This window comes from Bacillus sp. JJ1122 (assembly GCF_036964885.1).
In the GTDB taxonomy this organism is placed as follows: Bacteria; Bacillota; Bacilli; order Bacillales; family Cytobacillaceae; genus Mesobacillus.
Map to the genome: position 1 here is coordinate 4,799 of NZ_JBALQL010000009.1, position 57,671 is coordinate 62,469.

The window sequence follows — 57,671 nt, forward strand, 5'->3', positions numbered from 1 at the left end:
GGAGCCGCAGCTAGACATGCGACTCGAGGGGCTAGGCGCTGAAGCTGGACATACTAAGGGTTAAATTAATGATTTCTATTAAAATTTTGGGAAGGAAGCAAGAAACTTCCCCCACTTGAATTACTTCTGCATGCCCAGAGCGGCTAATAATTGCTGGATTTGGACTTCTTGTTCTTCTAAGAACGTTTTAAAATCATCACTGTTTTTATAGTCGAAATCCCATCCCTGAGTCTCTACTTCCTTCTTCCATTCAGGAGAATCAACAAGCTGCTTGATTGCCTTATCCCAATAAGCTTTTGCTTCTTTAGACATTTTTTCAGGGCCGAAAACACCGCGCCAAATAGTAAACTCCGCATCGACACCCTGTTCTTTTGCGGTTGGAATATCTTTAAAATCACCAGATAGACGCTCATTCGAAGTAACAGCCAGCACTCTTACCTTACCTGCTTTTAAAAATTCCTTAACACTGGAGGCATCCGTGCCGATTACATCCGCGTTACCGCCAAGCAAAGCAGTAATCGCTTCACCACCGCCATCATAAGAAACATATTTTACTTTTGTTGGATCGACTCCATATTTAAAAGCTGGAAGGATGGAGATCAAGTGATCCATTGACCCTGGCGCAGAGCCTCCAGCAAATGTTAGTTTACTAGGATCTTTCTTAACTTCCTCCAAGACTGACTTTAAATCAGTAAATTTAGAATCCTCTTTTACAACAATGGCACCATAATCTTTTGTTAATTGAGCCAGAGGCGTTGTATTTTTAACTCCATAAGGACTATTTCCTTCTTTTTTCAAATTGTTGATGATAATCGGAGGCGAATTGACAAAGAGCATATCGTTATTTTCCGCTTGCGCAGTAGCATATTCAGCCATAAACACAGCCCCGCCGCCACCAGGCTTGTTCTCAACTGTCAAAGGCTGCTCTACAATCTTTGTTTCACTAAGTACCTTTGTAAATGAACGAGCCGTTAAATCCCATCCTCCTCCAGCTCCAGATGGTGCCACGACTGAAATTGCCTTGGTCGGATACCCTGTGTTTTCTTCCTTACCTTCAGAGCTAGATGTCCCTTGACTGCTGCAAGCACCAAGGCTAATTGCCAGTGCTCCTGCACACATTACTGCTGAAAATTTCTTCATAAAAACCATTTCAATTCCTCCTTGTAAGCGTTTTCTTAATTTTACAAAGTTTTTGAATTTTTAATAGATTATCTATTTAAACAGCATTAAAAACTTATTAAACGTTTTGTTCATTTTGTTCACGTAAAGGAAATAACACGAATGGAAAGACATATTCGGAGACAGATCGAAGGAAGTAAGATTCTAAAAATACTAAAAATTTTCAATTGACTTGTATCAATCAAAAATATATAGTGAGTTTTATTAACTTCTTAAGAGGAATGCTTAAGGGGGTTTAACAGTTTCAAAGATTTCTTAGATTGTTAGCTTTTGGAACTCCCCTCGAGATTAATACAACTAGAACAGGAGCAATTTTTGATGCAGAAAAAAATATCATTTTCTACCTATGGTGTCATTGGAACAATGCTTTTCGGAATGTACTTTGGTGCGGGGAATCTGATTTTCCCGATCCAGCTTGGCCAACTTGCCGGAACAAACTTTTGGCATGCCTTAATAGGCTTTTTAGTTACAGCAATCGGCCTTCCATTTTTGGGAATTTTAGCGATTGGGCTTTCCGGCAGCAATGGACTTCGGGATTTAGCCAGCCGGGTTCATCCGCTCTTCGGTGTAGTTTTTTCCATGGCTCTATACCTGACAATCGGACCCTTTTTCGCGATTCCGCGTACAGCTACGGTACCGTTTGTCGTCGGATTTGAACCATACATTAATCCGGGGCAGGCCAGCTTATGGCTCGGAATCTTCAGTTTCGTATTTTTTGCCATTGTTTACTTTTTTTCACTTCATCCTGCAAAGGTCATGGATTATATCGGAAAATATTTAACACCGGCTTTTCTTATCTTTTTATTTGTATTAATTTTAACTTCCATCTTCAAGCCAATGGGGAACTTTGGAGAACCTTCCGGAGACTATACTAATTTAGCTTTTATTACTGGTTTCAAAGAGGGTTATAATACAATGGATGCCCTGGCATCACTGGCATTCGGGATTGTTGTCATCAATGCTATTAAGGGACAGGGAATCACAAAAACGAAGGATATAGCTAATGCCACCTTGAAATCGGGTATTTTTGCGATGGCATTAATGATGCTGATCTACGGACTTATTACGTACATGGGAGCATCAAGTATAAACGCTATAGGCACCTTTGATAATGGCGGACAGATTTTTGCCGCTGTTGCCCAACATTATTTTGGATCTTTCGGCGCCATCTTACTGGCAATCATCATTGTCCTCGCCTGCCTTAAAACAAGCATTGGACTTATTACAGCTTGCAGTGAATTTTTCAATAATCTATTTCCTAAAGTCAGTTACAAAATGTTTGTACTGGTACTGTGCATCGTTTCATTCACAATCGCAAACTTCGGATTAAACAATATCATCCAATTTGCCGTGCCGGTATTAATGTTCCTGTATCCTTTAGCAATTGTCCTTATCCTGCTAACTTTATTATCACCATTATTCGGCCATAAACAAAGTGTATACGCAGCTTCCATGCTGCTTACATTCTTTGTAAGCTTTTTTGATGGCTACAGCGCATTAACCGCTAGCCTGCCAAATCTGACATCCTCATTTTTCAATTCTGTTAAAGCATTCTATATGGATTACCTGCCCCTTTATGAAATTGGTCTCGGCTGGATCATCCCAGCTTTAATTGGAGCAGCCATCGGCTATATTTGGCCAAAGAATGATTTGAGTATGAGACAATACCAAAAAGAACTGTAGGGTTTTCCCTGCAGTTCTTTTTAATAGGTTGTTTTCAAATACACTGTTGCTTTAAATAAATACTCTTCATAATATTGATCAAGTTTATAGGTGTTTAGAATGGATTTTCACACTAAAAAAGGATACTCTAATAAAATCATATGTAACATGAAATAATTGATATTGGAAGGGATTTAATAATGATTGCAAAGACGGAAGAAGATTTTAACGGATTAAAAGAAATTGGGAAAATCGTGTCCTTGATTCGAGAGGAATTAGTACAAAAAACAGTGCCAGGTATTACAACAAAGGAACTTGATGAAATTGCCGGCCGCCTGTTTGAAGAGCATGGAGCGATTTCTGCTCCGAAGGGAGAATATAATTTCCCTGGATATACTTGTATAAGTGTTAATGAAGAGGTAGCACATGGCATTCCAGGCAGCCGTGTGATCAAAGAAGGCGATATTGTAAATATTGACGTTTCAGGCTCGAAGAATGGTTATTTTGCCGACACTGGAATTTCTTTTGTAGTAGGAGAAGGCAATCCTCTTTTAACTAAATTATGCAATACTGCTGTCGAAGCATTTGAAGCTGGTCTAAAAAAAGCGAAGCCAGGTTCCAAGAAAAGCGGACTGGGAAAGGCCGTTATTGCGACTGCCAGAAAAAACGGACTAACCGTAATAAAGAACCTTACTGGACATGGGATTGGCCGTACAATCCATGAGGCTCCAGATCACATTTATAATTACAATGAGCCTTGGGATGATGAACTTTTAAAAGAAGGAATGGTAATCGCATTCGAACCATTCATCTCAAATCGCGAAGAAGAAGTTTTTCAAAACGAGGGCGATGAATGGACATATGTAACAGAAAACAGCTTTGTAGCACAATGTGAACATACAATCATCCTTACTAAAAATGGACCGATTATCATCACCTTATAACTATTAAAATGATTTCCCTTTAAAAGAGGATTCTAACTTGAGGACTAAAAAGCTGGCTGCTTCGCGAAAAGGAGGGCCGGCCTTTTAGTCCTCCCGCTTTATTGCGAAACATTCATTAGCTCATTAGAAGTGAAGGCTGTTTTTCTAAAAGATTTTGTTTTGATAGCAAAACAATAATAGAACACGGTTCTGAGAACAACTCAATGAGGAAAAAGCTAATCGAGTTGTTATGAGAAGAGGTCTGAGAACAACTTGAAGGGAAAAAAGGCAGGAAATTGAGTCTTTCACCATTCTTACACTCGGAAGCGAGCATCCTTACGTTCCAGTGTCTACTCAAAAAGCAACAATGTAACGAAAACGGCTAAAGTAAAAAATGTCATTAATTATCTGTAATTCCAACTTCCATTTAAAATTCAATATTGGTAAAATGAGACTTACACATGTCTAATTTTGTAAAAAATTGATAACCAGTGATACTTTCCCCCTTGAGGTCTATGTTATGGAACTTAAAAAAGAAATACTTTTATTAAAAATTGAATACTACCGTGAAGAACTTATCAAGACTGGGAAGAATCAAGGTTTTGACCATTCCGAAACAATTCGTTTGAGCCAGAATTTAGATAAACTTATTGTAAAATATCAAAAATTATTAAATTAAGGGGTATTTACTGCATCAATGTTGAAAACATCTCTGTTTGAATGTGTTCTTTATAAATTTGATTTGTGCACTTTAATAAACCTTCTAAAAGTCTGCTAATTTTTCTCTCAAGTAAATTTCCCCTGCCCCAATATTTCATTTCTCCTCTGTTAGATAGTAAATCATCGTTAATATGAGAAAATCCTCTTATTCTAAAACCCTTCTCCCTCAGCAATCTTGGTCCCTTCACTACTCTCAACAGAAATCTTCAAAGAAGGATATTAATTTTCCCATTTATCATTATTTTTTCTTATTTGAAACAAAATAAGAAAAAAAGATAAGGAAAATATAAAAATGCATCTTGCCTTAGCACTAATAAGCATTCTTGCTCTATGGCTCAGTGGCGATTATAAAAAGTGGAAGTTTTTTTATCCCACAATGCAATATATTGCATTAGGAAATCTTACATATAACTTTCTATGTGCATCACATTGGTTATGGCAGCTTTCTCCAGATATTAAATGGCTTAATCATTCCTTATTAGAAATGTCTTATACTTTCATCACATTTCCAATCACCACTTTAATGTTCTTAGCTAGGTATCCAGAAGGTCAAGGGTTTCGAAGAATCTTACGCCATTACCTGTTTTGGATTGTTTTATATGCAGGCGTCGAAATCATCCTCTTAATGAGAGGGAACATTATATATAAATATGGCTGGAGTCTTGGATGGTCCATCCTATTCGACTGTATCATGTTTTCTTTTTTAAGACTGCACCATAAAAAGCCATTACTAACATTAATAATTAGTGTTCCTATGGCAATTTTTTGGATTTTGTACTTTGATATACCCGTATCTGTTCCTATTGAGAAAAGATAATACTATTTGGCAAACGTCGGGTGAAACTTTTTTCTTAAGATTAAATGTTAGATTTTCTGACAAACACCACCGATTTTTATATGTTTTTTGATATAATTTACGGCATATTAGATATTAGACATATGGGGGAGAAAATATTTTGATCAGGCATATCCAAGAAAAGGATTTACAAGATATTTTAAATATATATAACGATGCAATTCTCAACTCAACTGCAGTATACTCTTATCATCCTCAAACTCTTGAAAACAGGCAAATATGGTATAAGCAAAAAATGGATGAAGGTTATCCGATCATAGTATGTGAAATGGATAATAAAGTAGTTGGCTTTGCCACTTTTGGCCCCTTTAGAGCTTGGCCAGCTTACAAATATACAATTGAGCATTCTATTTATGTGGACAACAATTACAGAAAAAAGGGAATTGGAACTTCTTTAATGAAAGAATTAATAGCAATTGCCAATGAAAGAGAATATATGACTTTAATTGCTGGAATCGATGCATCAAATGAGAAAAGTATTGCAATGCATAAGAATTTCGGTTTTGTTCATTCCGGTACAATAGAAAATGCAGGATTTAAATTCAATAGATGGCTTGATTTAGCTTTTTATCAATTGAATCTTAATGGTCCTAAAAATCCTGTGGAAGAATAATGGCATTGCTGCACCATTAGTTTGTCATTTGCAAATATCAATCATTTTTTTGAAAAAAGTGTCCCAAAAAGAATATCTTTTGGGACACTATTTATAAAAACAAAAGAACTGCCTTTTCAGGTTAAATCCACAATGACATCACCCCTAAAGAGATGCTTAAATAATACACGTCAATTTTCAAATTAAATTTTTTGATGGTCAGATTCTTGAACCTTGAAAGTCATCTTTGTAATAGATAAATATTTTTCGCCACTGTTTAGGACTGTTACAGGGAAGTTGGGATGATGGATGGCATCAGGTAATCCTTGGGTTTCCAAACATAGGCCCAGGTATTTCTGAGATTTCACCCTACGTATAGAAAATTCGTCATTTAATTGGGTTCCTGTGTATAGAACAACACAAGGCTGATTCGTTTCTATCACTAAAACCCGTCCACTCTCACTATCTTTAAGGATGATTTCCTCATTATTATTTTCTGAAAGCAAGAATGGGTGGTCATACCCATTTCCAGCAATTATGTTTTGCTGATGGTCTGACTTAATACCTTCATGAATCATCCTCCCATTCCGAAAGTCGAATGCTGTTCCAGCTGTTTCAAGCATGACACCTGTTGGAATCAAGTCTTCATTCAGTTCAATAAAGCGGTCACTCTTCAAAATTAAATGATGATCCTCAATACTTCTTTTCAAGTTACCGCTTAAATTAAAATAGGAATGGTTGGTTAAATTCAGAATCGTTCTCTTATCACTATCGCCTTCATACTTTAGTATCAATACATTGTCTTCATTGAGAGTATAGGAAACCTTCAGATGAACATTGCCTGGATAGCCATTTTCACCATCCTTACTATAATAGCTGTATTTAAGACTGATATCTTTTTCACTTTCTTTTACCTCAATATCCCATACCACTCGATCTAATCCGCACACACCCCCATGCAGATGGTTTTCTCCATTATTTCTCTCCAACTGATAGTACACTCCATCAAGTTCGAAATTTCCTTCCTTGATCCTGCCGGCATGTCTGCCTACTATCGCACCAAAATACGGAGAATCTTTTTCGTATTCCTCAAGCGTATCAAATCCAAGAACGATATTTTCTATGAATCCATTCCGATCAGGTACTGATAATTCAGTAATGATACAGCCATAATTGATAGCTGTCATTTTCATCCCATTATCATTCATAATCGTATGGGCTATGACTGGCTGCCCATGAATTTGTCCAAAGTCATGTTTAATAATGTTCAAGTCAGTCTCCCACTTTCTATAAGCTTTGGATAAATCGAAGAAATGCTTGCTGGCCTTCTTCGGTACGTTTAAAAACACCGGCATCCATCAACGCTTTTAGAAACTTCATTCCCACTTCCTTACGTAAAATATCAGTAACATTCTGATCAGTTAATTGTGAATTATAGCGCTCTTTCAGCTCATCAGCCCAGGATTGATGGTAGTCCTTCACCAAATCATTTCGTCCCAGTAAATATGCTTCTATTCCTTCAAGCTCTGACTTAAGACGGGCAGGTAAAACAGCGAGCCCCATGACCTCGATCAGTCCGATATTTTCCTTCTTTATATGGTGAACATCTTCATGCGGGTGAAAAATTCCCATCGGGTGTTCTTCATCTGTACGATTATTCCTGAGCACAAGATCAAGTTGAAACCTTTCATTTTTCAAGCGGGCAATTGGCGTAATCGTATTATGCCTGGTCTCTCCACTGTAGGCATGTATCCCTGCTTCTTCATCTGAATACACCTTCCATCTGGAAAGGATATGATCCGCTGCCATAGCAAGTTCATTTCGATTCTTACTCCTCAAGCGAATGACCGACATGGGCCATTTTATAGTAGATGCATCGATTTCCCCAAAGCCCTCAATACGGAAAACTATTTCATCAGCCGCTTTTGCCATGGCAAATTCATAGCTGCCTCCCTGGTAATGGTCATGACTGAGGATCGATCCTCCCACGATTGGTAGATCCGCATTGGAACCTATGAAATAATGAGGATACTTCTCTATGAATTCTAGCAGCCTTTGGAATGTTGCATGATTTATTTTCATATCGCGATGATCTTTTGAAATGATAATGCTGTGCTCGTTGTAATAGAGATAAGGAGAATACTGGAGAAACCATTGCTCTTCCATAAGTTCCAGCCTGATCATTCTGTGGTTTGATCTCGCTGGATAACCTATCCTGCCCGCATACCCTTCATTCTCCCTACAAAGAAGACACTTCGGGTATTCAACCGCCATCTTCTTCTGCATTCTTTCTAGTGCGATTTGTTTCGGATCCTTTTCAGGCTTAGATAAGTTGATGGTAATATCCAGCTCTCCAAACTGCGTGTCTATCGAGTAATTGATATTCTTCGCAATGCTTTTCATTTGAATATAGTTGCTGCACTTACTGATTTCATAGAAATAAGCTGTGGCAGCACTTGGGTCCCTCTTATATTTTCGATAAAATACTTCATTAATAGTAGAGGGCCGAGGCGTTAGCACATTCATAATCTTGCTTTCAAGAATGTCTTTGTTTACGTATCTCTCGTCAAAGAGTTTTTCCTTGAGTGCGTATTCCGAGAGGTGTTCTAAAATTACCGGGATGGAGTGGGATTTATCGGGTTTGACTTCAGGAGGAAAAGTTTTTAAGCATAGAATCTCCATAACCTGATTTCTGGCGTATATTTCATCTACTTCATTTATCAAATTGGCTTCAATGGCTCGATTAATAAGTGTCTGTATTGCTGAAAATATCTCCATTTTCTATCCCTCTAATCCCCATAGCCATTCGGATGGGATTGATGCCATGTCCATGCATCTTTGATGGTATCCTTAATTGAAGCCTTAGCTGGTTTCCAGCCAAGGTTGTTAGCTGCTTTTTCAGATGAAGCAATTAAGCTGGCTGGATCTCCCGCTCGCCGATTGACAATCACTTCAGGTATCGTGTGTCCTGTAACCGACCTTGCAGCGTCTATTATTTCTAATACTGAAAAACCCTGGCTGCTTCCTAAATTGAATATATCGCTTTTCCCTCCATCAAGAAGATACTTTAAGGCAAGGATATGCGCTGAAATAAGGTCCTGGACATGAATATAATCTCGGATGCAAGTTCCATCTGGTGTGTCGTAATCGTTACCGTAAATGGAGATATTCTCCCTTTGACCTGAGGCGACCTGAAGGATTAACGGGATTAAATGTGTTTCTGGTTGATGGTCCTCTCCGATCGTGCCAGAAGGTTCTGCCCCGGCCACGTTGAAATAACGTAAAGCGACAAACTTAAGGCCATGAGCTGCCTCACACCATTTCATCATTTTTTCCATCACTAATTTTGTTTCGCCATATGCATTGGATGGACTCGCCTCCCTGTCCTCAGTAATAGGCATTATGCTTTGTTCCCCATATATAGCTGCTGTTGAGGAAAAAACAATGTGCTTTACTTTAAATTCCTCCATTACTTCCAGTAAAACCTGTGTACCATAGACGTTATTATCAAAATACATCAACGGGCGTTCCATTGATTCGCCAACAAGTGAGTTTGCAGCAAAATGCATGACTCCATCAACCTTCACTTCATTGAATACCCGCCGCAAAAAGCCTCTGTCTCTAAGATCTCCCGCAAAAAACATAGCGTCTGGATGGAGCGATTTTAAGTGTCCTGTTTGCAAATTATCTATAACAGTAACCTCATACCCCTCTTCTAACAGCTGACGAACAGCGTGCGAGCCAATATAACCCGCTCCACCAAGTATAAGAATGTTCAAGTCGCATCGCCTCCATTCAATTTACAATTTCAACTTTGGGTTAAGAGACGGCAGCCTCCATTAAAAACATAGGTTATTTTCAATATTTCTAGAATCTTTATTATGCAGAATAGTAGATTCCAGGACTGCCACTTCTCAGTTTTAAAGATACTGATTGGTCTTTTTCAAATTTGTTTAATCTAAAGCCACCTCTTTTGCCCCGTCACCAATACTTGCTGCATAAATGGTTGGTTGATAACCGATTCGCTGTTGGTAGGTGTTCCCGACTGCTTGGATAAAATTATCCACTTCGTCCTTTTCCACTACAGCAATGGCGCATCCGCCAAAGCCAGCTCCAGTCATTCTTGCTCCTATAACACCTTTTTGTTTCCAGGCTGCTTCTACTAAGGTGTCTAGCTCGATTCCGGTTACTTCATAATCATCCCGTAAAGATATATGGGACTGATTCATAAGCTCGCCAAATTTCTTCAAGTCTCCATTTTTCAATGCATTCAGTGCGGATAATGTACGGCGGTTTTCATAAACAGCGTGTTTCGCTCTTCTTCTGATGGTTTCATTTTTAATCGCAGGCTTTGCTGCTTCAAATTCTTCCTCTGTCACTTCTCCTAAAGACTGAATATTAATTACCGCCTGCAATTGCAAAAGAGCATTTTCGCATTCACTTCGTCTTTCATTATATTTGGAATCCGCCAGTTCACGGTTTTTATTCGTATTCATAATCAATATACAATGTGTGGATAAATCAATAGGCGCATATTCATACTCTAGGCTTTGGCTGTCCAATAGAATTCCAAATCCTTCTTTCCCCATACCAATGGCAAACTGATCCATGATTCCCGAATTAACCCCGATAAAATCATTCTCGACTTTTTTTCCAAGCTTCACCATATCTAGCCTTACCATATTAAAGTCGAAAAGACCCTCCATCATGACACCTGTAACCATTTCAATTGAAGCGGAGGAAGATAATCCTGCTCTATTCGGGATATCCCCGCAGTAAATCACATCCATTCCTGAATCAATCGGATATCCAGCTTCTTTCATAAAACGAATCATTCCTTTAGGATAGTTCGCCCAGTCATGTTCTTTATGAAAAGAGAGGTCATCCAGCGTAAATTCAACAATACCTATATCAGGAAAATTCAACGAATACATTCGAAACATATCATCCTTACGTTTTCTTGCTAATGCATACGTACCGAGAGTAATGGAACAGGGAAAGCAATTTCCCCCATTATAGTCAGTGTGCTCCCCGATAAGATTGATCCTTCCCGGAGCAAAAAATAACCTGTTCGCTTCTTGCTGAAATTTCTCTTTGAACGTTGATAGTAGAATTTGATAATTCATATGACACACCTTCCTGCTTTATAAGTACCTATATACCTGTGTCTGAGTATTTAAAAAGAGGACCATAAATTTCTGGTCCTCCATGGTCATACATCCATAAATTATTGTTTTACATAGCGATCGTATGCCGATTGCTTTGCTTTTTTGATTTCATCGTTGCCCATTGATTTTAAAGTTTCCACATAAGTATCCCATTCTTTATCAATGTCTTTTTGTCCTGTGATAAATGCATCTCGCATCTCATCTTTATAAGTGGAAATGTCAGTAGAAGTATTTGCAACGATTTCATTTTCCTCAGGTGTCATCCAAAGAATTGGTTCAAACGCCATAGAGATATCAACATCACTCCAAGTTTCTCTAGCCTGTAAACCTAATTCATTCAAAGTTGCTTTAGTAGCCTCAACAGAAGTAGTTGTAATCCACGCAGAGTTTGTATACTTTGTAGCAGCTAAGCCTGGAACATTCTCTGGATCCTTCATTACCTTGTCAGTGAAGACTTTCTTGCCGCCATCTTCAGTAAAGGTATCCCCTTCAATGCCCCAGTTGAATAATGTTTCTCCTTCTTCAGTAAAACCATAGTCTAAATACTTCACAATTGCTTCTGGATTTTCAGCAGTCGATGAGATTGCTAAGCCATATGGCTGAGCGATACGCTTTGCCGTTGAATTTAGGGATGTCGGTTTACCATTGTACTCCAAATATGGAATCGGCTTGAACGTAAATCCATTTCCAGCATCTGTAGCGAGTTTCATAACCCGGCTGACAGAATCCGAGTTTTCAATCATACCGGCACTTTGACCATCAACAAGGTGTTTATCGTAGATATCACCTTCCCAGGTTAAGAAGTCCTTATCAATCAATCCTTCTTCGTATAACTTGTTGAACCACTTTAATGCTTCTTTATACTTATCAGTTGATGGTCCATATTCTACTTTGTCACCTTCTAAATACCAATCATCTGCTACACCAAATCCGTAAAACAGCTTATACATTTGGCTAGGATAACCAGTTAGACCAACGAACTTTTTATCGCCGCTAACCTTTTCTTCTTTCATCTTTTTTAACACTTGATACAGCTCATCATTAGTTTTCGGAACGTCCGCGCCAACTTTTTCTAACCAGTCTTCTCTTAACGCTAAGCCTTCACTTTGGTTCAAAAACTTATCGAGTGTAATCCAAGGCATATAGAACATTCTGCCTTCTGGATCAACCAGTTGTTTTTTCAAGTCCTTATTCCCCTCTATCAACTTATACAAGTTAGGGGCATTATCTTTTAGCAAAGGATAGATATCAATAATTCTTCCCGCATCATAATATTGAACAGCTCTTTCTGGGTTCCATCTGTACCAGATCGCGTCTTCCATTTCACCAGAAGTCATCATTAAATTGAACGATTCAGTTGCATCGCCAGTAGGATGGACATACTCGACATCTACTCCAGTCCTTTTCTCCATTTCCTGATAAGCAAGAACTTCATCGTAGCTTTTGCCTCCCCAAACTTCCACAGCACCAAGCCAAGTCCAAATACTGAAAGTAGACAGTTTTTCCTCCTGCCCCTTATCCTTACCCTTATCTTTTTCTTTAGGTCCTGATGTTTTATCGCTTTGGCATCCTACAATGGATAATGCAAGAATTACAGTGACAACCATACTCAATAATGCTTTCCACTTTTTCATCTGCACATTTCCCCCTCGAATTATCATGATTTAGCTGGTACTCTATTCTTTTAATGATCCAAGCATGACCCCCTTTACAAAATATTTTTGAATAAATGGATACACTAACAAGATTGGAATTGTACTTACAATAATCGTTGCATATTTCAGGTTTTTAGCTACCTGGTGGGTGACATTAGCGGAATTGCCGCCAAAATCAGCTACCCTTCCCTGAATCAAGATTTCTCTCAATATTAACTGGAGCGGATAGAGTTCTCTATTTTGCAGATAGATAGATGCAGAGAACCATGAGTTCCAATGCCCAACCGCATAGAATAAAACCATAACTGCCAGAATAGGTTTTGCTGTCGGTAAAATAACCCTGAACAAAATCTGAAAATCATTTGCTCCATCAATACGCGCTGATTCTTCTAAACTTACAGGCAAGCCCATAAAATAGGTTCTCATCATAATAAGATTCCACGCAGACATTGCTCCAGGAAGCAATAATGCCCAGATTGTGTTGTACAGTCCAAGGTTTTGGACAACCATAAAACTCGGGATTAAGCCTCCACTGAAGAACATGGTTAAAACAATCCCAAACATGATGATTTTTCTTCCCTTTAGCCACTTTCTGGACAGCCCATACGCTGCGAAGATCGTCAATATCATATTAATTGCCGTTCCAAGGATTACATAGAATATGGTATTTCTTAACCCAGTTAGGATCATTTCATTTTGGAAAACCGCTTTATAGGTCTCTAATGTGAAACCTTTTGGAAATAACATGAATGTCCCATGTTTAGCTATTTCAGATACGGAACTTAAGGAGGCTACAAAAATATAATAGAGTGGATAGAAGGTCGCGATCATCAGTAATGACAATAGTAAATATACAAATGCATCAAAAACCTTTTCTCCAAATGTTTTTTTATATCTCATTGATTATCACCACGCTTACCATAGGCTATTGTCAGAAACTTTTCGGCTAATAGTGTTTGCTATTATCAAGAGTATGAAGTTGACAATAGTATTAAAAAGACCGACAGCCGTAGCAAAACTGAACGAAGAATCTTCGATCCCTTTTCTATACACATAAGTGGATATGACATCCGCGGTTTCGTATGTTAATGGCTGGTATAAAAGGAGGATTTTTTCAAAACCAGAACTTAGTAAATTACCAATTGTTAATATTAATAAGATGACAATTGTCGGCTTTATTGCCGGCAATGTAATATGCCACATTTTCCTGAAACGTCCTGCACCATCCATCTCTGCCGCTTCATACAGGTTAGGGTCAACAGCTGACAATGCTGCGAAATAGATGATTGAACTCCAGCCAATTGACTGCCATATATCACTTGTTACATAAATTGTGCGAAAGTACTCTGGAATCTGTAAAAATGAAATCGATTCGCTTCCTAGGATCTCCCGCATTTGATTAATGATTCCCTCAGTCGCTGTGAAATCTTTAATAATACCTACGATAACTACAATAGAGATAAAGTGCGGAATATAAGTGACAGTTTGAACCGTTCGCTTAAACCAGCTCTTTCTGACCTCATTAAGAAGCAACGCCAATATAATGGGAGCTGGGAATCCAAATATGAGGAGCCAAAAATTTAATAGAAATGTATTTTTAATCAATCTCCAGAAATAAAAACTGTTAAAGAAATCAGTGAAATGCTTAAATCCTACCCATGGGCTTTCAAAAAAGCCCATGCCGGGAATATACTTCTGAAAGGCTATAACAATCCCAACCATTGGCCAGTATTGGAAAACCAGGTAGTAGATAATAACTGGCAGCAACATTAAGTAGACATATTTCCCTCTGTTAAAATCCTTTTTGATTCTTGCCATGAGTTTCGGTTTCGGGTGAGGCTGGATGATTGTCTGTTCAGATTTTGTGACATTTATTTGACTCATAGGCTACACCTCTTTTCTAGAAAGCAACAACGTAATGAGAAACGGCAGGAGTATAATTTATCAGCTGCTACACTTCATACTCCTGCTAGTTAATATTAATTAAACATTAATCCATCCAGCCATATGTTGTAGTTTCCGCCAATTGAATGAAAACTTAATTCTAAGTAATTTACATCATGTAAGGATGGGTCACCTACTTGATGGCTATGCCAGCTCTTACTTTTTTCCAATGGCATATGGAAATAAGTCCAGCCGGTCCTCGATTCGGATGGCATGATCGCCCAGTTTGGTTTAAACTCAACAGGGCTGTATTCAATATAATTCTCCAAATCTGATGCAAGTCTAACGATTGGAAACTGATAATCTACAAAGCCATCACGGGTTTCGTGGTCAAACTTCATCCAGAATGAAAGATGTGATTTTCCTTCTAAATTCCATCCTGCGTTTTCAGCTTTTGGAAAGTGAATTCTGCCTAATTCATCATTCGATGTGACTTTGATTGATTGATGACCGCAGACATAGTTTTCTCCATCGGCAGTCACTCTGGTAAAACGATATTCCGAATTTGCTGAGATACCCCAATTCTTAGCATCGTGACCAACCATTTCGCCTTCATTTGTCACATATACATCAAACCAGGCCAGGTCAGCAAGCTTTCCATTATGGACCGTCATTCCTACCCGATAGAAACCAGGTTTTTCATATGAATGCTCGAACACTTCCCTTGATTCGATTGTGCCATCTCCCATGTCCCATCGGTAGGTTAATGAAAGTCCCTGCGGATCAGAGCTGCCAGAAGCATCAAACAAAACAGCTTTATTTACAAAGATGACCTGTGAAGAAACAGAGGCATTTGCTGTAGGTGCTTGGTCTCCCATATCTGCTGTTCTTTCAAAGTAGTTTGAAACGTTTTCATCTTTCTTGATATCGCCAAGTTTGTTTCCAGAAAACTCATTTCCAGCAATGTCGATCCAATTTGCGTGTTTTAGATAAACACCATAGGTTTCATTATCTATAATTCTATTTCCCTGGATAATCCAGTGATACGATTCATAGTCTTTTTTAAATCTGATTGCTACACCTGCGCTCTTATTATCATGAATATAATTATTCTTCATCACAAAATGGCTGCTGCTTCCATTGACCACGGCGATTCCGGCATTTCCAAAACTTTCAGGAGCATTTGATCTCCGCATGCCGTTGTAAGCTGCCTCGTTTCCGATGAGAACGGTATGGTCAGAACCGCCAAGCCAAAACCCATAACTGGAGTGATTCCCTTTGTTATTAACAAAAGTGTTGCCAGTATCCCATACTTCCCAGGCATTGTTATGAGCATATGAGGCGTCGTTTCCTTCAAAATAATTCCCGGTACTAATAACACCGTTTAGTGAACGAATGAAAACACCATCCCCGCCATAAGTAAAATCATTATGCAGGAATTTATTGTAATTGGACCCTGTTTCAATCAATACTGAAGTTGAGTCGCGCGCATGTACCTCACCTGGTGCAATCCTTATCCCATAATTCATGACATTGTTGACCAATTCATTATGTGAAGACCGCCACATCTTCAAACAAACATTTGTACAATGAGAAAACTCATTATCTGAAATATCATTGTGGCTGCAGTTCAGCAAATTCAGCCCATTCCAAACATTGTTCCCTTTATTTTTCAATACTTTGCTATAGTTTACATTTTCCAGAAAGAGCGCACCATGCGGCTCTCCATCCCCCCAGCCATATTCAGGATCAGTAAAATTATCAGAGAAATCATTGTTTTCAATGACAAATTCTGTTCCATTCATAACTTTACAGCCCAACAGGAATCCCTTAATTGAAAGATTCTTTACGACTATATTAGAATGACCATTGGAGTATAGCCCTGTTCCTCTGAAACTATATTTCTTTTCCAGTCTGCCAGGGGCTATTATGACAGCACCGTTACCATTAATAGTAATGCCGCTCTTTCCTACAATCAGACCTTTCCCAGACTTAAACTCATACACACCAGGAGCAAAAGTCGTATCTTCTGTAAGGACCATTCCTTCTTTAGGCTCTACTAAATTTGCACTGACCGTACTCAATCAAATCCCCCCTGTTGTAATTGTGAGACTTAAATATTTTATAATATTTAGAATTTTATAAATTTCTTTCTTTATAGTATAAGTTATGATTCTTCTGTATTACACCTAAGAAGTGAACTATTTTTTGTATTATCTGAACCAAATCAAATAGGCATAATTCATAACCAGGACTAAAGAATCAATCCAAATCTATTGCCAAAACTGGAAATTCAGCAATCCTTAATCTAGCGCATCCATAAGGAATAAGTATAATTTCTTCTTCAGGCTCTTTGGATATCACAGGACTGATTGGAAGCGTACCTGCAGAATTCATTTCAATTTTCCATTCAGGGACCCTTCTCCCTTTTCCAATCAGCTTTATTGGAGCGTTCTCAGGAGAAAAAGGTTGTATAGATACCCCTTTCGTCTTCATGCTAAATGACTGATTTACATCACGCTTGTCAAGCTTTAATGCATAATTCCAATCGGAACCTGGAACAACTTCCTGGTTTGGAAATACATTGTTCCCGCTTCTTTTTCTCCAATTTTCTTTTATTTTCAATGCATAAACTAAGGGACCATGCAATATTCCGATTGCATTATCTGCTCGTCTTTCGGTTTCCAGCTCCATAGGCAGTTCCAAGGTAATATGATCACCGGATTTCCATTCCCGTTCAATGGATGTATATCCATTCACCGTTTCGTCCACGTTGAAGGATTGCCCATTTATCTTCACAACCGGATACCTGCACCATTTAGGGATTCGCAGCTTCACCGGGAATATTTCTGGACCATCAGTTTGAATCAGGATTGAAATGGTTTCTTCAAATGGGTAATTGGTATCGACCTGCAAAGAGACCTTTTTTCCTTCTCCTACCATCCCGGTTAGTTTACATGGAGCATAGGAAACTGCGGCAAGTCCTTTATCTGCAGTAGCCATCCACAGACGAGCTGCAAGCTTCGGCCATCCTTGATGCATATTAGCAGTACAGCAGCCAAAATTCGGTTCAAGCCCGAACATATTCGACTCATCGCCGTTCAGGGTCCAGTTTCTCCTCGCTTGTGTACACAGCACTTGATTGACCTGCTGATCATACTGATGTCCATGCCAATCCGCAGTTATCGTAGCTGGAAGAGCATTGAATGCTACTTTTTCTAATAGATCTGCGTATTCGCCATCCCCAAAAATCCTTGTCAAATTCTCCAGGCTGAACATATACTCAACCACTGCACATAATTCGACTCCTTGACTTGGATGGGTTCCGGCTAACCATTCATCGCCTGAAAACATTCCATTTACTTGTCCATGATAGTTCATCAAACTTTTAATGCCTTTTGCAGCAGCCGTTCGATCCTCTTCACTTTTAGTTTGCAAGTATGATAGTGCCGGGTACTTTAAGCTCATAGCTACATTCACGACATGAACTCTGTGGTCAAATCTCGTCTGGTATCGCCAAAAAGGAAAATTGTTATATATTTCAGTCCAGTCAATCGTTTGCTTACGAATGGTTTCAGATAAATCAATTAGCCACTGTTCTCCAGTCCGATTGTAAAGCCACTGCAAGCAAAGCATATTTTCATTGCCCCTCGCTTTTGCCCATTGCATCAGGGGCCTAGACTCAATATTGTTCTTCTGATAGCGGAAATACTTGAGCATGAACGGGATGACCCGTTCATCTTTCGTAACTTCTTCATATTGAATCAGTACTTTCAGCATAACCATACGGCTCCACCAATCTGCATTGGTGGAGGGACCAAATTGTCCGTCAGGCGTCTGGCTTGAAAGAGTCCATTCAATCCAAGGCTGGACTTTATTAATAAGTTCTTCATCCTTTAGTAGATAAGCTAGGGGCAATAATCCATCTAAGTAATATGGACCCCTTTCCCAGCTTTCACCTGTACCACCCAACCATCCACTATTCGGACCTACATCATCCCAATAGTCGGAAAGCTTTCCTGTAAATCCATTTGCTTGTATTTTAAGCTGGTCCTTCAGCCAGCCTTCAGGCTCGATTGACCCAAGCGGTAATTCTGAAAAGGCCGTTTTTAACAGTATGTTCTGCTGCAGGTTTTCCACTTGTTCCATATTGCTCAACTCCTCTTGGACTTTAAATATTACTGGTTACACACTGTAATTATTTTTAAATATTCAGTAAATTTAAATTAAGTATAATAGCTGGCATCGTTATTTCCTATAAACAAACTGAACCTATTTTTGTACTATATGAACATCTCATTTGTAAGTTTTTCTATATTAACTCACGATTTCTGATAAAATATGGATATAGATATTTGGAATTTTCCAATAATATCACAACTTTTATTGGAGGACTAAACCATGACCATTCTACAATTTACTGTACCTTCAATACCCCATTACATTATGTGTGGAGAGGATACTTATACCATTAGTCAATACCATCCAAACAGAAGGAATATAGAAGTTTTCGATTTGTTGATTGTTACAAAAGGAACTTTGTATATAGGGGAAGAGGATCAAAAATGGGAAGTAAAGGCTGGAGAGATACTAATTTTGCGGCCTGACCGATATCATTATTCTGAACAGAAATGTAAAGAAACCACGCACTTTTACTGGCTACATTTTCAAACCACAGGAAAATGGTACGAGGTTAAGGATACAAACACAAAAGAATCAATACATAAAACCCATATCACTCCCTTTCATAAGAGTGAATTATTTACAATTGAATTGCCAAAGTTTTGTACTCTATCAAATCCAAGCGTTTTCTATGAAAAGCTTCGAAATCTATTATTATTAGTTGGGAATGTTTCAAGTAAAGCCCGGCTGCAGGAACAGGCTATTTTTCAGGAGATCCTGATGCAATTACATCGGGACCAACAGCCAAAGATAAACTCTAATATTGTCCAGATTGCTGAAAAGGCTGCTGATTACCTCCAGCAGAATTTCCAAAATCCACTCACCTATGAGCAACTGAGTGAAGTATTGAATTTTCACCCTGCATATATTTCAAGATGTATGAAACAGGTTTATGGCTGTACGCCACAAGAATATCTGACGAGGTATCGTATAGAACAATCCAAACTCTTCCTATTGAATACGGATAAATCAGTCAGTGAGATTGCCGAAAAAGTAGGATTCTCCACAATTTCCTATTTCACTAAAACCTTTTCAAAGGTCTTGAAAATAACCCCTTTAAAGTTCAGAAATCAGTTCAGGTAATCCCAACATCCAGAATTAAAATAAGACCGGGCAATAGTCCGGTCTTTCAATGTTTTCCGACAATCAATGCAGTTCTTTTTCTACCCTGGTTTTCGGAGCCAGGGTAAGATCTTCATTTTTCAGCGTGATCACAACTTGATTATCTCCTTCATTTTCCAGAAGGATTTTCTCTGGATTCAGCGTAAACCTTATCCTATTCCCTTTCCAAAGGTAAGGAAATGAGATTTCCTGTACAAAACTTGGCATAAGTGGTTTCAGCTCTAATTTTTCAGACTGAACGGCATTCCTGACCCCGCAAAAACCATGAATGACCGCCTGCCATATTCCGCCCGCATTGGCAATATGAATTCCTTCGGCTGCTCCTAGCTTATTTAAGTCCAGATCAATCCCAACTGTCTGGAGAAAGAACCTTTCAGCTTCTTCCTGATTCCGAATCCACGATGCAATGATTGAGTGTGTAGATGGAGATAAAGAAGAATCATGAGTGGTGATCGGCTCATAATAATAATAGGCAGATTTCATTTCTTCTTCTGTAAATCGGTTTGGAAAGAGCATCAAAAGTGTAAGAACATCTGCTTGCTTCAAGCATTTGGAACGGTACATTTTCTCCTGTGATATATAGTGCCCAAAGGGTTTAGAACGGTCTTTCCACACTATATTAAAATCAATTTCCTCATAGCTTTCAAAGTCTTCCGATTGAAGGATTAAATTCCGGTTCTTATCTTTTGTATATCCCAGACCTTCCATTAGTGTTTCAAACTGTTGATATTCCTCTTCGGTAATTTTCAATTTTTCCTGTAATAAAAGATAATTGTTTAGATCATATTCTTTAATTAATCTAGCTGCTTCCGACACTATTCCAAGGTTGAATTTAACTAGATAATTGGTAAAGGCGTTATTTTTTGAAAATGGAGAGTACTCATCCGGTCCCATAACACCTGATAACTCATAAACACCAGAGTTATTCTTATAAACACGGCTCACCCAATATCGTGCAGTCTCTACTAAAATCTCAAACCCATGGTCCAGTAAAAACTTATTATCACCTGTTGCTTTATAGTAGTGCCACAAACCATATGCGACATCAGCTGTAATATGTATCTCATGATCTGCATACTGCCAGTTTGGGCACTGTTCTTCACCAGTCAGACCCGATTCCCATGCATAACGCGCACCGTTATAGCCATAAGCGGCAGCATTCTGCTTTGCTCCCTGAAGTGTGTTATAACGGTATAACACCAGGTTTTTGGCTGCCTGAGGGTTTGTGTAGATGAAGAATGGCAATAAATATATTTCTGTATCCCAGAAATAACGTCCGAAATAGGCTTCTCCCGCATGTCCTTTGGCATCTATAGCGACTCGCGGATCTTTGCGGACATTGCTTCTTAATAAATGATAAAGACTAAAGCGGACAGAAATTTGAAGCTGGTCATTCCCTTTCATTTCTATATCACTTTGCAGCCATAAATTCTCCCATACTGCTGTATGCTTATTTTTCAATAGTTCATACGTGATTCCAGCGTGCTCCTTCAGCGTTTCCTTTACAGTTACAAACGGATCAATTCCATGCAAATCCCGACTGGTCGCTATGGCGCAAAGTTTAGTAAAGTCATGTGATGAATGAGAATCACAATCCATTACTGTTTCGAAAAAGATATGGTTATTCTCCTGTTTTACATCCCATAGATTTTCACCATTGGATAAAATCATTGCTCCCTGTACAACTTGCTGCCCCTTATCGGTGATCACTTCTGTTTGTATAAAGCCATTTTCTTTTGATGACTTGAGTGAAGTAAAATGATTATAACCATTTGTCCTGACATTTCCGTTGATACCTGCTGCTACCTTTAATTTACCGCTTCCCTTTTGGAAGTCCAGCTTTACCCTTTGCACACATAAATGGTCGCAATCCATTGAAACAAATCGCTCGAAGGACACTTTTACCTCCTGTCCCAGCTTTGTCTTCCAAAGAAAGCTGCGGATCAATGTTCCATCTTGCATATTGAGTGACCGACTATACTCACTGATTGTGCAGTTATCCATGCTTAGCTGTTCCTCATCGAGCCACATCTTAAATTCGAGCATCCAGGGAAGGTTGACCATTACCTCTTTTAGAAGCGGGTGCACACCTGCAACACCAGGTACATAAGTACCCCATTTTGACACCATGAGGTTAGACTTTTCCAGGGACACATTCATGGGCAATCTCATATATTCCTCAGCCTGATTCTCATCCTTTAGCCCTTCTTCAAAAGAGCCTCTCACCGATAAATATCCATTCCCGGTAGTAAACACTCCTTCAAAGTGTTTATAGTGATTGACTTTGAAAGCAGCCTCCTGAATCAGCCAGTTATTCTCTTGCATTAGTGAAACTTGACTCATAACCTGTCACCTTCTTTATTGAAATGAAACCGTCATAATTTCCCATGGATCCAGCTTAACACTGACGATTGTCTGATTATCCTTTGATTGGGAGCTTAATTCTTCAAGGGTATTTCCGGCAAAGTCATCTGCAGTTACTCTGGAAAATCCATGGTTGACCGTCATGTTTGCAGATTGAATATGTTCACTTGAATAATTCATGAACCTGACTATAAAACGATCATCCTCACGATAGAATGCAGATAACAGAATTCTTTCATCTTCAAAATTCAAAAGATTGTTTATTGCTGCTCTTTCGGTCGTTTCAACTACTGGATAAATGGCTCTCGCTGCCTTTGAAGCTTTTGCGCTTTCCCAAGGAGTTTGTGTACCAAAATTCAAAGTAAATGTCCATGTATAATCACCGAACACTTTATCCCTTGCAAGCAAATGCTTGATTGTGCCCGCTTCATTTAATCTTTCTAGAGTGACCTTTTGAACGCCTGGATGGACCAATGTGAAGCCAGTATCTTTACCAGCAACGCGTATATAGGTGTTTGCGTAAATATCAACTATTTCGGTTTTTTCTTCACCAAAAGGGAAATCACGATAGTACTCCGCATCTGAAATATGATGCTTAAAGGATGCATGGCAGTTAAGTGACAAATTAACTCCGGTATAGAAGTAAGATTGACATTTTATCTCTTTCGTTTGATGGTTGATGAACACCCTTGCTTCAGCAAATGCCACTGGCGTCTCGGTCGTATGCAGGGTCACTAAATCACAATGAAGCAACAGGACACTTTCAAACTCATTCTTCTTTTCTACACAAGCTTTAACCCGAGATAAGGAAATTTGATCTGGACAATGAGTTGTTCCATCAAAGGCAAATGTAAATATTTCATGTGCGGGACTTAAAGCGGGATACATGCTTGTATGTTCATTTTGTTTTGCGATAGGCCCAGTAAAGCCAGTAAATTCAATTGTTTCACTTGTCTTCTTTTCCGTTATGCCAATACTCCAGCTGCCCTTTTTCCAGCTGATTTTAAAGTTTTCATCCTCGATCCAATCTTCCCCATACAAAACCTGGTTCTTGATTTCTTTCTTTCCTCTTTCTTGTTCAACAATATTGACAGCAATTGCTCCAAGTGCAGGTAGTTCCAGGGCTATTAAGCCTTTTACTTTCCCCTCTTCCTCACTGGTGATTACAAATGGAACTTCTTCTCCATCCTTCATCATCACATAATCCCCATGCACTTTTTCCATTTCAAACGGAACCGTCTGGAAGGAAGCAACACCGTTATAATTCGCAACAACCAAGGTTGATGTGTCTTCATCATGGGGATACAGACTTTCAATTTGTTTCTTGCAAGAAGAGATGATGTCATAGTATTTCTTTACACCATAAGAACCCGCTTTTGTTTCAATTCCATCCTCTGTAAATGCCCGATAACCTCTCGCAGCCGAAAAATCATGGTTCTGTAAAATAAGGAACTGTTTCCACAGTCTATTAAGTATTTCTTGATCATTATTTGAAGGGAATTTTAAACTATCTAATGCAACTAGTGTTTCATATGCAAGGAGCGATTGCTCCACGATCTGATCCACCATGATGACCTTATCACCATCGTAGCCCCAGCCACCGTCCTGGTACCAATTATTTTTATAGTTGGATTTGTCCAATGGAATATAGATGGATTGCAATTGTCGGCCTGGCAATTCATAATCAAAATATTCCTGGAGAGTGACGGCCTTACCTCCCCATTCCTCGACGTGTTTGATGCCTTTTTCAAATGGATCAGCGCTTGCTCCCCAGTCCATTCCAGGAGGCCATATCTCTACCCACTGAAATAAGAGCGGCCTCTGATAATCTTTTAATCTTTCTTTATACTCACTATATCCAGTATATTGGCGTACACACGAAACCATGAGGTCATTTGCCGGAACGGCAGGAACCTCAGTACCGTCAATCCCTTTCCAGCTGATCATTGCTTCGTTCAAAGGCATAGCTTGACCAGAATTTTGATTTTGCAATGATGCATACTGGAATCCACTTTTCAATAGAAGCTGTGGCAATTGCGGATGGAACCACTGCTCCTCAACTAAAAAGGCACGAATATCATAGTCCAGAACTTCCTTGATTGCTTTCTTTCCAAATGTCAGGTGACGGATGTTTGGCTCCCATCCATAATCCTGGCCAAAGGGCTGGCCATATGTTCCGCCATCGACCGCTGCCTTACCATCTGAAATATACTTTTTAAGTCTATCGATACATGCTGGATCTTCTTTTTCCACCTCTTCATAGGAATAGGCATCCAGTTCCATCGATACCTTCAGCCCGGGATAATCATCAGCTGCATCCAGCATTTTATGTATCGTATAAGCCGTGGAAAAGGTCCTGTTGTATTTTTTCCCGCCATACCAGCCTGATGGGAAAGCAAATCCAATCCCTCCCTGTGTCCAATGATTACAAAAGAAATAATAAAAGTTTGGTTTTGACATTCTTCATGACTCCTTTAACTATAATTTTTAGTTCGTTAAATTCACCAACGGCTCTGGTTTTTCACAGGTACTATCCAGTTCAATATGGATTCCTCTCTCCGACGATTCCAAAATACTATGCATGATATCAAGTACATGGTAAGCCAATTCTTCATTTGCTCTGTGCTTGCTTCCCATCAGGATGGAGCAAGCCATATCCGAAACTCCGATTCCTCTGCTATTTTCCGTGAATCCAAAGCTTAACGGCTGATTGACCCACTCTGTGCTATCTTTTTTCCGGATTTGAATCTGTCCGTTATATCCATTCGGGTCAGGTACAAGCATTGTCCCTTCCGTTCCATAAATCTCAATGCATGGCAGCTTTGTATGCCATACATCAAAACTGGTCACTAAATGTCCGACTGCTCCATTTTCAAACTTCAACAATCCGTTTATATGAGTTGGCGTTTCGACTCTTATCGTTTCACCAAAATATGGTCTGCTGGTAATGGTTCTTGCTGAAAATGTCTTGCTCGACATTGCTGTCACTTGTTTAACTGGACCAATTAAATGAACGAGAGCTGTTAAGTAGTATGGGCCCATATCAAATAATGGACCGCCTCCGTATTGGTAATAAAAATGGGGTGCAGGATGCCAATTTTCATGACCATGACAAAGCATAGAAGCATGAGCTGCAATCGGTTTCCCAATCTCGCCTCTATCAATCAGCTCTCGCGCTGTTTGTATTGCACCACCAAGGAAAGTATCCGGGGCACAGCCGATCCTGACTTTATTTTTCATTGCTAATGTGATTAATTTTTTTGCATCATCTTTTTCGATAGTGAGGGGTTTCTCTACATAAACGTGTTTATTACTAGAGATTATCTGCTGAGACACCGAATAATGGGCATCGGGCGTCGTCAGGTTCACAATCAGATCGATCCCATTATGACGAAGGATTTCTTCGGGCGTATACACATTTGGAATTCCGTATTTCTCTGCTTGAAGCCTTGCTTTTTCAAGATTTATATCAGAAAGTGCGATTAATTCAACATAGTCATATTTTTTGAGATTCTCTATGTAAATGCTGCTAATATTTCCGCATCCAATTATGCCAGCCTTCAATTTTCCAGCACCCAAATTACTTCCCCCTTTCATTCAGCAGCGGCCCAAAGAATGCCGTTCTTCACGAGTTTATAGCAATCTTCAATTTTTATATCTTCTGGCTTATGACCAATTGAACAGTAGAATACCTTTCCCTTCCCATATGTCTTTGTCCATGCAACCGGCATTTGGATCTGATCAAATTCAGTAGCTGCAAGAATATGGATTGCCGGGTCAATATGCATATAGTAAAGCTCCGACCTGACATTAAAATCACTAATATCCTTTGTAATGCAATGCTCTCTATCTTTAATTCCGACTAGATATTCAACGTCCTGCCCTCCTGGATGCGCTACAAATTGCCCTCCTGCCATGAATTGATACTCTGTCTCATTCCTGAATGCGTCTCCCATTCCTCCATGAATTCCGGCTGCTCCGGCACCCTCTTTAATTGCGTGAAGCATCGCTGCCAAAGCTTCAGCTGGAATCTCGCCCATCGTCCAATTTGGAATGATGATTTGATAATCTTTTAGATCGTACTCCGTATGAAAAGTGGATATAGATTGACTTACATCCACCTCATACCCTTGTTCCGTTAACATTAATTTGAATATTCCGGTAATTTCTTGCGGATGATGGCCTTCCCATCCTCCACTTATGATCAAGGCTCTTTTCATTGCACATCTCCTTGCTGTTAAGATATGAAGTTAAAAAATGACCCCGCTATGCAGGATAATATTTGCATACGGAGAGCATTCACCCGTCCGTATTACCGCCTTCGCTTTTTTAGTCAGATTTTTAAACTCTTCATGAGTGACATACTCCACGTTGTTTAATTGACCGCTTCTTTCAATTTCCTTAAGAAGTGCACCGTTATCCGTTTTAATTTCCAAGGCTAAAATGGCTTTTTCCACTACAAAGTCGTCCAAAATAGTTGTTAAAACTTCTGAAAATGAGGGAACTCCTTTGGTTAAAGCTAAATCAATTCTCTTTGTTTCATCAGGAATAGGAAGTCCGCAATCAGCTATGACAATATAGTCTGTATGCCCCATCCTCGCGAGGACATTCGCAATTTCACTATTTAGCACTCCGTTTTTTTTCATAAACACCTCATATATTCTCTACATTCGTATTTATTTTTTCTGCTTTTTGGAATGTGGAAAAGCAAATCATATATATAAAATAAGCCGTTGTACTGCCTATTATTAAAATCGAAATTGGGAATGAAATCAAAAGCAAATATGAACAATAAAGAATGACTAAGGACATTACTAAATTCATAGGTTTTAAGATAGCTAAATAAAAAGAGTTCTTAATGGTATGGAGCAAGCTGTTCTTATAATGGACCATGACCGGAAAAAGATAGATTGATACAATCGTATAGACCGATACCATTATTAATAGCAAGAACTTTAAGAGTACATTCCCTCCTACTAGATTGAAATCAAGATATAATGCTGCTCCTATAGCAGTCCATATAAAACCGATTAAACTGCTTTGGATAAAGTTTTCTTTAAATAACGCAAAATACGTTTTCAGCACTGGTGGTTCTTTCTCCATCTTCCACTTTCTTACAACACCAAACAATGCAGCTGTAGCTGGAAAGACTGTAATGACTGGCAAACACATAAGAAGCCATAGGAGGTTAAGTAAGACAAAATCTACTATTGTATTAAGTTTCTCATATAGTTTGCTATCCATAATATTCATTACTGCTCTCTCCTTTATGTTCAGCAACCTTTAATTTTTTTGCAGTGGTTTTTCTTTTCTATTCCTTAGTGCCAATAACACTGTTTGCCATGTCTGGGTATCATTCGTTCAAAGAGTCTTCATCATTAACCTTTAAGATAAGAGGGGCTCTGGGGCCGCCCCCCTATCTTAAATGGACTTATTTGCGTAAATAATCCAGATGCGCTATCATGACGGCGGCATATTCCTTAGAAATCTTTTTGCCTTTTTGTGCCTCGATTTCATTTAGGAATGATCCGATTGAATTTTGGTATGCCGGTGTACCTACGCTCTTTTGAATTGTTTTAACCTTTGCAAGCATGCTGGTTACAATTCCTCCACCCTCAATAGCTTCAATATCTCTGCCATGGAGGACAAGCTGTTCAAGCTGTTCATGCTTATATGGGTTGAATTTCATTACTTCAAACTCATTCAGTTCTACAATGGAGTCAACGCCATGGCTTACAGCAACTCTGATTTTATTCGTTTTGACTGGCTTAAAAATGACTTTATTCAGTTGTTTTTGGATTTCAGCGCTGGAGTATAGTACTTCTGTTTCTTTCCATACAGCTCCATCCCAATATTGGATTTGATAATCAGTTGGCAGCTTAATTTCAACGGCGTCTTCATTCAAGTAAAGATTTGATTCAAAAACAAACTGCTCCTCTTTAAAATCAATCTGGACCCAATCCTCTGTGTCTTTCGAACCTTTTGTAGTCCAGCCATTTCCTTCTTTTATGGAACCATCGATTGCTTCCCATACCTTATCTGCTGGAACCGTGAAGGTTTGCCATCTTTTTTCTTCATCTTTATGTCCTACCCCGTATCCTCCTGTTCCTGGGTTTTCAAACGAGTAATCGATCTGCCCTTTTGAGGTATAAAGCTTTAACCAGCCTGTTCCTAAGAAGGATTCATCTACCCAATTCCCACGAACATACTTACCGAATTTTTCACCCGAGCCAAGTTGTCTTGTCGGCCATCGGTAATGATCGCGCAGCCCATTTTCAGCAATAACTTCCTGTGTAATCGCAATGGCGTATTGTTTTCCTGGTTTTATTCCTTCATAATCAAATTTCACTTTCGTTTCTTTTCCAAAATTCATATCTGCCCTCTTCACCTTCACTTTGGAAAGTGCTTCTCCAGAAGGACGATTACTTTCAGTTTCATATAATTCTACACTTAAGTCACTAAGATCCGTTCCCTTTTGATTTATAAGGATGCCAACATCCTCAAGCACGACTTTTTGAGAAACCGAAGAACTAGCTTTTACAACTGGCATTGATTCACCAAATGAATTTCCTGCGATATTTTCCGTGTTGAAAACCTCAAATCCATAAATCGCAGTATAGGTTGGAATAATGTTGCCAGTATGATGTTTGACTACAACACGTAGTTTAGAAGTGTTTATTCGATCAAACATTACTCTATTTAAATTCCCTTTAGGCTGGTTAGAATCCTTTTCTTGATTTAATACTGTCTTCCATTTTGCGCCATCCCAATACTCTACCTGATAGTCTTCAGGCTTCCATAGCTTATCCTCAGCCTCTGTCCCGCTTGGATTCTGATAAAAATACAAATCCAGTCGATTGACTTCACGAGCTGTACCAAAATCTACACCATACCAATCCTGATCAACCTCTTCGTTCTGTCTGTATGTGCTCCAGACCGGCGTCAGACCGCCATTAAAAGTGTGACTTCCGCTAAGCGGTGCCCATTCTGATCCTTCTTCTGCAGAATAGGAATAAATTGGCTTAGGAAAGGCTGTTTTGTCTTTATTCATTGCCATATTTACAGATGGATCATCGATTTCGGATTTGATGAATTGCATTGCATCAATCCAAAACTCAGATACTCCACTTACACCAGGACCTTCTTCTATTGAAATATAGTTGAAGGTTTCCAAAGACGGATTTCCTGTCTTTTCAATCTGCCATAAACTACTCCCCTCAAACGGAATGACCAATTGTCTCCAGCCTGATCTTTGCTCGCTGACAGGTGCATGCAATTGCTCAAGATAAGCTGTTGTTGGTGTATATTTAATAAAGTTGTTTTCATCCTGATACAGGGTAACAACCGGCTTTTTATTCCAGGTATGCATCCCCTCTTCAGCGTTGTACTTAAACCAGAATGTTAAAGCCTCCTTATCACTAACATCCATGTTAAGATTTTTGCTCTTTGGATAAATAAGCTTATGATTCGTGCCAACTTCTGCATAGGCAAATATTGAACCCTTTCCCTTAATGAAATAGTTGTTATCATTCTTCAAACCTGCTGTTTCATTTACAATTTCCCAGTTATTCGGCTCTTCTGTCCCTATTTCTTGCCCTTTATCTGTCACGTACACATTGAGATATGCTAAATCTGCGAGCTTGCCATTGTTTACAGTCAAGCCAACACGATAGAATCCGGGGCTAGTATATTTATGTTTTACGACACTGCCGCCTTCAACGGTTCCATCCCCTAAATCCCATCGGTATCCTAGTTTAGTTCCATGGGGGTCAGTGCTTCCGGATCCATCCAAAACGACTTCTTCTCCCACCTCTACCGATACATCAGAAATAACTGCTTTTGCATCAGGGGCCTTATCCGCCATTGTCGCTTCTCTAATAAATACATCGCTGACGTTTGAATCTATGAAAATCGGTTCTCCATCGTTTCCAGAGATATCATTCCCGGCAATGTCCAGCCACTTCGCATTTTTTATATAAATTCCATGGCCTTTGTATCCCCTTGAATCGTTATGATTGTCATGGATTTTATTTTGCTGGATTACCCAGTGGTATGCAGGATAGTCACTGTTGTAGCGAATCGCTACACCTGGTCCGTTGTTATCATGGATATTGTTTCCAATCATCGTAAAATGGCTGCTGGCGCCATTGACAACAGCAATCCCTGCGTTCCCGAATGCCTCAGGAGCATTTTTTATTATCGTTCCATTAAAAGCTGCTTCATTTTCAATCAATACGGTATCATCGGAACCGCCTAGCCAGAAGCCATAGCTGGAGTAGTTCGCCTTATTCCTGACATAAGTGTTTCCAGGTGACCAGCTTTCAATTGCATTATTATTCGCATAGGAAGTATCATTTTCTTCAAAGTAGTTTCCAGTACTTACCCAGCCATTCAGGACCCGAATGAAAATGCCATCACCGCCATGGGTGAAGTCGTTGCGATACAGCTTGTTATCATTGGATCCTGATTCCATCAATAGACTAGTAGAATCTCTGGCATGGACTTCTCCTGGCGAAATTCGGATGCCATAGCTGAAATTATTATCACTGATCGTATTTTTAGAAGCATGCCACATTTTCAAGCTGACATTTGATGTATGTGAAAAATCATTTTGTTCCACTATGTTATTGTCACTGTGATGCAAGTTCAAGCCGTTCCATACATTATTTCCTTTGTTATAGGTAATCTTACTGTCTGTCACCTTTTCAAGCATGACTGCAGAGTAGGGCTCTCCATCTCCCCATCCAAAATCCGGATTTGTATAGTTATCTGAGAAGTCATTCTTTTTGATTGTCCAGTTGGAACCATTTTTAACATGTAATCCGTAATTGAATCCTTTCACTTTAATATTCTTTAGCGTGATGCCAGAGTACCCATCACTGAAAATGCCAGTGCCAGAAAAACTGTCCGGCCCTTTCGATTCCTCACCAGGACCTATTAAAGTTGCACCGTTCCCATCCACCGTTATATTATCTGAGCCTAAAGTAACGCCTAACCCGGTAGAAAAGTCATAGATGCCCGGTTTGAGGACTGTATTTTGTGTTATAATCATCCCAGGGGTAGGGACTACACCATCAGCGTTTGATACCGTTACAATTGCCCGTTGTGTGATATCAGAGCTGGTTGCAGTTATCGTGGCAGTTCCTTCCCCTATTCCTGTTACTACTCCGTTTTCCACTTTAGCCACTTCTTCGTTTTCACTTTTCCATGTTATTTCTGCCCCTTCAATTACATCACCGGTTTGATTCAGTGCTTTGGCGGTAACCGTTGCTGATTCACCAGTTTTCACATTTACATATTTAGGGTTTAATTCAATACTTGTAACGATTGAATGATCTTCCTTCGTTACATTTGTATATACCTTTAGCCAACCGTCTCCCAGGGATGATTCATCCACCCATGCCCCGCCGGCAAACTTTCCAAAAAACTCATTACTATTTACTTCCTTCGTCGGCCAGGAATAATTATGCATTGTCCCATTCTCAGATAATGTTTCCTGACTTAAGGCGATTGCGTATTTCTTTCCGCTCTCCAGCCCATCAAAGCCTATATCAACCTTAACTTCCTCATTAAAATTCACATTTGCAGGATTCACATTGACCGACTTTAATGGTTCCCCGTTTGGCTTGTTATTTTTGGTTCCGTATAGCTCAATAACCAGATCAGTCAAATCTCCAGCCCCTGCTTTTTCCCTTAAAAAGAAACCTGCCTGAAGCAATTCGCCATTTCCAGGCGCAGTAAAGGTTTGCCACCTTTTGACTTCATCGTTGGTTCCAAAAGTAAAGCCCCATGAATTGGGATTCTCATGAGATAGGTCGACTAATTTGTTCTCTCCGGTATTGGCTGATACATTGCCATAGGCAGGCAATAACAGAATGACAGCCATCAGGACCAGCATGAACCTTTTTAAATGCTTACCGTTTTTTAACATTACACCCTCTCCTTATTTTTATTGTTTGACTCCGTTAAACTTAAATGTTGATCCCGCAGGGACTTTGAAAAACTTCCTCGAATCTGCCCACGTACGATGGAAATGCGTTAGCATTTTCGGAGGAGTCTCGTACCTTCGATTCCCAATCAAAACGGTTTAAAAATCAACAATTGGCTTTGACGGAGCCTATGTTTAAGGGGGCAGGAATCCAGGTGCAACCCCGCCCCTTTAAAACCAAATTTAAGGACTATTTTAGATTTTCATCATAAAAATCCTGATAGGCTTCTATTACTTCTTTTCCGCCTGCAGCTTCCCATGCTTTCTTATATTCTCCCCATAGCTTTTCGACTTCCTTTTCATTTTTAGCTGTAATCATTTTCAGGAAATAGACAGCCTTGACGTTATTTTGGATCTTCGACCGTTTATCTTGAACTGAATCAATATATACAGCATGGAATGGATTTGGTTCATTGTAATAGGATCCATATTCCACGGCGGTCTTCCAGTTAAATTCCTTTTTAGCATCTTCATCACTTACAAACATCTTTACGTTTTTCAATGCCTCTTCAAAGGTTCCATACTCGGTTACAGGGATATAACCATGAACTGTAGTAAGGAATCCCCACCATAACGGGTGATCATAGCCATTTGCTTTTACATCGTAATCTTTCTCCCAGTTTTCCTTATTTCTGTCATACACTCCGTCAGCTGATATTTCTGTGTAATGACGGTCCTTTATACCTGGGACCAGCAATTCCCTTCCTTCCTTGCTATTGACAAATTCAATAAATTCAAGAGCTTTTTCTGGGTTCTTTGATGTTTTTGGAATACCAGCCATCATCCACCATGCAGAGCCCTGCAAAGGTACGAATTCATGCCCTTCAGCTACCACTGGAGGTACAAATGCAAGCTCCGCATTCGGGTCAACCTTCTGGATGTTTGTTTCGAATTCCGCAGTGCGAGAAGTCCAGATTGCTCCAGCCTTATTAGCATAAAGATATTTTGCATTTCCTTCGTCAACATTCTTCAGGTTAGGGAAATCTTTGTTCATTAGACCTTCTCTGTAAAGTTTATTAATAAAAGTAAAACCATCCTTTGTATTATCAGTTGTTTCGAGAGCCACAACGTTACCATCTTCAACTACATAGTCTTCGAAGAATCCGCCGAAGCTTCCTCCAAACCCATGCATGACACCGTCTAATTCTGCATAGTTGTCAACAGCAGGCATCGTTACTTGCAAGCCTATTGTGTCATCCTTACCGTTACCGTCGGGATCCTGTTCTTTAAAGGCTTTCAACACATCGTAGAACTCTTCCATTGTCTTAGGCATATCAAGGTTCAGTTTTTCAAGCCAGTCTTTTCGAATGAAAAGGGCTGTATCCTGTCCATGGTGGGAACCAGGAACGTAATATTTTTTTCCATCAACTTTCAAGCCTGCAAAACTTTCAGCATCCGTAATGGAGTTGATGAATGGGAATTTATCTTCTTTTCCTTTGATTAGTTCATCAATACTGTATACTAATCCATCTTCTGCCCATTGCATCCATGGGTTGGTCTGGAATTCCGCCTGGATGATATCAATCTCTTCTTTGGACTGCATCATTAGGTTGGTCTTTGTCGTTACTTGATCCCAAGGTGCAGTTACAATTTCAATATTTACATTCAGCCGCTTTCCAATTTCCTGAAATACTGGATCCTTATCTGTATCCAAAACATTTGCTGGTCGAAAAATCTTTAAAGTCACCTTTCCCTCACTTTTACCGCCTTGAGGATCATCCTTCCCAGCTTTGTCACTTCCTCCTAAACACCCGCTTAACATCATGACTCCCAGACAAAAAATAATTAAATAGCCCAGAGTTTTTTTCATCATGTTCCCCCCTTATATTAATTGTTTCATAACTCCCTATTCTTTAACGGAACCTAGCATAATCCCCTGAACAAAGTGTTTTTGAACAAAGGGATAAAAGATCAATACAGGGATTATGCTGATAATAATGATGGTGGCTTTGAGCATTTCCGGAACCTGCCTTGCAAGGCCTGTTGACATGAAGTTCTGAGAACTTAAAATCATATTTCTTAAAAACAGCGAGAGTGGATACATCTCCTGATCTGAAATAAAAAGCATAGCCAAAAACCAGTCATTCCAATAAAACACCGCATAGAACAGGATGATGGTCATGACAATCGGCTTCGAGGATGGAAGGACAATTTTAAAAAGAATCTGGAAATCATTACAACCATCCATTTTTGCCGATTCTTCAAGGCTTTCAGGCAATGAAGAAAAATAATTCATCATTAAGATTAAGTTAAAGGTATTAATCGCCATCGGGATGATCAGTGCCCATATTGAGTCACGTATCTGAAGAGAATTCACCAATACATATAACGGAACAATTCCTCCATTGAAGAACATCGTAAAGATCATAAAGATAAAGAGCTGCTTACGTCCTTTGAGGTTCTTTTTGGATAGCACATATGCTCCCATCGCTGTTAAGATCAGGCTCAACAGCACCCCCAACACGGTTACTGTTAAACTCACGGCCAATGACCTGAAAATTTGCTCATTGGTAAAGGCATACTTATAGGTTTCCAGAGAAAAGCTGTTAGGAATAATATGATAGATATCTTTATAGAATCCCTCTTGTGTGGATAATGATATAACCAATACGTACCAAAAAGGATAGATGGTAACTAAAGTAATAAATCCAAGTAATAGATAGTTAATGTAATCAAACAAATGAAATTTCTTTGTATGGCCTTTGGCAGGTCTATTTTTCAGCCCTTTATTGAAGTTAACAGGCATCTTGCTCTGACTGGTCGATTTTGTCGTTTCCATGGCATCACCTCTAATAGATTCCTTGATTGCCCATTCGTTTGGCTAAATAGTTTGCGATGATTAATAATCCAAAGCTGATTAAAGATTTGATTAAACCTGCTGCAGCCGGGATGCTTAAGTTTGTGGCATTGGTGAGGTTGCGGACTATGTAGGTATCGATGATGTCGGATGATTCAAAAACGACTGGATTATATAAGTTATAAACTTGGTCAAATCCCATCTGTAGAATATTTCCGATTTGAAGAATGAGCATGATTGCGATGACATTGCGGATACAAGGGATCGTTACATAAATAATTCTTTGGAATCTGTTAGCGCCATCAATTGTAGCGGCTTCATATAGAGTGGGATTAATTCCTGCTATGGCAGCAAGATAGATAATGGCACTCCACCCTATTTCCTTCCAGATTTCAGTGATGATCAGCATCGGACGGAAGTATTCATTTTCCAAAAAGAAATTGATCTGCTCAAATCCTAACTTCGTCAAAACCAAATTAATGACTCCTGAATCCAATGCTAGAATGGAGTTCAGAATCCCTGCTAATACAATCCAGGAAATGAAATGAGGCAAGTAAGTAATCGTTTGTACAAACTTTTTGAATTTCACATGGAAAATTTCATTAAGGAGAATGGCGAACAGGATGGGAATCGGGAATCCAAAAATGATTCTTAGAAAATTGATTACCATCGTGTTAGAAAATGCATCACGGAAATTAGGATCTTCAAGAAGAATCCAGAAATTATTTAAGCCAATGAACTCGCTGCCAAAATAGCCCCCGCTGAATGAATAATCTTGGAATGCCAGCACTAATCCATACATGGGAATATACATAAAAATTAAATACCAAAGAAGGACCGGCAGCATCATCAAATATAAAAACTTATTTTTTTTTAGATATATCCACATAATTGAATACGTTTCCCCCTCCCGCTAAAAATAAAATCCTTCTAAGCTTATATGGCATCACACCTATCTGTAACCGGTTACACATCCATAATACAAACTTCCTTTACAGAATGATTCTAATAGGAGATATGTAACCGGTTACATTTCTTTTATTAACATTTTATTTCTCGTTTTTATAAAAATACCCTTTAATTAATTTGAATATTTTAAATATTAGTAAATTTGTACTAGTCTTTATGATTCCTTTCTTAAAAACTCTTCTACTTCTTCCTTATTGGGAATTGAAATCTGCGCACCTTCTCGAGTGACAGCTATAGCTGCTGCGGCCGATGCATATTCCAATGCTGCATGTACCTTTTTTTCCAATAACCGATTGGTAACATATGCACCCACAAAGGTATCACCTGCTGCTGTAGTATCCTTTGAGGTCACTTTAAATGCTGGCATAGAAAACCGTTCGCCATATCTATCTCCATAAAAAACCCCATGTTTCCCCAAGGTGATGATCACCTCTTCCATACCTCGATTAATCAGCTGCTGGATGACTTTTAACAATTCTTCTTTTGTCGTTGGTTCGATTCCAGTTAAGGTTGCAGCTTCTGTTTCGTTAATGATCAGGACATCAATCAGTTCAAACACTTCATCCGTGACTTTTTTAGCCGGAGCCGCATTATAATACACTTTACAATTATTTTCTTTCGCCTTCTCCATTGTGTATATAGTGGCATCCCAATTAATTTCGTTTTGGACCAAAACCGCAGAAGGGAGCCCAGATGCTGCAAACAGCTTGTCAATATTCTCACTCGCTATTAAACCATTTGCACCTTCAGATAAAACAATATAATTCTCTCCGCTTTGATCTACTGTGATAAAAGCAAGGCCAGAATTCATGTTCTTTACCATTACATTTTCGATATTCACCTGGTAACCTCTTAAAGATTCAATGAGCGGTTTTCCAAATGCGTCACTTCCTACTGCCCCAAGCATATGGACTTCTGCCCCAGATAACGATGCAGCAACTGCCTGATTGGCTCCTTTCCCGCCACCGCTATAGAGAACCTTCCCGCTTTTAATGGTTTCTCCAGGCTTGGGGTGATTTTCTACATATGTGAAGATATCCATATTGATACTTCCTACTACAAGCAGTTTCATATTTGGCATACTAAGCATCCTAACTTTATTAGTTTCCGTTCCTGTTAACTTAACTGTTTTTATCCATTTTTCACATGTTCTCCAAGACCACTGATAACAGGGAGTTTTTATTCATCTACTAGTTTTCCAACCTTAACCGGCATACCTGAATGAATAGATTCCCTTATTGCCTCTAAAACGGCAATCGTTTTATATCCATCGACAACGTCTGGGAATGCTTTTTCATTTTGTGCCAGGCAACTCGCAAAATACTCGGTATAATTCACAAACTCACCGGCATGATGGTTGACGCCCTCAAATTGGAAATAATGATAAATATCTTCAAAATAGGATTCGACTCTCTCAGGCTCTCCCTCATATTTAATGATTGACTCTAATTGAGGATATTTAGCAATGAAGGTTCCTTTTGTACCATAGACACCTACTTCAATCCATGGACGAGTATGATGAGGATGCTCAAGACCATATAAACCTAGTACTCTGCCAATCCTCCCAGATTCAAACTTCAGGTTGATCATAAAGGTATCATTGCCTTGAAACTGTACTTGTTCCGCTATCAAGGATTTGCTGGCGTAGGCAAATACCTCATCCACATCCCCCATATACCAGCGAATTAAATCAACAGGGTGGGAACAACAGGCAAAAAGCAGGTCGAAACCGCCTTCACGGGCCCACCCTCTTGTTTTGTAAAACCATCTCATATCATGAACATACTGGGTCTCAACATAACTCAATTCTCCAAGCTTACCACTTTCAAATGCCTTTCTTTGGTGCTGCATCGGTCCAAAAAACCTGGAGCTCTGGCCAACTAGCAGTTGTTGATCTGGATATGCCTTTTTTAGTTCCAGAATCTCCCTTGCCTCAATTAAAGAATTCACAAGAGGTTTTGTGCAAATCACATGTTTACCAGCTTGAAAGGCGCTCTTAATATGTTGAAAATGGAGCTGATCAGGGGTGTAGATAGCAATGATGTCTATATCCTGTCTTCTCACCATTTCTTCATAATCAGAGTATCCATTTGGCCCTGCAAATTCATTTAGGGTTTTCTTAAGTACTTCTTGATTCACATCACAAACGGCAACAACCGATAATTCTGGATGGTTCTGCAAGCCCTTGATTAATCCCTTGCCTTCCCCTAAGCCTGCTACTCCAATTCGAAAGCTTTTGCCTATTCTATTATGGCGTCCATGTCCCTCCAAATCATTCACCTTCCTGCTTCTCTTCTACCAAACTTATTCTTTTCTTATATTTCCTTGGAAGTCTGTCCTTCATAGGCAGCATGTCAGGATACTTTGCATGAGGCTCAAGCTGGTACCAGTATGCTGTACTGGAATAATCATTCATCAACTTATTTGCATGACCGTGCTCAATGGTCACCTTGATTGACTTGGAAAATTGGATAGGATCCTCTATGTGAAAGCGGTACATCGAATTTTTTCCTCTCCATGGATTATCTTCATCACCTGAATTCAAGTTAATTCCAAAATACGGAGTACTAAATTCATCTCTTGGACAGAAGGCGGTATTAAAGTAATCCTCCGTTCCTGTCCCATGAATGGACGGGAATTCCTCACCGTCAATGAAAATCATATCATCGCCTTCTCCGTACCAATTGTTCTTCTCCTGGGCGAAACAGTCTATATTCAAATTACAGCCTACATAATGTCCGGTTCCCTCTGCTTCGAGGATGATGTAATTATCTTCCCCAGTTAAATTCGGCTGCTTCCAGAGAACATCCAGCAGATACCTCTGCCCCTCTGGAGTTGAGCCTAACGCTTCTGGGAGCGGCATTTCTGCCCCCCATGTCCCAGTGGCATTTTCCCTTCGCCATTGAGCATGAAAACGGCCTAAATCAGCTTCAAGTTTTTCGTACTCTTCATAATCAATATAAAAATAGAAATTCAGTTGTGATTCACATTCATTAATGATTTCTATTTTAGCTGAAGAACCATATGGCATTGAAAAGAAGCAATTAAATCCCCTGCCGTTATCTGGTGCCATAACAAGCGGGAGTGACCAAAAATCCTTACTCATGCCATGGCCCATGCCGAAGAAATCACCAATTGGCACTTCAACGCTCGGATGCTCCTCTCCATCCCAAAACATTCTTATTAACACTTTGCGAAGGAAGAACTCCTCACCTGATGGAGGAAACATGGTACACCATATATGTCTAATTGCTCCCGCTCCTTTGATGTCAGCTATCGTCCGTGTTTCACCCGACCCGATTTCATACCAATCGTAATTTCCTCCTGTCCGGTCAAAGCTGGATATCCTTCTTCTTTTACATTTTCGAATCCTGGCCAAATCAGCCAGTGTGCTGAATCCCATTCCCATCGATTTCACCTCTGTTTAGGAATCTAGTAAATATTTGATGATCGCTTCAAATAAATATAATCCTGCCGGGTTATGATTGATGCCTGATGGCTGTGCTCCCAATCCACCTTCAAAACGCAAAGTCGTCGCTATTAACTTCCCTTTGCCTATACTACGTTCAAATAAATAATTATTGAGTTCGAATGTTCGGGCATCTAAGCGGTCCATTATGGGCGCGCACTCATCTTTCCCCATGTTTTCAAAAGCAGTATCAGTCGCAATTCCATAAAAGACCATTCCGGTATGATCTTCATGCGGAAAAGTATTCATCACAGTATGAGAGTGAAATAATTGAATGGATTCTCTCCAGAAAGGCAGATGTTGGACTGGGAACTCGCCTTCCCCACGCTGGATATAAAACACTCTCCCTCCTTGTTCCAACAATTCATAGTGTTCTGGCTGCAGCAGGGTTGTAACAACCACTTTTGTTTCCTGTTTTCCGTCCGCTCCCTGGTTCATATCTGGTAATACTTTCTCCAATCCAGCCAATAAATGCAAAGGATCAGTTATAGTGATTTTTGAATAGTCGAGATTAAGTCTTTTTGGGAATATCCAAAATGGCCATTCATTCAAAACTTCTTCCCTGTCACTGGTTAATTTAACTTTGAAGAGAATTTTTGTCGGATGTTGTACTTCTGGCAAGATTACTTCTGCGATTCCAACCTCTTTTGCTTCACCAGGAGATAGATTAATATTTGATACTCCCCCAGATGCTAGAGTTTCATCGCGTCCTATAAGCTCCCAGTATAAATTTGCATTTGTGATTGCGTCTTGGTCGTAGTGAGAAATATATATGTGAGGTCTGAAGGTGTCATTAGAAGAATAATTATTTGGATCCCAGTTGATTAATCGGTCGCCTCCATTTACCCAGTTTCGGCGATTATCCCATGTTAATGAGATCACAGTACTATTGTTAAACTGTTTAAATGCGGCTGGTACATGGTTTGGTTCTCCAAAATCATTAAAAATTGAGCTCGTTGCAATAGGATTTCCTTTAATAGAGGTCAACACATACCCTGTTATCTTTTGATAGGAACGTACAAGTTCTAAAACTGCTTTTCTATAAACATAGGCACTTCGATTTGAGTTTTCAACGATATGCTGCGAGGAAAAAGGCAGGTTTAGCAGCTCCATTTTTGCTTCCTGGCGATACCAATGCCAGCGTTCCTCTTTTGAACCCGGGTTTTCAATCAGATCATCCTTTAACCACCATGGCAGCTCTCCATTATACTGCTTTCTGACAGCCTCGATATCCCGGAAAACATCGTAATCACAAAACTCACCAAAAACCCATGGCTTGTTTTCTCTCCATGATCCTGCAAACTGATTAATTAAATCTCGATAAAAATGGATGTCATTGTAAAAGTGATAATCGTAGAAATCCGCATATTCCTTTAACAGTCCTCCATAACACTCACCTGATCCGCTATTGTCACGAATAATGGCATTATTGGTCAGCCTTTTCACAAGCTGATATAGATCGGATAAGAAATCAGCATTGACAGAATGGTCAAGTTCACATCCCAAGGTCCAGAGGATGATGGATGGATGATTGCGAATTTCCCTGACGATCCGGTCATACTGATAAAATACTCGATTATACAAGTCTGAGGAAACCTGAGGAAGCCATAAAGGAAGCTCCTGCCAAATGAGGATGCCCATTTCGTCAGCAATCTCAAAATACTCTTTTGTAGGGACATATAAACAATGCTTTACAAGGTTAAATCCACTTTCCTTTACTTGTCTAAGCTCTTCCCTTATTTCATCTCTGGTTGGAATTGGCGCTATAGTCTCTGAATACCATCCCCAATGCAATACACCACGTAAATATAACGGATTTCCATTCAGATAAATATGATTTCCTTTGATATGTAACTCCCTCATGCCAAATCTTGTTTGGTCAGCGAAGATTTCCTGTTCACCCTTTAACACTTTGGTTTCCAGCCTATACTGCATAGGTTCTTCCGGATTCCATAATTGAATGTCGTTTTTCAGGTTAACTGTACAGGATTGACTCAACAGAAGCGGTTCTTCTGGTAGAAGGACTTCCTTTGTCACTGTATTTTCAAGTTCTCCGCTGGGATTGTATAGAGAAAATTGCAAAAGTATGTTTTGAGATATTCCTGCATGATTCTTGATATCAAATTCAATCACTATTTCTTCTTCTTGAATGTTCGGTTTTACAAATACATCTTCAATCTTTGCAGAAGGTTGTAATTTTACAGTCACTGGCTTCCATATACCGCCGAAAATTACTCCTACATCCGGAAAGAAACCAGCAAGACACTCTCGAACCGGGTATTTGTCTCCCTGCTTATAAACTTTGACCAGCAATTCATTTTCATTGGAAAAATCAATCGCTATGCTGATATCTAATTCAAAGCCATTCCATCCACCTTCATGCGATCCGATTTTTGTCCCATTTAGCCACGCCTCACTATAATAATTGACCCCTTCAAAATGAATGGCGACTGAACCTTCATTCCATCCTTCTGGTACCGTGAAAATTTTCCGGTACCAAACAGGTCCATCAGACTTTTTATCCCGTTCTGCTTGTTCCCAGCAGCCAGGAACAGAAATTTTAGACCATCTTCTAATCTTCGAAATCTCCTCATACTGTTCTACTGGTTTTGAAAAATCAATAAATACATCCCATTCTCCAGACAGGTTTATTTTTTTCTCCATGCCAAGCCTCCCATTTGTACGTGATTTTTATTTGTTGAATTTCTTTGTATCAATTTCACTGGTAATTCAAAAATTTTATTTTCATGTTCCTCGCCTTGAATCTTCTTGATTAGCACTTCGGTTGCCAATGCTCCCATTTCGTAAATTGGCTGAGCAATCGTTGTGATTCCTGGCTCCGTGTATTCTGTCAGCTGAATACCGTCAAAGCCACAAATTGCTATTTGCTCAGGAACTTTTATTCCCATTTGAAGTAATTCCTTCAATGCACCCAGTGCCATTAAATCATTACCGGCAAAGACACCATCAATATCCGCGTTGGACTGGAGCAGCCGCTTCATCGCTTCTCTCCCTCCTTTAATATCAAAGCCACCCTCTTCTATCAGGGACTCGCTGAACCAATCATAATCAGAAACCATATCGGTATAAGCTATCAATCTCTCATATGCTGGGTTAATGTTATCAGGGCCTGAAATATGCGCTATTTTTTTACAGCCTACCTCAAAAAGATGTTTGACTGCTAACTGGGCACCCTCCGAATTACGTGCCCGTACAATGCTGCAATTATTGCCAGTTAAAGGACGGTCTAGTAAAACCACCGGAATCTTTGCATTTTGGAGCTTTCTAATCGTTTCCTCCTCTACCGTGTTGGAAACAATAATTAAGCCATCAATGCTCTTTTTTTGCATGACATCTATATACGACTTTTCCTTTTTTTCAAGGTTGTCGGAATTGCCCAGAAAGACATTGAATTGATGCTGCTGGGCTATATCCTCAACGCCTCTGGCCAACTCCGGAAAGAACGGATTTGATATATCAGGAAGGATCAATGATATGGTTTTCATTGTCTTTCCTGCTAATCTCCTGGCAACTTGACTTGGTTCAAAACTTAACTCCTTCATGCTTTGCATGACAGTCTTTTCTGTCTCCTTGTTCACATAGCCGTTCTGGTTCAATACTCTAGAAACTGTTGCTACTGAAACACCTGCTAATTTTGCCACATCACGAATTGTCGCCATCAAATTCCCACCTTGTATGTAACCGGTTACATATTTCTTAAAAAAATAAAAAGTCTTTTTTTTCAATTATAAATAACTAAAACGCTAGATACAATTAAAATATTGACTTTTTAAAATATTCTGCTTTTAATTCTGATAATATGTATAAACTTCGAAAATAATTCAATAATTTTTTTATACCATTTAATGGATGGTGATTCTTTCTACTATGCGTATCATTGATACTTCATTCCACATTATACAATTCCATATGTTCAACTAAAGGATCAATCCATACTGTTGAATTATAAGGACGCATTCCTCTTACATCAACCTCATACCTGTAAAATAGGTCTGAATTTGTTTTTATATATAGAATTGGCAATTCTTTTTCGGGATCAATTAACATTAGTATTTCATCAGTATTTATTTGGTTTGAATCATTACGTACGTATATTGGCAAATCAATATTTTCCGAGAATTGTAAGTGTAAAAAGTAATTACTTATTGAGCCATCTGGGATCTGAAAGTATTTTTTTATTATGGGGTTTGTTTTTTCTATGGTGTCTTTCTTTAAATAATAAAAATTCGGGGTGATGTGTTCAGCAAAGATGAGGGAATGCAAGAGAGACAGTCCTTCTCCAGACTCAAAGTTTGAAGTGAAATTTTTCGTTATTAAGGTATAAGTGATAGCTTGCTTGGCTAAATCATTTTGATACTGCATAGGATCATGAAAGGGTGCATCGGCTAAAGCTGACTCTGCTTTTTCCTCCTCTAACACTTTTACCTTTTCATTAGATAGATTTAATTGCTCTTTAACACTTGATAATTCATGATTAAGTCGATTGATTTCTTTTTCGGATGTACATCCGCTTAATAATACGACAAACAAAAAAACGATAGCATTATTCAGCTTCACATTTCTCATGCTCCTTCGAAGGCAAAAATTCAATATATATTGTACTAAATATCGCATAATCAGTTATGGAAATAAACACCTTAATTATTTACAAGACTTGGTTAATTCTATTGATATTCCTGGATTCCGTAATATGTTAATGAAAGATTCGATGCGTAGTAAAATGTTGAGACACTAAAAGACATAAATTTCAGGGCAGCCTCCAAGCAAAAAGGATTGTTCCCTCTAAAGGTGATACATCCCCCAAAGGAATATCCAGTTTCGGAGCTGAAGGAAAATGCCGTTCCTGAACCAGTGTTATAAACCCCTATCTGAAAGATTCAATAAAGAACTCCTGTAAGTATAAAAGCAGTGCAATTTATTTAAATGCACTGCTTTTTATTTATGATTCAGTATTCATCAAACCCACCCAAAATACCGAACTGTTTGAGCAATGATGAAAGTAACACCTAAAGCGATGACTGTCGGAATGATAAAGGCCAGAAAAGTCCATTTTTTGCTTTTCGTTTCTTTGTAAATATTAATTAATGTCGTTCCGCATGGGTAGTGCAGCAGTGAAAATAGCATCATGTTTAACGCCGTCAGCCATGTCCAGTGATAATCGAGGAATATCTGTTTAATATTATCGATTCCACCAGTATCAATTAATTCACCTGTTGAAAGGTAACCCATTAACAGGACAGGTAACACAATCTCGTTTGCAGGCAATCCGATAATGAAGGCCATGATAATATAACCATCCAGCCCGATCATTTGACCCAGCGGTTCAAGGAATTGGACCATATGCATTAATATACTTATTCCATTAATATCGATATTTGCTAAAACCCAGGTCAGGATTCCAGCAGGGGCAGCAACCTTAACTGCTCGATTAAGCACTGAAACTGAATTGTTCAACGACGAACGAATAACCGTATCGAAGATTTTTGGCTTTCTATATGGCGGCAGCTCAAGCGTATAGTGGGTTGGAACACCTTTTAATACGGTTTTTGATAGAATCCAAGATACAGAGAACGTGACAATGATCCCAAATAATACGATGCCCACTATGACTGAGGTGGTTACTAGTAATTTTACCCCCCCAGTAAAATTAGCCGCCATGAACAGGGATGCCAGTAAAATCAATGTCCCCCATCGGCCATTACACGGTACGAAATTGTTTGTCAGGATTGCCAGAATCCTTTCCCTTGGTGATTCTATAATTCTCGTTGACATCATGGCTGCTGCATTGCAGCCAAATCCCATAGCCATGGTGAGGGATTGTTTTCCGTGAGCTCCTACAGTTTTGAATAGACGGTCCATATTAAATGCAACCCTAGGAAGATATCCATAATTCTCCAGAAGAGCGAAAGTCGGGAAAAAGATTGCCATCGGCGGGAGCATCACGCTTATAACCCAAGTGGTCCCCCTGTAAAACCCTAGCACTAATATCCCGTGCAGCCACTCAGGTGCATTCACCATGTTAAAAAGAATGGTAATATATCCTTCGAGCCAGCCGAAAAAATTAGCGAGCATAGAGGAAGGAATATTGGCACCGGCTATTGTCAAATAAAAAACAGCTCCAAGCATAAGAAGCATGATTGGAAATCCCCAAATTGGCGAAGTTAGTATAGCATCCAATCGCTCGGTCCGCTGGTCATGCTTCGTCTTTGAATATCTAACCCCTTCTGCAATAAATTGGCTGCTGTTCCGATAAAGCGCTTCTACAATCTTGTCACGTGTTTTTTCTGATGAGTATTGCTCAGCATGATCGAACAGAGTATTCAACATTTGCTGTTTTTCTAATGATGTATGCCCCATTAGCTTGAGACCTCCTTCTTAAGATGCCTTTGCATCAATTCCTCCAGCAGCTTTTTATCTCCATCTAAAAGTCTTAACGACAGCCATCTGGCAGGCACATTATCCCCGAAAACCCTTTGGACCTTTGGTAAAAGACTATGAATCTTTTCTTCTGTTTCATCATCATAGGTAATTTTCAAAGGCGAACATGGAATTGCCCCGGTTATCACTCTTTCAATTGTATCCAGAAGCAGAGGAAGACCTGTTTTGTTTCGGGCAGATATTTTGATAACAGGCACTCCCAGGCGTCTCATCAAAATTTTCTCATTAATTTTAATGCCCATTTTTTCAGCCTCATCAATTAAATTGATGCATACAATCACTTTTTCAGTCAGTTCCATTACCTGCAGGGCTAAATTCATATTCCTCTCTAGGGCAGTCGCATCTAAAACAACTATGGTGAGATCTGGTTTTTCAAAAATGATATAATTGCGCGCTGATTCCTCATCCAGTGAATTGGTAAACAATGAATACGTACCTGGCAGGTCAATCATGGAATAGGACTTTCCTTTAAATAAAAACGAGCCTTCTTTAATATCAACCGTTTTACCTGCCCAATTTCCTGTATGCTGTTTTAAACCAGTCAATGTATTAAACAAAGTACTCTTGCCGGTGTTTGGGTTTCCTGCCAGCGCAATCCGATATCGCTCAGCCATTGTTAACCAGCTCCCCTTCAATATTGATACTTTCTTCTTTTCTTAATGCGATGGACGTACTGCACACTCGAAAAGCAATAGGGTCACCAAGTGGACTTTTTCTTATAACCTCTACAATAGCGCCAGGCACGAAACCGAGATCAAGCAATCTTCTTCGCATGGTTCCTTCTAGAGTTAGATTCAAAATTTTTATAAAGTCACCTTTTCGACCTTCAAACAATGTCATCATATTAGTCCCAGCCATCTTTTTTTCCTCCACACTATAGTTTTTACCTAGTGCAACTTTTTGTTTTATTATATGTACAGATGTTCATATTGTCAAAAATTTTTTAATATAGTTTTTTCTACTGACAAAAGAAATTCACTATTCCAAGCTCAATAAAGATACAGTAAAAAAAGCCTGCAAAAATTTAAGCAAGCTTTTTCAGGATCCTTTAAGGTGCGTCGATAAAAAATTTTAGAATGAAGATCAGGAGAACTAGGAGATTTTGTAGATTAATTTCACCTGGAAATACTTCAACTTTGCATACAATTTTAGTTGCCTCCACCCTTTGTTATATAATATAATAAACATTAATTAATCTGTTATATAACAATTTTATATTTTATAAAAAATTAATCAATATAAGAGGAGGAAGAAGCAAATGAACAAATCAGATTCCATAGCAAGAAGGATCCTTGGCTGGAAGTTAAATAGGTGGGACCGCTGGTATGATTATGACAAAGGTGTTTTTATCAATGATTGCGATTTTCAACCGGAGCAAAATCTTGACCATGCTTTGATGGTTGCAGAAAAATTAGAAGATCTAGGTTACAAATTCAGGGCTGATGGGGATTCTGAAGTTTGGTTTAATGACGTCCGTGCAACAGGCGAAACTTTGGCACAGGCGATTACGAATGCTGCATATTCCATCATTGAGAATACCTCAGTCGTTAATAGTTCTACTTTATGGCGTAAATTGTGTTAGACCATCAAACTCTCAAGAAAAAAGCTGTAAAACCAAGCGGTTTTACAGCTTTTTTTCTTGTTTATTCCCGCTCCCTAATTGCTTCATCCTTCCCTGCCAGCCAAAATGCGGCAGCGATGGACCCGATGATAACGACAAAAGGAGCATAGAACATTAAAAATTCATCCATGTTTATACCTCCTATGCATGGTCATTTCTTTTGCCCCGGACATAATCCTTGTTAAACAAGAACAGGCGCAGAAGCAAATATAATGATGGAAGCAGCAGCCCCAGTCCAGCTACAAAAGCGATAATCAGAGCGATGGCCATCGCTTCATTCGTGAAACTGTCATAGATCGTCAGGTATGGATAAAGCAGATATGGATAATGGGAGATGCCATAGGCGAAAAAAGCAATCAGGAATTGTCCTGTTAAAAGTCCGAACGCCACACCATAAGCCTTCCCCTTCCCAACCAAATAAACAGTTCCTGCGAATAAGATAAACGAGATTGCGAACAGCCACCAAAAGTCCATTAAGCGGCTGTAATGTGCAGGATTATGGTCCTTAAGCTCAACGATGATTCCTGTAGCAGTAACAATCGTAGGCACAGACCAGGTTAATGCATAGTTCCGAAGCAGCTCCGTTGCGGGTTTGTCCTGAGCTTTATTTGCATACCATGTTAAAAATACAGCTGAAATATACAGAACAGCAGCCAAACTAAGAACAACAATACTCCAGGTCAGCGGGCTGGTGAACAAGGCCCAGTAATCCAGTTCAAGTCCTGATACTTTCTCACTGACAAAGCCGCCCTCCGAAATCGTCAGAACAATGGACAAAGAAGCTGGGATGAACAAACCAGAAAGTCCATATAAATAGGTGTATCTTTTATGCTCGAGCCCTCCATAGGTCGTAAAAGCGTAATACGCTCCGCGGATGGCAAGCAAAACAACTCCAATGCTCGCTGGGACCAGAAGAATCGTGCCATAATAATAGGCCGTTTTCGGAAAGAAACCGACAATTCCTACGAAAAAGAAGACGAGAAACACATTCGTCACTTCCCACACTGGAGAAAGGTATCGCTGAATGATCCGCGTTAGAATATGCTGTTTCCCTCTGAATAAGCTGTATGCATTAAAAAAACCAGCACCAAAGTCAATCGAGGCGACGATGACATACCCAAACAGAAAGAGCCAAAGGACCGAAATTCCGATAATCTCAAGTGTCATCGCATTTCACCTTCCCTCTCCAAATCCCTGTCAGCGAGCTCCTGTTCCACCGTGTTTTTGCGGAACATTCTAGTCAGCACGACCACACTTCCGATTCCCAAAATAAGATATAGTCCAGCGAACATGAGCAGCATGGTGTCTACGTGGCCGCTTGTTGTTGCGGCTTCTTCTGTTCGCAATATGCCGCGGAGAATCCATGGCTGGCGTCCAACTTCAGCAAACCACCAACCCAGCTCGATGGCGAGAATCGACAGCGGACCACCGAGGACGAGAAGCCAACGAAACCATCTGGCGTGTATAAAACACATTTTAAACCAAACTCCCAGCACATAGAGAAGTGATAAGCCTGTCAGCCACATGCCTATCGTAACCATGCTGTCGAAGAGGTAATGGATATATAGTGGCGGAATTTCATCGTCCTCAAACTGATCAAGTCCAATGACTTCTGCTCTCGGATTGCTGTGAGCTAATATACTGAGTGCATATGGCACTTTTATTGCATATTTAACCACTCCGTCATCCAGCACACCATATAGCATTAATGGCGCCCCTTCATGCGTTTCGAAATGCCACTCTGCAGCTGCTAGTTTTTCAGGCTGATATTCAGCCAGGTATTTTCCCGAAAAATCGCCGATCATAGCCGCAGCGATTGAAAATACAAGTCCGATTTTCAAAGTTAGAAACAAAGCCTTCTTATGGTAAACATGATTTGATCCCTTAAGAAGCCTATAAGCACCAATCGATGCTAACACAAACGCAGATGTCATATAGGCTGTTGCCAGAACGTGAGCTACCTTTGTTGGCATAGCTGGATTGAACATCGCTAAAACGGGATTGATATTCACGAGCTGACCATTCACAAGATCAAAGCCCTGTGGCGCATTCATAAAGGCATTCACAATGGTGATGAACACAGCTGAAAACGAAGCTCCAATTGCGACAGGAATCAGAAGGAGCAAATGTTTTTTCTGGTTCTCAAATCGATCCCAAGTATATAAATAGATTCCTAAGAATATCGCTTCAAAGAAAAATGCGAATGTTTCCATGAAAAGCGGAAGCGCAATTACGTTTCCAGCCAGCTCCATAAAGTTCGGCCATAGTAAAGACAACTGAAGGCCGATTGCCGTCCCGGTCACAACTCCGACTGCAACGGTAATGACGAAACCCCGCGTCCATCTCCGTGCCATTAATATATAATGTTCATCCTGTTTTTTGATTCCGACCCATTGAGCAATCATGATCATGAGCGGGATGCCCACCCCTATGGTTGCGTAAATGATATGGAATGATAACGTCAGCTCGGTTAAGATTCGGCTGAAAAAGACCGATTCTTCATTTCCCATTTAACATTCTCCTTTTCTAACCTGCAATAATACGGCCAATGAAAGACAGCCCCATGATTGCTGCCACAATAAAGGCCAGCCAAATTAACATTCGTTCCTGTTTTTTGTACACACACTCACCTCTTAAGGTTAGATTGCTCACAAAATCACAAATCGACCTCCACCAAACCCATACTTAATGTTATACATAATAGTAATACCAATAAAATGTGAGAGAACGATGATATGTAATACTCTTTCTCCTTACTTATTCCCATTTCCCAGTAAGTTAAAACGATGGATCATGGTATGCAAAATTGTTTTACAGGATTAGCCATGATAAAAAAGTTTCAACAGTTTAAAAAATAGGTAAAACAAACTAGAGAAAATATTTTAAAGGGAGATATTATGACAACAAGAATATTCACAGCACTCATTTTAGTGACTTTATTTTTAACAAATACAATAGAGTCATCAGCACTTGCTAAAAACGATAACCAAGTCGTTTTGATTTCCTTCGACGGTATGAGAAACGACCTGACTAGAAGATATATAAAGGATGGAAAACTCCCAAATATTGAAAAAGTAGTAAAAAACGGTTCGATGGCAAAACATGCGACTACAGTCAGTCCCTCGTTAACTGCTCCGTCACATGCAGCCATAGCGACTGGGGCACCCCCGTTAAAAACTTCAATTGTAAGTAACGTATGGCAGGAGCCTGACAAGGCTTTAACGAACAAACAGGATGCTTTTATGAGCAAACTGGACGTTGATCCATTGTGGATTGAGGCGAAAAAACAGGGAAAAACTACGGCGACAGTTGCCTTTGCAGGAGCTAATCCAAAGACTGGAAAACAAGGTGACTATACCGTTTATTATGGAGATACATGGTCTCCCAGCAAGGAAGAGAAACTTAGATTCATTGAAGCTGCTAATTGGAAAAACACTCCTCACAGCTATAGCCCTCTAAAGGAATCTTCTTTTCAGATTAAAGTCAAGGATGGCAAAGATCAAACTCTTCATGTATTGGCCTACGACTCTACCAATGACCAGAGGGAAAATTACAATCAGTTTATCCTTTCAGAGAACAAGGAGCTGAAGGAAGATACTAAGGGAGTTAAAAGTGATGATTGGGGATCTCTTAGTTTAAGAGTACAAGATCATCAAATATCAGGTTTTTGGTTCAGGTTTGCTTCAGGAAACCCGGGACTGCAAAATGAAACAAAGCTGTATAGGACAGCCGTGACCTCCGGGGAAATTGATGGCCCGGAAGGCTTCAGTCAAACCATCCGCGAGAGATTTGGAGTCTTTCCAGCTCAGGATGACGATATTGCACTGGAAAAAGGGTGGATTAGCAGAAAAGAATATGAGGATATAGCGGAGCGCTTTGTTAATTGGGTGACAGACGTTTCTCTATTTATTAAAGAGGAATACGATCCGGATCTTCTGATGTTCTACGCCCCTCAAATCGACCACCAGGAGCACTTGTACCTGCTGACAGACCCAAGACAGCCAGGGTATACACCTGAAAAATCGAAGCAATATATGAAAAAAATAGAGTGGGCCTACAAAGTAGCAGATAAGGTAGTCGGAGAAACCGCTAAGTCACTGGAGGACAATGAAAACTTATTCATTGTTTCGGATCACGGGATGGAGCCTGCCCATTCCATTATTGAGCCGAACAAAGTATTAAAAGACAAGGGTTTACTTGTTGAAACGGCTGATGGTAAGGTAGACACGAAAAAATCGAAAGCGATTGCCATTCCAAGCGGATCGGCAGCACACATTTATATCAACCTCCAATCCCGTGAAAAATACGGTATTGTACCACAAAGTGAGTATGAGCAAGTTAGAGAAGAAATCATAAATGCCTTCAAGGAAGTTAAAGTGGAGAGGAATGTAAAAGGAAGAGTGGTAACCCATCATCTGCAAGAGATGTGGACGAGCATTTGGAATGAAGGTCTCTCCCTTGTTTCCTTAGAAGAAAATACAAAGGATCTATACAGTCATGTTTTCAAAACTGATAGTTATCCTTACGAGGAAGTAAAGCGTTTGAGTGAAAAAGGAAAGCCTGACATGGAAGACAACCATTCAGGTGATGTACTTGTAATGGCAGCGCCAGGCTACATCATGGGAAACGGCATGGCTCACGTTGCTGAACCTGCTATTGATTTAGGCACACATGGCGGCAACCCCGAACGTGAGAAGCTAAAAGCTGTCTTTTTTGGAATGGGACCTGACTTTCCTAAACATGAGAATTTAAAGCCGATTTCCAACCTGGACATCGCACCGACTGTTTATGAAATTTTAGGGCTGGAAACACCAAAATTCGTCGAAGGAAAAAGCATTGCTGAACTGACCGATAAATAACGAGAAGCCTGCTATCGCCGGAAGGCTGGCAGGTTTTTTTACTATTATTTTATGATCAGTTTTGAGCACCTGCCATGGCAGGAAAGTGTCTTTCCTGGTATCTTTGGAACACCCATATAACAGTAGTGACCCAAAAACCGCTCGCTAGATAGCCTGCAATCACATCGCTTGGATAATGAACCCCCAAATAAATCCTGCTTGCCCCAATCGCTGTTATCATAAAACCGCTGAAAAGAATGACGGCCACTCTTCCTGCTGGCGTTGGAACATGCCGCCACAATAGGAATGCCAGGATGCTATAAAACGAAAAAGCATTCATCGCGTGCCCGCTTGGAAAGCTATATCCGCCTATCTCAATCAGCCGATGCAAATCAGGACGAGCTCTTTCGAAATAAAGTTTCAATAATCTATTCAACATCGGCGTACAGAATACAACAGCCAGGTAAATTAATATTTCCAATCTATGCTTAAGCACTTTTAGCAGGAAGAACAAGACAAAGAGTGAAAGAACCGCTATGAATCGAATGGTTCCAATAATAGTAAAGAATTTCATTACCCTAGTCAGCCAGGCTGTTTCAGTACTCTGGATGAACGAAATTATGTACCCATCAATGCGCACTATATGATTCGCGCGTACCAAGAATGATACGGCAATGAATCCTGCTAAAGAAACTAAAAAACCAATCACAAGCTGACTATTCAACTTCATGTTGGTCCTCCCCTTTAATCAACCTCATGTTTGATTATTTTACCCTTATTGTCCCCTTTCAAAATAAAAAAGAAGGACTAATTATGTCCTTCTTGATATTTAGTAATAGGTGCATTCGCTGAGAGTCCTCACAACCACTCAGCGGGATATTTTCGCTTCGAATGGTCATGAGAGGCCTTTCATGATCACTCAATAGCTGATTTTCGTCCCGAATGGTCATAAGAGACCTTATCATGACCACTCAACAGCTGATTTTCACTTCGAATGGTCATAAGAGACCTTATTATGACCACTCTGCAGCAGATTTTTGTCCCGAATGGTCATAAGAGACCTTATCATAACCACTCAGCAGCAGATTTTCGCTTCGAATGGTCATGAGAGACCTCATCATAACCACTCAGCAGCAGATTTTCACTTCGAATGGTCATGAGAGACCTTATCATAACCACTCAGCAGTAGATTTTCGTCCCGAATGTCATAAGAGACCTTATCACAACCACTCAGCGGGATATTTTCGTCTTTGAATGGTTATGAAAGGCTTTACCATTACACTCAGCTGCGAATGGCCTCCATCAGAAACTTCTAATTCCGAGTTTCACCGTACAGACAGCTCTAACCTCTGACTACAATCGCCGGCCGCCCAACAGGATAATATTCTATTTTCTCGCAGGCTCTGATTGACTCTTCAGCGAGGCAATTCCTGCCGTCAAAAATGACTGGCTGTTTCATGCACTTTACGAGATTTGGGAGATTCAGCTGCTGGAATTCCTTCCATTCAGTGACGATGAAAAGTGCGTCTGCATGTGCAGCCGCTTCAATGGCTGAGGCGGCATACTTGATTTTATTCCCTATCACTTTTGAGGCATTTACCTGGGCGACAGGGTCATATGCTGCCACCTCTGCGCCAAGATCAGTTAAGGCGTTTGCAATTTTAATCGATGGTGCTTCCCTCATGTCATCCGTTTCTGGTTTGAAGGCAAGGCCGAGCAGGGCTATTTTTTTATCCTTAAGGTCTCCTAACCGTTTTATGGCTTTCTCTACTAGCAGTTGGTGCTGATGATCATTAATGGCAATCGTTTCTTCTAAAAGGGAAAACGGGATTCCATGCTGCCTTGATGAGTGAAGCAGGGCTTTTACATCCTTAGGAAAACATGAGCCTCCATAGCCGATTCCTGCGTTTAAAAACGCCATTCCAATCCGTTTATCTTTGCCCATGCCTTTTGCTACGTCTTCTACATCGGCACCTACAGCATCACACAGGTTGGCAATTTCATTGATAAAGCTTATTTTCGTTGCAAGGAACGCATTGGATGCATACTTGATCACTTCCGCGCTTTTCACATTGGTCAGTAAGAATGGCACATTCAAAGGCCGATACATTTCCTGGATTTTTTCTGCCGCCTCTTTATGCGCTGTTCCAATGATGATCCGATCTGCCTTCATCGTATCCATGATAGCCGACCCCTGCCTTAAGAATTCAGGGTTCGATACCATTTGAATTCCCACTTTCTTTATAAGATGATCATTTAGAAGCTGTTTAAAGTGTTCATTTGTACCCACTGGTACTGTACTCTTAATTACCACGATTGAATCCTGGACAATATGTGCGGCAAGATCCTTCGCTGCCTGTTCCAGAAAGGATAAATTCGCACGTCCATCTTCACTTTGTGGGGTACCTACGGCAATAATGATAATTTCCGCTTTGCTTATTCCTTCCTGATGAGAAGTTGTAAACCTTAGCCTGCCAGCATCATAATTTCTGGACAGCAGCTCTTCTAAGCCTGGTTCATAGATAGGGGATTTTCCATGCTTGAGGGTTTCTATTTTTTTTTGGTCCACATCAATGCAAATAACATCGTGTCCAATTTCTGCGAGACAAACTCCGGTGGACAGCCCGACATATCCAGTACCTAACACTGCAATCTTCATATCAGGTACCATCTCTCTTCAAGCTCACACCATGAGCTTTTTCATAGGAATCCTTCAAATACTCAAGTACTTCTTCTCGAATATCTACCCTCTGCAGTGCAAAGTCCAAAGTAGCTTTTACGAAGCCAATTTTATCCCCGACATCATAGCGATCTCCCTCAAAGTTATACGCTAACACTGCCTGCCGCTTACTGAGTTCATTGAGGGCATCGGTAAGCTGAAGTTCACTGCCATGGCCCACCGGGAGCTTTGCCAGCACTTCGAAGATCTCCGGCCTCAGGACATATCTGCCCATAATCGCGTACCTTGAAGGAGCATCCTCTATAGAAGGCTTTTCTACAAGAGACTCAATATAGAAAAGATTTGGTTCAAGATTTGCTCCCTTCGGTTTTATGATTCCATACTTGCTGACATCCTTCTCTGCAACACTTTGAATACCTACTACAGAGCTATTGCAGTATTCAAAGACATTGATGATTTGCTTTAAACAAGGAATTTCCGATTTAACGATATCATCCCCGAGCAAAACAGCGAAAGGTTCATTGCCAATGAAACTTTTGGCGCATAAGATGGCATGCCCGAGTCCCATTGGCTCCTTTTGCCGGACATAATAGATATTTGCAAGGCTGGAAATCCTTTCGACCTCTTCCAAAATATCGAGCTTATTCTTTTTTAATAAAGCATCTTCGAGTTCATATGATTTATCAAAATGGTCTTCTATTGATCTTTTCCCCCTGCCGATGATGATGATAATTTCCTCTATACCTGAAGCAACGGCTTCCTCGACAATATATTGGATGGTCGGCTTATCAACAATCGGCAGCATTTCCTTGGGCTGCGCTTTTGTTGCCGGTAAAAAACGAGTCCCGAGGCCAGCCGCCGGGATTATAGCTTTTCTGATCTTCATATGCTGCCTCCCTTTTGAATTCCATAATTCTTTATATTCAAAAGTGCAACCCCCGCTCACGTTATAAGCCTACATTCCGAAAAGACTTTACAGACAAAGCTCCCTTCATTTCATGGAATCAAGACGATGGATGTCATGATTCTTTCCGCGTTGCGAATGTACTACCTTTTTTGATTCTCGCTTTTTTGAAATTAGTTAATTCGTGTATGGCTGATATGTACGGCTATTTCTATAACTAGGAAAATACATGTTTTCTGTACAGTGGAAGCTGCAGAACCGTTTTAGAAGGCTTGCGCTTTTTTTCTATCAGCCAAGACTGTAAAATAGACTTGAAAGGAAGTGGACAGATGGCGAATTCAGTAGCTGGCACGAATCAATCACATTTGACACAATATATCCCGCCTAAAGGGGAATACGAACGATTTGAAGATGATGATCATTACTTGGAGAAGGTAAAGGAATGGGGACTAAGTACAAAAAAAGAATTCTGGTACAAAGACAGAAACCAACATTGCCTTGTTAAAATAAAGGGATATGAGATTTTTGGAGAAACCGCGGAATACAACACGCTGGTAATCGAATTTCAGGACGGTAACCTCACCTGCATCCAACCTGCATATTTAAAAGAAATGCAGGCATCAAGCTTCGGGAAGGAAATCATAATTCAAAATGCTGATACCCGAGCAGAGAGCATTCTTGCAGAACCCACAGCATCAGAAATCAAAACCGAAACTAAACCCGCAGCTCCAGTTTTAGAAGAACCGCAAAAAGAAAATCCTGCAAAAAAGGCAAAAGAAAAAAAAGAAAAGCAGCCAAAATTAGTGTTGCCTGAAGAAAAAGTTCACTTTACAGCAAAAGTTAAGCAGTTTGCCTTGAGCTGGAATCATTTTAACGAAGATAACGATGAAGTAGTCGTATTTGAGGACGTAAGAATTGAACAGGATGAACCCATTGAGGTCGGCCTTGCCTGGGGATCTCACAGTAAAACACTAAAAAAACTTGAATTAGAGCCAGGACAGCTACTGGAATTTGACGGTAAAATCGTCAAGAAAAGCCTGCCGAAGGGTAAGGATGTTGAAGATGAGGCTCTTCTTTTAGAAGTATCCGTAGCTTATAAAATTAATAACCCTTCAAAAATCGTTAAAAAATAGAACAATGGACTGGCCTTAGATATAGCCAGTCCATTGTTTTATTTTGAAAAGGTTTCAATAAATTGAATCAGCGCTGGACCTAGCAGGACGATAAACAAGCTCGGGAAAATGAATAGCACAAGCGGGAAAAGCATTTTGACTGGAGCCTTCATTGCCTCTTCCTCTGCCCGCTGCCTCCTTCGTTCACGCACTTCATTTGACTGGACACGAAGCACCTGCACCATCCCAATTCCCAGCTTCTCTGCCTGGAGGATGCTGCTGACAAAAGCTCGGACCTCTTCTACTTCCACCCTTAGCTTTATCCCTGAAAGCGCCTCTCTTCTCGTCCTGCCAAGCCTTAATTCTTCAAGGCTGCGATGAAATTCAGCTGAAAGGACTCCTTCTTTCTTTGAGACGACCTTGCTGACCGCTGAGTCAAACCCAAGACCTGCTTCAAGGCTTACGGTCAAGAGATCCAGAATATCTGGCAATTCCTTCAGTGCACTTCGATTTCGAGCCTTCTTCTT

Annotated in this window: 45 protein-coding genes (1 of these 45 cut by a window edge); 9 read left to right on the top strand and 36 right to left on the bottom strand. The window is 39.8% G+C overall.

Annotation, left to right across the window (positions count from 1 at the left end; translation table 11 throughout):
• Window positions 1-120: 120 nt before the first annotated feature.
• Entirely contained in the window at window positions 121-1,140 is a 1,020-nt protein-coding gene (locus tag V7201_RS06420) for a Bug family tripartite tricarboxylate transporter substrate binding protein (RefSeq protein ID WP_438825029.1), read from the bottom strand.
• A 357-nt stretch (window positions 1,141-1,497) separates the two neighbouring features.
• Between V7201_RS06420 and brnQ the strand changes: the two genes are divergently transcribed.
• The 5 genes from brnQ (at window position 1,498) to V7201_RS06440 (ending at window position 5,953) form a co-directional block, all read left to right on the top strand.
• Window positions 1,498-2,862, top strand: a complete 1,365-nt coding sequence (gene brnQ / locus V7201_RS06425) for a branched-chain amino acid transport system II carrier protein (protein ID WP_335375964.1) — start codon at window positions 1,498-1,500, stop codon at window positions 2,860-2,862.
• A 179-nt stretch (window positions 2,863-3,041) separates the two neighbouring features.
• Window positions 3,042-3,785 carry a type I methionyl aminopeptidase gene (map, locus tag V7201_RS06430; protein ID WP_335375965.1) on the top strand — a complete coding sequence of 248 codons (744 nt, stop codon included), beginning with the start codon at window positions 3,042-3,044 and terminating at the stop codon, window positions 3,783-3,785.
• Between the two features lie 499 nt (window positions 3,786-4,284).
• Window positions 4,285-4,443, top strand: a complete 159-nt coding sequence (locus tag V7201_RS06435) for an aspartyl-phosphate phosphatase Spo0E family protein (RefSeq protein WP_335375966.1) — start codon at window positions 4,285-4,287, stop codon at window positions 4,441-4,443.
• A gap of 333 nt (window positions 4,444-4,776) precedes the next feature.
• Entirely contained in the window at window positions 4,777-5,301 is a 525-nt protein-coding gene (locus V7201_RS23180; protein ID WP_438825022.1) for a CBO0543 family protein, read from the top strand.
• Window positions 5,302-5,440: 139 nt separating this feature from the next.
• Window positions 5,441-5,953: a GNAT family N-acetyltransferase gene (locus V7201_RS06440; RefSeq protein ID WP_335375967.1), complete on the top strand. Its 513-nt coding sequence runs from the start codon at window positions 5,441-5,443 to the stop codon at window positions 5,951-5,953.
• A gap of 182 nt (window positions 5,954-6,135) precedes the next feature.
• Here the strand turns inward: V7201_RS06440 and V7201_RS06445 are convergent, their stop codons facing one another.
• The 9 genes from V7201_RS06445 to V7201_RS06485 form a co-directional block, all read right to left on the bottom strand.
• Window positions 6,136-7,203, bottom strand: a complete 1,068-nt coding sequence (locus V7201_RS06445; protein ID WP_335375968.1) for an aldose epimerase family protein — start codon at window positions 7,201-7,203, stop codon at window positions 6,136-6,138.
• Window positions 7,204-7,219: 16 nt separating this feature from the next.
• A complete protein-coding gene (gene galT / locus V7201_RS06450; RefSeq protein ID WP_335375969.1) occupies window positions 7,220-8,710 on the bottom strand; it encodes a UDP-glucose--hexose-1-phosphate uridylyltransferase in 1,491 nt (496 codons plus the stop codon).
• Window positions 8,711-8,721: 11 nt separating this feature from the next.
• On the bottom strand, window positions 8,722-9,711 hold the full coding sequence (gene galE, locus V7201_RS06455) for a UDP-glucose 4-epimerase GalE (protein WP_335375970.1): 990 nt from the start codon (window positions 9,709-9,711) through the stop codon (window positions 8,722-8,724).
• 174 nt (window positions 9,712-9,885) lie between these two features.
• Complete coding sequence (locus V7201_RS06460; RefSeq protein WP_335375971.1) at window positions 9,886-11,058, bottom strand: galactokinase; 1,173 nt, start codon at window positions 11,056-11,058, stop codon at window positions 9,886-9,888.
• A gap of 101 nt (window positions 11,059-11,159) precedes the next feature.
• Window positions 11,160-12,734: an extracellular solute-binding protein gene (locus V7201_RS06465; RefSeq protein ID WP_335375972.1), complete on the bottom strand. Its 1,575-nt coding sequence runs from the start codon at window positions 12,732-12,734 to the stop codon at window positions 11,160-11,162.
• A 42-nt stretch (window positions 12,735-12,776) separates the two neighbouring features.
• Entirely contained in the window at window positions 12,777-13,655 is an 879-nt protein-coding gene (locus V7201_RS06470) for a carbohydrate ABC transporter permease (protein WP_335375973.1), read from the bottom strand.
• A gap of 15 nt (window positions 13,656-13,670) precedes the next feature.
• On the bottom strand, window positions 13,671-14,639 hold the full coding sequence (locus V7201_RS06475) for an ABC transporter permease (protein ID WP_335375974.1): 969 nt from the start codon (window positions 14,637-14,639) through the stop codon (window positions 13,671-13,673).
• A 95-nt stretch (window positions 14,640-14,734) separates the two neighbouring features.
• Window positions 14,735-16,723: a right-handed parallel beta-helix repeat-containing protein gene (locus tag V7201_RS06480; protein ID WP_335375975.1), complete on the bottom strand. Its 1,989-nt coding sequence runs from the start codon at window positions 16,721-16,723 to the stop codon at window positions 14,735-14,737.
• Between the two features lie 178 nt (window positions 16,724-16,901).
• The gene (locus V7201_RS06485; protein WP_335375976.1) at window positions 16,902-18,788 is read right to left on the bottom strand and encodes a beta-L-arabinofuranosidase domain-containing protein; all 1,887 of its coding nucleotides are present in this window, start codon (window positions 18,786-18,788) and stop codon (window positions 16,902-16,904) included.
• Window positions 18,789-19,040: 252 nt separating this feature from the next.
• On the opposite strand from V7201_RS06485, the gene V7201_RS06490 reads away from it, so the two are divergent.
• Complete coding sequence (locus V7201_RS06490; RefSeq protein ID WP_335375977.1) at window positions 19,041-19,904, top strand: AraC family transcriptional regulator; 864 nt, start codon at window positions 19,041-19,043, stop codon at window positions 19,902-19,904.
• A 63-nt stretch (window positions 19,905-19,967) separates the two neighbouring features.
• Here the strand turns inward: V7201_RS06490 and V7201_RS06495 are convergent, their stop codons facing one another.
• The 19 genes from V7201_RS06495 to V7201_RS06585 all read right to left on the bottom strand — a co-directional run bounded on the left by V7201_RS06495 (window position 19,968) and on the right by V7201_RS06585 (window position 46,847).
• Window positions 19,968-22,286 carry a glycoside hydrolase family 65 protein gene (locus V7201_RS06495; RefSeq protein ID WP_335375978.1) on the bottom strand — a complete coding sequence of 773 codons (2,319 nt, stop codon included), beginning with the start codon at window positions 22,284-22,286 and terminating at the stop codon, window positions 19,968-19,970.
• Window positions 22,287-22,301: 15 nt separating this feature from the next.
• Window positions 22,302-24,767 (bottom strand): glycosyl hydrolase-related protein, encoded by a 2,466-nt coding sequence (locus V7201_RS06500; protein WP_335375979.1) that lies wholly within the window; start codon window positions 24,765-24,767, stop codon window positions 22,302-22,304.
• A 27-nt stretch (window positions 24,768-24,794) separates the two neighbouring features.
• Complete coding sequence (locus tag V7201_RS06505; protein WP_335375980.1) at window positions 24,795-25,886, bottom strand: Gfo/Idh/MocA family protein; 1,092 nt, start codon at window positions 25,884-25,886, stop codon at window positions 24,795-24,797.
• A gap of 14 nt (window positions 25,887-25,900) precedes the next feature.
• Window positions 25,901-26,527: a ThuA domain-containing protein gene (locus tag V7201_RS06510; protein ID WP_335375981.1), complete on the bottom strand. Its 627-nt coding sequence runs from the start codon at window positions 26,525-26,527 to the stop codon at window positions 25,901-25,903.
• 30 nt (window positions 26,528-26,557) lie between these two features.
• Window positions 26,558-26,953, bottom strand: a complete 396-nt coding sequence (gene rbsD / locus V7201_RS06515) for a D-ribose pyranase (protein ID WP_335375982.1) — start codon at window positions 26,951-26,953, stop codon at window positions 26,558-26,560.
• 7 nt (window positions 26,954-26,960) lie between these two features.
• Window positions 26,961-27,560 (bottom strand): YesL family protein, encoded by a 600-nt coding sequence (locus tag V7201_RS06520; RefSeq protein ID WP_335375983.1) that lies wholly within the window; start codon window positions 27,558-27,560, stop codon window positions 26,961-26,963.
• 178 nt (window positions 27,561-27,738) lie between these two features.
• On the bottom strand, window positions 27,739-32,238 hold the full coding sequence (locus V7201_RS06525) for a right-handed parallel beta-helix repeat-containing protein (RefSeq protein ID WP_335375984.1): 4,500 nt from the start codon (window positions 32,236-32,238) through the stop codon (window positions 27,739-27,741).
• Window positions 32,239-32,485: 247 nt separating this feature from the next.
• A complete protein-coding gene (locus tag V7201_RS06530; protein WP_335375985.1) occupies window positions 32,486-34,108 on the bottom strand; it encodes an extracellular solute-binding protein in 1,623 nt (540 codons plus the stop codon).
• 33 nt (window positions 34,109-34,141) lie between these two features.
• On the bottom strand, window positions 34,142-35,074 hold the full coding sequence (locus V7201_RS06535; RefSeq protein ID WP_335375986.1) for a carbohydrate ABC transporter permease: 933 nt from the start codon (window positions 35,072-35,074) through the stop codon (window positions 34,142-34,144).
• A 10-nt stretch (window positions 35,075-35,084) separates the two neighbouring features.
• Window positions 35,085-35,981, bottom strand: coding sequence for an ABC transporter permease (locus tag V7201_RS06540; RefSeq protein WP_335375987.1), 897 nt, complete (start codon window positions 35,979-35,981; stop codon window positions 35,085-35,087).
• A 234-nt stretch (window positions 35,982-36,215) separates the two neighbouring features.
• Window positions 36,216-37,142: a ribokinase gene (locus V7201_RS06545; protein ID WP_335375988.1), complete on the bottom strand. Its 927-nt coding sequence runs from the start codon at window positions 37,140-37,142 to the stop codon at window positions 36,216-36,218.
• A gap of 98 nt (window positions 37,143-37,240) precedes the next feature.
• Window positions 37,241-38,341 carry a Gfo/Idh/MocA family protein gene (locus V7201_RS06550; RefSeq protein ID WP_335375989.1) on the bottom strand — a complete coding sequence of 367 codons (1,101 nt, stop codon included), beginning with the start codon at window positions 38,339-38,341 and terminating at the stop codon, window positions 37,241-37,243.
• Entirely contained in the window at window positions 38,334-39,470 is a 1,137-nt protein-coding gene (locus V7201_RS06555) for a glycoside hydrolase family 172 protein (protein WP_335375990.1), read from the bottom strand. The genes V7201_RS06550 and V7201_RS06555 overlap by 8 nt, the downstream gene beginning before the upstream one ends.
• Window positions 39,471-39,485: 15 nt before the next feature.
• Window positions 39,486-42,194 (bottom strand): glycoside hydrolase family 2 protein, encoded by a 2,709-nt coding sequence (locus V7201_RS06560; RefSeq protein ID WP_335375991.1) that lies wholly within the window; start codon window positions 42,192-42,194, stop codon window positions 39,486-39,488.
• Window positions 42,179-43,210 (bottom strand): LacI family DNA-binding transcriptional regulator, encoded by a 1,032-nt coding sequence (locus tag V7201_RS06565; RefSeq protein ID WP_335375992.1) that lies wholly within the window; start codon window positions 43,208-43,210, stop codon window positions 42,179-42,181. The genes V7201_RS06560 and V7201_RS06565 overlap by 16 nt, the downstream gene beginning before the upstream one ends.
• Before the next feature lie 226 nt (window positions 43,211-43,436).
• The gene (locus tag V7201_RS06570) at window positions 43,437-44,108 is read right to left on the bottom strand and encodes a hypothetical protein (RefSeq protein ID WP_335375993.1); all 672 of its coding nucleotides are present in this window, start codon (window positions 44,106-44,108) and stop codon (window positions 43,437-43,439) included.
• Window positions 44,109-44,507: 399 nt separating this feature from the next.
• The gene (locus V7201_RS06575) at window positions 44,508-45,908 is read right to left on the bottom strand and encodes a nucleoside recognition domain-containing protein (RefSeq protein ID WP_438825023.1); all 1,401 of its coding nucleotides are present in this window, start codon (window positions 45,906-45,908) and stop codon (window positions 44,508-44,510) included.
• Window positions 45,908-46,603, bottom strand: coding sequence for a FeoB small GTPase domain-containing protein (locus tag V7201_RS06580; protein WP_335375994.1), 696 nt, complete (start codon window positions 46,601-46,603; stop codon window positions 45,908-45,910). The genes V7201_RS06575 and V7201_RS06580 overlap by 1 nt, the downstream gene beginning before the upstream one ends.
• Complete coding sequence (locus tag V7201_RS06585) at window positions 46,596-46,847, bottom strand: FeoA family protein (RefSeq protein ID WP_335375995.1); 252 nt, start codon at window positions 46,845-46,847, stop codon at window positions 46,596-46,598. Before V7201_RS06585 ends, V7201_RS06580 begins: the two co-directional genes overlap by 8 nt.
• 400 nt (window positions 46,848-47,247) lie before the next feature.
• Between V7201_RS06585 and V7201_RS06590 the strand changes: the two genes are divergently transcribed.
• The gene (locus V7201_RS06590) at window positions 47,248-47,571 is read left to right on the top strand and encodes a BC1872 family protein (RefSeq protein WP_335375996.1); all 324 of its coding nucleotides are present in this window, start codon (window positions 47,248-47,250) and stop codon (window positions 47,569-47,571) included.
• Between the two features lie 61 nt (window positions 47,572-47,632).
• On the opposite strand, the gene cydS is transcribed toward V7201_RS06590, so the two are convergent.
• From cydS to V7201_RS06600, 3 genes are read right to left on the bottom strand one after another with little or no spacing between them, the layout of a single operon-like run.
• A complete protein-coding gene (gene cydS / locus V7201_RS23185) occupies window positions 47,633-47,740 on the bottom strand; it encodes a cytochrome bd oxidase small subunit CydS (protein ID WP_438825024.1) in 108 nt (35 codons plus the stop codon).
• 11 nt (window positions 47,741-47,751) lie between these two features.
• The gene (locus V7201_RS06595; RefSeq protein WP_335375997.1) at window positions 47,752-48,777 is read right to left on the bottom strand and encodes a cytochrome d ubiquinol oxidase subunit II; all 1,026 of its coding nucleotides are present in this window, start codon (window positions 48,775-48,777) and stop codon (window positions 47,752-47,754) included.
• Entirely contained in the window at window positions 48,774-50,120 is a 1,347-nt protein-coding gene (locus V7201_RS06600; RefSeq protein ID WP_335375998.1) for a cytochrome ubiquinol oxidase subunit I, read from the bottom strand. The genes V7201_RS06595 and V7201_RS06600 overlap by 4 nt, the downstream gene beginning before the upstream one ends.
• A 387-nt stretch (window positions 50,121-50,507) precedes the next feature.
• On the opposite strand from V7201_RS06600, the gene V7201_RS06605 reads away from it, so the two are divergent.
• Window positions 50,508-52,469, top strand: a complete 1,962-nt coding sequence (locus tag V7201_RS06605; RefSeq protein WP_335375999.1) for an alkaline phosphatase family protein — start codon at window positions 50,508-50,510, stop codon at window positions 52,467-52,469.
• 55 nt (window positions 52,470-52,524) lie between these two features.
• Here V7201_RS06605 and V7201_RS06610 read toward each other — a convergent pair whose 3' ends face one another.
• The 3 genes from V7201_RS06610 to galU form a co-directional block, all read right to left on the bottom strand.
• The gene (locus tag V7201_RS06610; RefSeq protein ID WP_335376000.1) at window positions 52,525-53,178 is read right to left on the bottom strand and encodes a phosphatase PAP2 family protein; all 654 of its coding nucleotides are present in this window, start codon (window positions 53,176-53,178) and stop codon (window positions 52,525-52,527) included.
• 612 nt (window positions 53,179-53,790) lie between these two features.
• Window positions 53,791-55,107 carry a UDP-glucose dehydrogenase family protein gene (locus tag V7201_RS06615; protein ID WP_335376001.1) on the bottom strand — a complete coding sequence of 439 codons (1,317 nt, stop codon included), beginning with the start codon at window positions 55,105-55,107 and terminating at the stop codon, window positions 53,791-53,793.
• Between the two features lies 1 nt (window position 55,108).
• A complete protein-coding gene (gene galU / locus V7201_RS06620) occupies window positions 55,109-56,014 on the bottom strand; it encodes a UTP--glucose-1-phosphate uridylyltransferase GalU (RefSeq protein WP_335376002.1) in 906 nt (301 codons plus the stop codon).
• Between the two features lie 347 nt (window positions 56,015-56,361).
• Here galU and V7201_RS06625 point away from each other — a divergent pair, with 347 nt between their 5' ends.
• Complete coding sequence (locus V7201_RS06625) at window positions 56,362-57,165, top strand: hypothetical protein (protein ID WP_438825025.1); 804 nt, start codon at window positions 56,362-56,364, stop codon at window positions 57,163-57,165.
• A 38-nt stretch (window positions 57,166-57,203) separates the two neighbouring features.
• On the opposite strand, the gene V7201_RS06630 is transcribed toward V7201_RS06625, so the two are convergent.
• Window positions 57,204-57,671, bottom strand: partial view of a type II secretion system F family protein gene (locus V7201_RS06630; protein WP_335376004.1) — the 3' portion only. The gene runs 453 nt beyond the window's last position; only the last 468 of its 921 coding nucleotides appear in the window; its start codon lies beyond the right edge, outside the window; it ends in the stop codon at window positions 57,204-57,206.

Bases quoted from the DNA above. Each gene is read 5' to 3' on its own strand.
- V7201_RS06420 (WP_438825029.1), bottom strand. From the start codon at position 1,140: ATGAAGAAATTTTCAGCAGTAATGTGTGCAGGAGCACTGGCAATTAGC.
- brnQ (WP_335375964.1), top strand. From the start codon at position 1,498: ATGCAGAAAAAAATATCATTTTCTACCTATGGTGTCATTGGAACAATG.
- map (WP_335375965.1), top strand. From the start codon at position 3,042: ATGATTGCAAAGACGGAAGAAGATTTTAACGGATTAAAAGAAATTGGG.
- V7201_RS06435 (WP_335375966.1), top strand. From the start codon at position 4,285: ATGGAACTTAAAAAAGAAATACTTTTATTAAAAATTGAATACTACCGT.
- V7201_RS23180 (WP_438825022.1), top strand. From the start codon at position 4,777: ATGCATCTTGCCTTAGCACTAATAAGCATTCTTGCTCTATGGCTCAGT.
- galT (WP_335375969.1), bottom strand. From the start codon at position 8,710: ATGGAGATATTTTCAGCAATACAGACACTTATTAATCGAGCCATTGAA.
- V7201_RS06460 (WP_335375971.1), bottom strand. From the start codon at position 11,058: ATGAATTATCAAATTCTACTATCAACGTTCAAAGAGAAATTTCAGCAA.
- V7201_RS06465 (WP_335375972.1), bottom strand. From the start codon at position 12,734: ATGAAAAAGTGGAAAGCATTATTGAGTATGGTTGTCACTGTAATTCTT.
- V7201_RS06470 (WP_335375973.1), bottom strand. From the start codon at position 13,655: ATGAGATATAAAAAAACATTTGGAGAAAAGGTTTTTGATGCATTTGTA.
- V7201_RS06475 (WP_335375974.1), bottom strand. From the start codon at position 14,639: ATGAGTCAAATAAATGTCACAAAATCTGAACAGACAATCATCCAGCCT.
- V7201_RS06485 (WP_335375976.1), bottom strand. From the start codon at position 18,788: ATGGAACAAGTGGAAAACCTGCAGCAGAACATACTGTTAAAAACGGCC.
- V7201_RS06490 (WP_335375977.1), top strand. From the start codon at position 19,041: ATGACCATTCTACAATTTACTGTACCTTCAATACCCCATTACATTATG.
- V7201_RS06495 (WP_335375978.1), bottom strand. From the start codon at position 22,286: ATGAGTCAAGTTTCACTAATGCAAGAGAATAACTGGCTGATTCAGGAG.
- V7201_RS06500 (WP_335375979.1), bottom strand. From the start codon at position 24,767: ATGTCAAAACCAAACTTTTATTATTTCTTTTGTAATCATTGGACACAG.
- V7201_RS06510 (WP_335375981.1), bottom strand. From the start codon at position 26,527: ATGAAAAGAGCCTTGATCATAAGTGGAGGATGGGAAGGCCATCATCCG.
- rbsD (WP_335375982.1), bottom strand. From the start codon at position 26,953: ATGAAAAAAAACGGAGTGCTAAATAGTGAAATTGCGAATGTCCTCGCG.
- V7201_RS06520 (WP_335375983.1), bottom strand. From the start codon at position 27,560: ATGAATATTATGGATAGCAAACTATATGAGAAACTTAATACAATAGTA.
- V7201_RS06525 (WP_335375984.1), bottom strand. From the start codon at position 32,238: ATGTTAAAAAACGGTAAGCATTTAAAAAGGTTCATGCTGGTCCTGATG.
- V7201_RS06530 (WP_335375985.1), bottom strand. From the start codon at position 34,108: ATGATGAAAAAAACTCTGGGCTATTTAATTATTTTTTGTCTGGGAGTC.
- V7201_RS06535 (WP_335375986.1), bottom strand. From the start codon at position 35,074: ATGGAAACGACAAAATCGACCAGTCAGAGCAAGATGCCTGTTAACTTC.
- V7201_RS06540 (WP_335375987.1), bottom strand. From the start codon at position 35,981: ATGTGGATATATCTAAAAAAAAATAAGTTTTTATATTTGATGATGCTG.
- V7201_RS06545 (WP_335375988.1), bottom strand. From the start codon at position 37,142: ATGCCAAATATGAAACTGCTTGTAGTAGGAAGTATCAATATGGATATC.
- V7201_RS06555 (WP_335375990.1), bottom strand. From the start codon at position 39,470: ATGGGAATGGGATTCAGCACACTGGCTGATTTGGCCAGGATTCGAAAA.
- V7201_RS06560 (WP_335375991.1), bottom strand. From the start codon at position 42,194: ATGGAGAAAAAAATAAACCTGTCTGGAGAATGGGATGTATTTATTGAT.
- V7201_RS06565 (WP_335375992.1), bottom strand. From the start codon at position 43,210: ATGGCGACAATTCGTGATGTGGCAAAATTAGCAGGTGTTTCAGTAGCA.
- V7201_RS06575 (WP_438825023.1), bottom strand. From the start codon at position 45,908: ATGGGGCATACATCATTAGAAAAACAGCAAATGTTGAATACTCTGTTC.
- V7201_RS06580 (WP_335375994.1), bottom strand. From the start codon at position 46,603: ATGGCTGAGCGATATCGGATTGCGCTGGCAGGAAACCCAAACACCGGC.
- V7201_RS06585 (WP_335375995.1), bottom strand. From the start codon at position 46,847: ATGGCTGGGACTAATATGATGACATTGTTTGAAGGTCGAAAAGGTGAC.
- V7201_RS06590 (WP_335375996.1), top strand. From the start codon at position 47,248: ATGAACAAATCAGATTCCATAGCAAGAAGGATCCTTGGCTGGAAGTTA.
- cydS (WP_438825024.1), bottom strand. From the start codon at position 47,740: ATGGATGAATTTTTAATGTTCTATGCTCCTTTTGTCGTTATCATCGGG.
- V7201_RS06595 (WP_335375997.1), bottom strand. From the start codon at position 48,777: ATGACACTTGAGATTATCGGAATTTCGGTCCTTTGGCTCTTTCTGTTT.
- V7201_RS06600 (WP_335375998.1), bottom strand. From the start codon at position 50,120: ATGGGAAATGAAGAATCGGTCTTTTTCAGCCGAATCTTAACCGAGCTG.
- V7201_RS06605 (WP_335375999.1), top strand. From the start codon at position 50,508: ATGACAACAAGAATATTCACAGCACTCATTTTAGTGACTTTATTTTTA.
- V7201_RS06610 (WP_335376000.1), bottom strand. From the start codon at position 53,178: ATGAAGTTGAATAGTCAGCTTGTGATTGGTTTTTTAGTTTCTTTAGCA.
- V7201_RS06615 (WP_335376001.1), bottom strand. From the start codon at position 55,107: ATGAAGATTGCAGTGTTAGGTACTGGATATGTCGGGCTGTCCACCGGA.
- galU (WP_335376002.1), bottom strand. From the start codon at position 56,014: ATGAAGATCAGAAAAGCTATAATCCCGGCGGCTGGCCTCGGGACTCGT.
- V7201_RS06625 (WP_438825025.1), top strand. From the start codon at position 56,362: ATGGCGAATTCAGTAGCTGGCACGAATCAATCACATTTGACACAATAT.